This window comes from Tessaracoccus sp. OS52, from assembly GCF_020687685.1.
Taxonomy (GTDB): domain Bacteria; phylum Actinomycetota; class Actinomycetes; order Propionibacteriales; family Propionibacteriaceae; genus Arachnia.
This window is the reverse complement of sequence record NZ_JAJEWM010000001.1, coordinates 114383-172053: the sequence shown is the minus strand read 5'-3', so window position 1 is coordinate 172053 and position 57671 is coordinate 114383. Positions and strand designations below refer to the sequence as shown.

46 protein-coding genes (1 of these 46 cut by a window edge) are annotated in these 57671 nt (G+C 68.6%); 15 read left to right on the top strand and 31 right to left on the bottom strand.

Annotated features, from left to right (window positions below; genetic code table 11):
- Positions 1–30 precede the first annotated feature (30 nt).
- Positions 31–483: a hypothetical protein gene (locus LKO27_RS00730; protein ID WP_227734993.1), complete on the top strand. Its 453-nt coding sequence runs from the start codon at positions 31–33 to the stop codon at positions 481–483.
- Between the two features lie 3 nt (positions 484–486).
- Here LKO27_RS00730 and LKO27_RS00725 read toward each other — a convergent pair whose 3' ends face one another.
- The 12 genes from LKO27_RS00725 to LKO27_RS00670 all read right to left on the bottom strand — a co-directional run bounded on the left by LKO27_RS00725 (position 487) and on the right by LKO27_RS00670 (position 15856).
- A complete protein-coding gene (locus tag LKO27_RS00725) occupies positions 487–1230 on the bottom strand; it encodes a helix-turn-helix transcriptional regulator (protein ID WP_227734992.1) in 744 nt (247 codons plus the stop codon).
- A 220-nt stretch (positions 1231–1450) separates the two neighbouring features.
- A complete protein-coding gene (locus LKO27_RS00720) occupies positions 1451–1810 on the bottom strand; it encodes a biotin/lipoyl-containing protein (protein WP_227734991.1) in 360 nt (119 codons plus the stop codon).
- A 21-nt stretch (positions 1811–1831) separates the two neighbouring features.
- Positions 1832–2089: a hypothetical protein gene (locus tag LKO27_RS00715; RefSeq protein WP_227734990.1), complete on the bottom strand. Its 258-nt coding sequence runs from the start codon at positions 2087–2089 to the stop codon at positions 1832–1834.
- A gap of 12 nt (positions 2090–2101) precedes the next feature.
- Positions 2102–3658, bottom strand: a complete 1557-nt coding sequence (locus LKO27_RS00710; RefSeq protein ID WP_227734989.1) for an acyl-CoA carboxylase subunit beta — start codon at positions 3656–3658, stop codon at positions 2102–2104.
- An 11-nt stretch (positions 3659–3669) separates the two neighbouring features.
- Entirely contained in the window at positions 3670–5163 is a 1494-nt protein-coding gene (locus LKO27_RS00705; protein ID WP_227734988.1) for a methylmalonyl-CoA carboxytransferase subunit 5S, read from the bottom strand.
- 53 nt (positions 5164–5216) lie between these two features.
- Positions 5217–6665, bottom strand: a complete 1449-nt coding sequence (locus LKO27_RS00700; protein WP_227734987.1) for a nitronate monooxygenase — start codon at positions 6663–6665, stop codon at positions 5217–5219.
- Positions 6666–6736: 71 nt separating this feature from the next.
- Positions 6737–7864: an SDR family NAD(P)-dependent oxidoreductase gene (locus tag LKO27_RS00695; protein WP_227734986.1), complete on the bottom strand. Its 1128-nt coding sequence runs from the start codon at positions 7862–7864 to the stop codon at positions 6737–6739.
- Positions 7861–9216, bottom strand: a complete 1356-nt coding sequence (locus LKO27_RS00690) for a PHP domain-containing protein (RefSeq protein ID WP_227734985.1) — start codon at positions 9214–9216, stop codon at positions 7861–7863. The genes LKO27_RS00695 and LKO27_RS00690 overlap by 4 nt, the downstream gene beginning before the upstream one ends.
- 545 nt (positions 9217–9761) lie before the next feature.
- Positions 9762–12221, bottom strand: a complete 2460-nt coding sequence (locus LKO27_RS00685; RefSeq protein WP_227734984.1) for a thiamine pyrophosphate-dependent enzyme — start codon at positions 12219–12221, stop codon at positions 9762–9764.
- A gap of 27 nt (positions 12222–12248) precedes the next feature.
- Positions 12249–13637 carry a dihydrolipoyl dehydrogenase gene (lpdA, locus tag LKO27_RS00680; RefSeq protein WP_227734983.1) on the bottom strand — a complete coding sequence of 463 codons (1389 nt, stop codon included), beginning with the start codon at positions 13635–13637 and terminating at the stop codon, positions 12249–12251.
- Between the two features lie 18 nt (positions 13638–13655).
- Positions 13656–15089, bottom strand: coding sequence for a dihydrolipoamide acetyltransferase family protein (locus tag LKO27_RS00675; RefSeq protein WP_227734982.1), 1434 nt, complete (start codon positions 15087–15089; stop codon positions 13656–13658).
- 14 nt (positions 15090–15103) lie between these two features.
- Positions 15104–15856: a DeoR/GlpR family DNA-binding transcription regulator gene (locus tag LKO27_RS00670; protein ID WP_227734981.1), complete on the bottom strand. Its 753-nt coding sequence runs from the start codon at positions 15854–15856 to the stop codon at positions 15104–15106.
- Positions 15857–16159: 303 nt separating this feature from the next.
- Between LKO27_RS00670 and LKO27_RS00665 the strand changes: the two genes are divergently transcribed.
- On the top strand, positions 16160–16714 hold the full coding sequence (locus tag LKO27_RS00665; RefSeq protein WP_227734980.1) for a TetR/AcrR family transcriptional regulator: 555 nt from the start codon (positions 16160–16162) through the stop codon (positions 16712–16714).
- Positions 16715–17216: 502 nt separating this feature from the next.
- On the top strand, positions 17217–18131 hold the full coding sequence (locus LKO27_RS00660) for a DUF559 domain-containing protein (protein ID WP_227737174.1): 915 nt from the start codon (positions 17217–17219) through the stop codon (positions 18129–18131).
- Positions 18132–18268: 137 nt separating this feature from the next.
- Here the strand turns inward: LKO27_RS00660 and LKO27_RS00655 are convergent, their stop codons facing one another.
- The 6 genes from LKO27_RS00655 to LKO27_RS00630 form a co-directional block, all read right to left on the bottom strand.
- The gene (locus tag LKO27_RS00655; RefSeq protein ID WP_227734979.1) at positions 18269–18802 is read right to left on the bottom strand and encodes a 4-amino-4-deoxy-L-arabinose transferase; all 534 of its coding nucleotides are present in this window, start codon (positions 18800–18802) and stop codon (positions 18269–18271) included.
- Positions 18803–19455: 653 nt separating this feature from the next.
- Positions 19456–19629, bottom strand: coding sequence for a hypothetical protein (locus tag LKO27_RS00650; protein WP_227734978.1), 174 nt, complete (start codon positions 19627–19629; stop codon positions 19456–19458).
- On the bottom strand, positions 19622–21151 hold the full coding sequence (locus LKO27_RS00645) for a hypothetical protein (protein WP_227734977.1): 1530 nt from the start codon (positions 21149–21151) through the stop codon (positions 19622–19624). Before LKO27_RS00645 ends, LKO27_RS00650 begins: the two co-directional genes overlap by 8 nt.
- A 6-nt stretch (positions 21152–21157) precedes the next feature.
- Positions 21158–21664, bottom strand: a complete 507-nt coding sequence (locus LKO27_RS00640; protein WP_227734976.1) for a SigE family RNA polymerase sigma factor — start codon at positions 21662–21664, stop codon at positions 21158–21160.
- A 118-nt stretch (positions 21665–21782) separates the two neighbouring features.
- A complete protein-coding gene (locus LKO27_RS00635) occupies positions 21783–23291 on the bottom strand; it encodes a hypothetical protein (RefSeq protein WP_227734975.1) in 1509 nt (502 codons plus the stop codon).
- Between the two features lie 306 nt (positions 23292–23597).
- Positions 23598–24332 (bottom strand): NUDIX domain-containing protein, encoded by a 735-nt coding sequence (locus LKO27_RS00630; RefSeq protein ID WP_227734974.1) that lies wholly within the window; start codon positions 24330–24332, stop codon positions 23598–23600.
- Positions 24333–24395: 63 nt separating this feature from the next.
- Between LKO27_RS00630 and nadA the strand changes: the two genes are divergently transcribed.
- From nadA to nadC, 3 genes are read left to right on the top strand one after another with little or no spacing between them, the layout of a single operon-like run.
- Positions 24396–25409 carry a quinolinate synthase NadA gene (gene nadA, locus LKO27_RS00625; RefSeq protein ID WP_227734973.1) on the top strand — a complete coding sequence of 338 codons (1014 nt, stop codon included), beginning with the start codon at positions 24396–24398 and terminating at the stop codon, positions 25407–25409.
- Positions 25406–27031, top strand: coding sequence for an L-aspartate oxidase (nadB, locus tag LKO27_RS00620; RefSeq protein WP_227734972.1), 1626 nt, complete (start codon positions 25406–25408; stop codon positions 27029–27031). The genes nadA and nadB overlap by 4 nt, the downstream gene beginning before the upstream one ends.
- On the top strand, positions 27028–27912 hold the full coding sequence (gene nadC / locus LKO27_RS00615; RefSeq protein ID WP_227734971.1) for a carboxylating nicotinate-nucleotide diphosphorylase: 885 nt from the start codon (positions 27028–27030) through the stop codon (positions 27910–27912). The genes nadB and nadC overlap by 4 nt, the downstream gene beginning before the upstream one ends.
- Here the strand turns inward: nadC and LKO27_RS00610 are convergent.
- From LKO27_RS00610 to LKO27_RS00595, 4 genes are all read right to left on the bottom strand, one after another.
- On the bottom strand, positions 27909–28532 hold the full coding sequence (locus LKO27_RS00610) for a SigE family RNA polymerase sigma factor (RefSeq protein ID WP_227737173.1): 624 nt from the start codon (positions 28530–28532) through the stop codon (positions 27909–27911). The genes nadC and LKO27_RS00610 overlap by 4 nt on opposite strands.
- Positions 28532–29995: a hypothetical protein gene (locus tag LKO27_RS00605; RefSeq protein ID WP_227734970.1), complete on the bottom strand. Its 1464-nt coding sequence runs from the start codon at positions 29993–29995 to the stop codon at positions 28532–28534. Before LKO27_RS00605 ends, LKO27_RS00610 begins: the two co-directional genes overlap by 1 nt.
- Before the next feature lie 158 nt (positions 29996–30153).
- Positions 30154–31731 carry a hypothetical protein gene (locus LKO27_RS00600; protein WP_227734969.1) on the bottom strand — a complete coding sequence of 526 codons (1578 nt, stop codon included), beginning with the start codon at positions 31729–31731 and terminating at the stop codon, positions 30154–30156.
- Positions 31728–32246 (bottom strand): SigE family RNA polymerase sigma factor, encoded by a 519-nt coding sequence (locus LKO27_RS00595; protein WP_227734968.1) that lies wholly within the window; start codon positions 32244–32246, stop codon positions 31728–31730. The genes LKO27_RS00600 and LKO27_RS00595 overlap by 4 nt, the downstream gene beginning before the upstream one ends.
- A 166-nt stretch (positions 32247–32412) precedes the next feature.
- Between LKO27_RS00595 and LKO27_RS00590 the strand changes: the two genes are divergently transcribed.
- Positions 32413–32805, top strand: coding sequence for a globin (locus LKO27_RS00590; protein ID WP_370629918.1), 393 nt, complete (start codon positions 32413–32415; stop codon positions 32803–32805).
- Between the two features lie 22 nt (positions 32806–32827).
- Entirely contained in the window at positions 32828–33877 is a 1050-nt protein-coding gene (locus LKO27_RS00585) for a biotin/lipoate A/B protein ligase family protein (protein WP_227734967.1), read from the top strand.
- 68 nt (positions 33878–33945) lie between these two features.
- Here the strand turns inward: LKO27_RS00585 and LKO27_RS00580 are convergent, their stop codons facing one another.
- Positions 33946–35670 (bottom strand): SulP family inorganic anion transporter, encoded by a 1725-nt coding sequence (locus tag LKO27_RS00580; protein WP_227734966.1) that lies wholly within the window; start codon positions 35668–35670, stop codon positions 33946–33948.
- Positions 35671–35809: 139 nt separating this feature from the next.
- Here LKO27_RS00580 and LKO27_RS00575 point away from each other — a divergent pair, with 139 nt between their 5' ends.
- Positions 35810–36502, top strand: coding sequence for a HEAT repeat domain-containing protein (locus tag LKO27_RS00575; protein WP_227734965.1), 693 nt, complete (start codon positions 35810–35812; stop codon positions 36500–36502).
- A gap of 36 nt (positions 36503–36538) precedes the next feature.
- Here the strand turns inward: LKO27_RS00575 and LKO27_RS00570 are convergent, their stop codons facing one another.
- The 8 genes from LKO27_RS00570 to LKO27_RS00535 form a co-directional block, all read right to left on the bottom strand.
- Positions 36539–42073, bottom strand: a complete 5535-nt coding sequence (locus LKO27_RS00570; RefSeq protein ID WP_227734964.1) for a carboxyl transferase domain-containing protein — start codon at positions 42071–42073, stop codon at positions 36539–36541.
- 840 nt (positions 42074–42913) lie between these two features.
- Positions 42914–43345: an RbsD/FucU family protein gene (locus LKO27_RS00565; protein WP_227734963.1), complete on the bottom strand. Its 432-nt coding sequence runs from the start codon at positions 43343–43345 to the stop codon at positions 42914–42916.
- Positions 43342–44367 carry a LacI family DNA-binding transcriptional regulator gene (locus LKO27_RS00560; RefSeq protein ID WP_227734962.1) on the bottom strand — a complete coding sequence of 342 codons (1026 nt, stop codon included), beginning with the start codon at positions 44365–44367 and terminating at the stop codon, positions 43342–43344. The genes LKO27_RS00565 and LKO27_RS00560 overlap by 4 nt, the downstream gene beginning before the upstream one ends.
- Positions 44364–45767, bottom strand: coding sequence for a rhamnulokinase family protein (locus LKO27_RS00555; RefSeq protein ID WP_227734961.1), 1404 nt, complete (start codon positions 45765–45767; stop codon positions 44364–44366). The genes LKO27_RS00560 and LKO27_RS00555 overlap by 4 nt, the downstream gene beginning before the upstream one ends.
- A 108-nt stretch (positions 45768–45875) precedes the next feature.
- Positions 45876–47645, bottom strand: a complete 1770-nt coding sequence (locus LKO27_RS00550) for an L-fucose isomerase (RefSeq protein WP_227734960.1) — start codon at positions 47643–47645, stop codon at positions 45876–45878.
- A 123-nt stretch (positions 47646–47768) separates the two neighbouring features.
- Positions 47769–48854 carry an ABC transporter substrate-binding protein gene (locus LKO27_RS00545; RefSeq protein WP_227734959.1) on the bottom strand — a complete coding sequence of 362 codons (1086 nt, stop codon included), beginning with the start codon at positions 48852–48854 and terminating at the stop codon, positions 47769–47771.
- A gap of 97 nt (positions 48855–48951) precedes the next feature.
- Positions 48952–50010, bottom strand: coding sequence for an ABC transporter permease (locus LKO27_RS00540; RefSeq protein WP_227734958.1), 1059 nt, complete (start codon positions 50008–50010; stop codon positions 48952–48954).
- Positions 50007–51527, bottom strand: a complete 1521-nt coding sequence (locus LKO27_RS00535; protein WP_227734957.1) for a sugar ABC transporter ATP-binding protein — start codon at positions 51525–51527, stop codon at positions 50007–50009. Before LKO27_RS00535 ends, LKO27_RS00540 begins: the two co-directional genes overlap by 4 nt.
- Before the next feature lie 211 nt (positions 51528–51738).
- Between LKO27_RS00535 and LKO27_RS00530 the strand changes: the two genes are divergently transcribed.
- The 6 genes from LKO27_RS00530 to LKO27_RS15380 form a co-directional block, all read left to right on the top strand.
- On the top strand, positions 51739–52164 hold the full coding sequence (locus LKO27_RS00530) for a YbaB/EbfC family nucleoid-associated protein (RefSeq protein ID WP_227734956.1): 426 nt from the start codon (positions 51739–51741) through the stop codon (positions 52162–52164).
- A complete protein-coding gene (locus LKO27_RS00525; RefSeq protein WP_227734955.1) occupies positions 52157–52486 on the top strand; it encodes a hypothetical protein in 330 nt (109 codons plus the stop codon). Before LKO27_RS00530 ends, LKO27_RS00525 begins: the two co-directional genes overlap by 8 nt.
- Before the next feature lies 1 nt (position 52487).
- The gene (locus tag LKO27_RS00520) at positions 52488–52970 is read left to right on the top strand and encodes a hypothetical protein (RefSeq protein ID WP_227734954.1); all 483 of its coding nucleotides are present in this window, start codon (positions 52488–52490) and stop codon (positions 52968–52970) included.
- A gap of 1 nt (position 52971) precedes the next feature.
- A complete protein-coding gene (locus tag LKO27_RS00515) occupies positions 52972–53583 on the top strand; it encodes a GH-E family nuclease (RefSeq protein ID WP_227734953.1) in 612 nt (203 codons plus the stop codon).
- A gap of 19 nt (positions 53584–53602) precedes the next feature.
- Positions 53603–54532 (top strand): hypothetical protein, encoded by a 930-nt coding sequence (locus LKO27_RS00510; protein WP_227734952.1) that lies wholly within the window; start codon positions 53603–53605, stop codon positions 54530–54532.
- Between the two features lie 137 nt (positions 54533–54669).
- On the top strand, positions 54670–57671 hold the 5' portion of the coding sequence (locus LKO27_RS15380) for a S8 family serine peptidase (protein WP_304650883.1). The gene runs 115 nt beyond the window's last position; 3002 of the gene's 3117 nt are visible here — the first part of the coding sequence; it begins with the start codon at positions 54670–54672; the stop codon falls past the right edge of the window.

Below are 57671 nucleotides of genomic sequence, written 5' to 3'. Positions count from 1 at the left end.
CTGGGCCACCAGACCAACAGGGGGAAACACATGACCACTCACAAGGCAATGCGTCGGCTGGGCGCGATCGCCAGCGGAGCGATCGCGATCGCCGTCGCGAGCGCGTCCGTCGCCAGCGCACATCACTGCTACAAGGACGACTGGGCCCAAGCGGCCTACGAGCACCACCTGGCAGGCGGCACCGCCTGGGTGTCGCTGAGCGACCTCGGAACCATGTTCCTGCTGACACCGGAGCAGCAGGCCGTCTGCAGCTTCGTCGTCGACGACGCCGTCGCGGCCTGGATGGATGAACGTGACATCACGCAGGAGCCGCTGATCCACTCGAAGGCGACCGTCGGCGGCGGCGCGTTCTACAAGAAGGGCAAGGCTCCCGGCCCCTTCGAGTACCTGGGCGACGCGGACTTCATGGCCCTCGAAATGGCGGTTGCAGCCGGCCTCGAGGCCAACGACTGCCCCATGCCCGAATCCGAGCCGGAGGCCTGAGCCTCAGGCATCCATCAGTAGGCCTCTGCGTTGGGCGGCCAGCACGGCTGAAAGCCGGTCCGCAGCCCCCAACTTCCGGTAGAGGTTCTCCTGGTGCTTGTGGACTGTGCGGGGGGAGATCGCCAGCCTTGCTGCGATCCCCTCCGCCGTCCTGCCTTGCGAGATCAGCAGCAGCACCACGCGCTCCCGGGGCGTGAGACGCGGGCCGTTGTCCTGGGACAAGGCCGCCGTTGTCGCCCGGAGAAGACGGCAGTGCCGGGCGATGCCGACCAGCAAGGGTCGCACCGTCGCCAACTGCTCGACATCGGCCGGCCGGAACGGCTGCTCGGCGATCAGGACCCAGCCGTCGTAGGGATCGCCCGGCTCCGCGAGGGGAACGGAGAGTTGCTCCTCGGAGAGCCGCAGGTCGCGCATCCTCTCCATGACGTCCAGTTCGATTGCCCAGCCCGCGCGCACGACGTCGCGCATCAGGGCTGGGCTTCGTTGTCCGGTGTCGGTGAAGTAGGCGTGGAGCGGATGGCGTCGGATCTCGGCAGCGGTTGGCCACTGCTCCTGGGGGGCGTCGAAGTAACCTGAGATTTCGATGGAGATCTCTTCTGGGTCCAGAGCACTCAACGTGACCCGGGAGGCGAGGCCCGCAGGTGTGTGGCTGGTGAGGGCAGCCGCCACCAGGCGCTGCGCCCCATCGGCGTCCGGCTGCGACAACACCTCGCCTGCGAGCTCCAGCCAAGCCTTCCCCTGGTCCATAGTTCAGTCCCCCTAGCTGAATACAGACTCCCGCGTCCCCTTGCCGTCAAGACGCAGACCCAAGATGTTAACCCGGCATTATTCGCCGCGCGGGGAAACTGGCCAGAAAACACTCCAGTGGGGTGTCCTTGTCGAATGACCAACAAGGACACCCCACTGGAGGCACAACCCCCGCGCCTTGTCGGGGGAACAAGGGCTGGGGAGCCTGAGGGGGTGCGGCCTAGAACTCGATGAGAGCCTGCCCGCCCTGAACGGCTTCGCCCGGCGCGACGAGGATTCTGGCGACGGTGCCCGCCTGGGGCGCGGTGATCTCGGTCTCCATCTTCATGGCCTCGAGGATCAGCAGCACCTGGCCGGCCTGGATCTCGTCGCCCTCGGCCACCAGGATCCGGGCCACGGAGCCCGCCAGCGGTGCGACGACGGCGTTCGAACTCACCGCCGACACCGACGCCTTGGTCGGGATCTGGTTGGACCCGGCGTTCACTCCGATGATGATCGGCCCAAGGCCCTTGGGCTCCTCCTCCTCGACCTCGACGTCGATCTCGTACTCCGTCTGGTTGACGGTCACCTTCAGCTTCATCTGGATACTCCTATGGGATCGTCAGCGGACGTGGGGGACTCGACGGTCGTGGGTGCGCTCGCGGGTGGCGGCGGCCCAACGGGACTGGGAGCCGTAACGGACGGCCCGGATCCTGGCCTTGTGGCCGAAGTAGGCGGCCACCGCGGCACCGATCGCCACCAGATCCGCCTCCGGGATCTCCTTCTCGGACTCGAGCTCGGCGACGCGGGCCTCCAGCGCCGCCAGCTTCTCGGTGAGGGCTGCGAGCTGGGCGAGGAGTTCCTCGTTGTTGGGTTCCATGGCCATCTCCGATCAGACCGGCCCGAGGCCGTGCTTCTTGGCGGGGCGGATCTCGCGCTTGCCCATGAGCAGCTCCAGCGCCATCGCGATCTGGCGACGGGTGTCGGCCGGGTCGATGATGTCGTCGACGAGCCCGCGGCTGGCCGCCATGTATGGGGTGGAGAACGTCTCGCGGTACTCCTCCACCAGCTCGGCCCGCCTGGCGTCCTTGTCCTCGGCCGCCTCGATCTCCCTGCGGAAGACGACGCCCGCGGCACCTTCGGCACCCATGACGGCGATCTCCGCCGTCGGCCAGGCGAACACCTTGTCCGCGCCGAGGTCCTTCGAGCACATCGCCAGGTAGGCGCCGCCGTAGGCCTTGCGCAGCACGACGGTGATCTTCGGCACAGTCGCCGCCGAGTAGGCGTAGAGCATCTTCGCGCCGTGGCGGATGATTCCGTTGTGCTCCTGGGCGACGCCAGGCAGGAAGCCGGGGACGTCGACGAGGTTCACCACGGGGATGTTGAAGGCGTTGCAGAACCGGATGAACTGCGAGGCCTTGTCAGAGGAGTCGATGTCCAGCACGCCGGACATGACCGACGGCTGGTTGGCGATGATGCCGACGGTGCGGCCGACGATGCGCCCGAACCCGACGACGATGTTCATCGCCCAGCCCGCCTGCACCTCCAGGAAGTCGCGGTGGTCGACGATCTCGGAGATCACCTCCCGCACGTCGTAGCCCTTGTTGCTTGCCACGGGGATGATCTCGCGGAGCTTGGGGTTGGACTCCACCACGTCGTCGGGGTCGACGATGGGCGGGTCCTCGGTGTTGTTCTGCGGCAGGAAGCTGAGCAGCTTCTTGGCGATCAGGATGGCCTGCTCGTCGTCGTCGGCCACGAAGTGCACGACGCCGGAGCGCGACATGTGGGCGTCGGCGCCGCCCAGGTCGTCCTGGGTGACCTCCTCACCGGTGACCTGCTTGATGACGCCGGGGCCCGTGATGAACATGTGGGCCTTGCGGGTCTGGATGATGAAGTCGGTCAGGGCCGGCGAGTAGGCCGCGCCACCGGCGCAGGGGCCGGCGATGATCGAGATCTGCGGAACTGCGCCGGAGAGCAGCACGTTGGCGTAGAACACCTTGCCGTAGCCGGAAAGGGAGTCGATGCCCTCCTGCACACGGGCGCCGCCGGAATCGTTGATGAAGATGAACGGGGTGCCGGTGGTCAGGGACGCGTTGAGCATCTCGGTGACCTTGATGGAATGCGCCTCCCCCGCGGACCCGCCCATGACCGTGAAGTCCTGGCTGGCCAGGTGCACGGGGCGACCCAGCACGGACGCGGAGCCCGTGACGACGCCGTCGGCCGGCAGGTCGGCCTTGTCCATCCCGAAGGTGGTGGTGCGGTTGCGGCGGAAGGCCCCGGTCTCCTGGAAGGAGCCCTCGTCGATCAGGGACTCGATCCGCTCCCGGGCCGTCAGCTTGCCCTTGGCGCGGTGCTTGTCCAGCTTGTCGGCCCCACCGCCCGCCTCGACCGCGGCGCGGCGTTCGGCGAGCTGCTCGAGTCGCTCGGCCATCGTGTGTTGCTTGGTCATTTACCTGCTCCTCAGACTGGCTCGACGGAAACGCTGTGCTGGCGGCCGGCGAAGGTGACGTTGTACTTCACGGGCCCGGTGATGCCCTGGTGAGCCGTGCCTGCGGCCTCCTTCTCGGCCTTCAGCTGGGCATCGGTCTTCGCGACGCTCTTGGGGCCCTCGGCGCGGGTGGCGAAGAACGCCGGGGCGACCCCCGGGAACATCGCGTTGGTGAGGACGTCCTCCTCGCTGCCATTGCTGCCCTCCAGGGCTTCGGCCTGCTTCTGCAGGTCCTCCCACTCGGGCTTCAGCAGGTCCGCGGGACGTACTGTGATCGGCTCCTTCTTCGCCTGGGCCTGTGCCATCGCGACCACCTCGGGGTTGCGCTCGCCGAGACACTCGCCGTAGTAGCCGAGCATCAGGTCGGCGAACTCGCCGGTCATCACCTTGTAGCGGCCCATGAGCACGTTGAACACGGCCTGGGACCCCACGATCTGCGACGAGGGGGTCACCAGCGGCGGGTGGCCCGCGTCGGCCTTCACCAACGGGACCTCCTCCATGACCTCAGCGAGCCTGTCGCCGGCGCCCTGCGCCTTGAGCTGGCTCTCCATGTTCGAAAGCATCCCGCCGGGGATCTGGGACAGGAAGATGTCGGTGTCCACCAGTGTCTTGGACTCGAACTCGGCGTACTTGGGGCGGACCTTGCGGAAGTGGTCACGGATCCGAAGCAGGCGCTCCATGTCCAGCCCCGTGGTGTAGTCGGTGCCCTCCAGCATCGCCACGAGCGACTCGGTGGGGTTGTGACCCGGGCCGAGAGCCATCGAGGAGATCGCCGTGTCGACGACGTCGGCGCCGGCCTCGATGGCCTTCATCAGGCTGACCAGCGTGACGCCGGTGGTGGCGTGGCAGTGGACGTTGATCTGCACGTCGCCGTAGGTGTCCTTGATGCCCTTGACGATGTCGTAGGCGGGCTGGGGCTGGAGGAGCGCGGCCATGTCCTTCAATGCGATGGACTCGGCTCCCATGTCCAGCAGCTGCCCGGCGAGCTTGATGTAGCCCTCGACGGTGTGGACCGGCGAAATGGTGTAGCAGATGGTTCCCTGGGCGTGCTTGCCAACCTTCTTGACCGCTTCCATGGCGTGGGCCATGTTGCGGGGGTCGTTCAGGGCGTCGAAGACGCGGAAGACGTCCATGCCGTTCTCGGCCGACTTCTCGACGAACTTCTCCACCACCATGTCCTCGTAGTGGCGGTAGCCGAGCAGGTTCTGGCCGCGCAGCAACATCTGGAGGCGGGAGTTGGGCATCAGCTCACGGAATGTCCGGAGCCGTTCCCAGGGATCCTCGTTGAGGAAGCGGATGGCGGAGTCGAACGTCGCTCCGCCCCAGCACTCGACTGACCAGTAGCCGGCCTGGTCGATGTCGGCGCATGCGTCGACCATGTCTTCGGTAGCCATGCGGGTGGCCATCAAACTCTGGTGCGCGTCGCGGAGTACCAGCTCAGTGACGCCGATCTTTCGTGGACTCATGCCTTCAATCCAATCATGCGGCCGTGCCGCCAGGACGGCACCCCCGCATAAATTCAGGAGGAGGCGAGTGGTACACCTACCGAATCGGAGAGCAGCCATTCAAGGGCTTGCCGGGCCGTCCACCCATCCGGGTACCGGGCCGCGAGCACCTCGGCGCCGGCCAGGTCCTGGCCCAGGGTGACAGCCGGCGGCTCCTGGTAACCACGCTTCCGCAACTGGCCCAGGCCGATGTTGGCCATGAGCGCGTTGCACAGGCACTTGCGGCCGACGGTGTCCTCCTGCGCCCCGCCTTTTCGCAGGTAGATGTCCACCGGTTCGGACGGGCAGCGGTAGGTGATCGACTTGTCCGGACGCTCAACGGGAACCCGGAGGTAGCCCAGGTCGCAGATGCGCTCCCTGGCCTCGTGGACGGGCTCCTCGGAAAGGGTCTCGCTCAGTTGGGCCACCTTGAAGGGGAACCCCGTCGGCGAGGCCCGCGGATCGTTGCGGACCTCAAGGGATCCGGCGACCAGCTCCGACTTGAGCCGCTCGCGCAACGACGGCGCCAGGCCGGACTCCTCCGCCAGGGCGAACAGGGTTCCGGTCTGGACGCCGGCCGCGCCAGCCGCGCGCGCCTCCGCGACCTTCTCCGGGGTCGCGTAACCACCCGCCAACCAGAACGGCAGCCCGACCTTGGCCACCTTCTCGAGGTCCGCGTCGTCCCTGGGGCCGTAGATGGGCTCGCCGGAGTCGTCGAGGACCTGCTTCCCGCGGGGCGGTGAGCTGTGTCCTCCCGCCCGCGGGCCCTCGACGATGAAGCCGTCGGGCCGGATCTCGGGGTCCCGGTTCAGGTAGTCGGCAAGCACGTGCAGGGACACGATGGCCAGGAAGTTAGGGCGACGCATAGGCGGCAGCTCCGCGCCGAGGAGGTCGGCGGGGTCCAGCGACGCCCGGTGCTCGGAGGTGGCGTTGATGACGTCGATGCTGAGGCTCGCGGTGCGGCCAGCGGCGAACTCGGTGAGGAGCCTCGGGATCTCGCGCGGCACTCCGGCGCCCATGACGACGTAGTCGACGTCGGCCAGCATTGCACCGAGGATGGCCGACAGGTTGGCTGTCTGGATCTTCTCGAGCATGTTGATCCCGACGCGGCCGGTGTGACCCTCCTTGGCCAGCCAGACCTCGGAGAAGTTGCCCACCAGCGACAGCTCCAGCGCGGACCTGCTGGGAGAGATCGTCAGCGTGGGGTGCGGGCGGTAGCGCTTGCCGGGCGCGCGTCCGCCGTCGATGAAGTACTTGTCCAGCACGCGTTGGGCCATCGCCGGGGACGGGAAGTGCGCCAGCGCGCGGCGCCGGTGGCCGCCCGGGTCGCCGTCCTGGAGGACGCGCGCCAGCACGCCGTCGAGTGCGGTTCCGGAGACCACGCCGAGTTCGCCAGCGAGGGAGACCTGCCGGGCCAGTTGCCAGGATGAGACGGCGACGCCCATCCCGCCCTGAATCACAGTCGGGGGGTTTGCGATGGGCACTGGCTTCTCCTCGAGAACGCAGGACAGATGTACCTACGGTACCGTAACTTACGGATGCGTAGGCAACCGTCCTAGCTGCTGAGCATCACCTGTCCACCCGTGACCGGAAGCGCCTGTCCCGTCTCGTAGGCCTGCTCGACGATGTAGAACAGCGCTCGCATCACGTCTGGGCCGTGCGTGCCGCGGTCCATCGGGACCTTGGACTCGTAGAACCGGCGCACGTCGCCGACGTCCTTGGCGCCGGGGACCTTGCCGGAGCGCAGATACTGCACGAACAAGCCGTTCTCGGGGTCCGACCACAGCGGGCCGTCGAGGAAGTTGCCCGGGCAGATCGCGTTGACCTTGACCTTGTAGTCCACCAACTCCAGCGCGAAGCTCTGCACCAGGCCGATGCCGCCGAACTTGCTGCCGGAGTAGGCGCCGTTCCGGTTGGAGCCCACCAGACCGGACTTGGAGTTGATCTGGACGATGTCGGTGAGCCATTCGGGTGCGGCGTAGTGCTGCTGCCGCAGGATCCTGCCCAGGTGCTTGGTCACCAGGAAGAACGCGACGTAGTTCACGTCGGTGGACAGCTTGAACGCGGGCAGGTCCTGCTCGAGCACGGAGCCGGCACGGGCGATGCCGGCGTTGGAGACCACCAGGTCGATGCCACCGGTGGTGGCCACGACGGTCTCGGCCATGGCCTGCACCGACGCCTCGTCGGCGACGTTCACCTCGACGGCCGTGGCCCGGTCCCCAAGCTCGTCGGCCAGGCGGCGGGCGCCGTCGATGTTGAGGTCGGCGATGAACACCCAGGCGCCGGAGGCGTGCAGCGCCCGGACGATCTCCTCGCCGAATCCTTGAGCGCCGCCGGTCACCAGCGCCACCCGCCCCGCGACGACGTGCGCCCGCGACGACGCGTGCCCGGCCTCGGGCTGGCGAGAGGACAGCACGGGCTGGGCCTCCCCCACCTCGATGGCCTCCACCACGAGCTCCACGCCCGGGGCCTGGAGTCCGATGAGGGTTGGCAGCGGCAGGTCCTGGGGCAGACCGGCGGAGATCGCCGCAGCCACCTCGGCCGGGTCGGCGGAGTCGACGACGATCGTCACGTCGGCCTCGCGGTTCTCGGGCAGCAGTACGACCGGGGTGTTGTTGCGCGCGATCAGCGCTCCCCGGAGCAGCGGCAGCAGTTCGTGCCGCGTCAGTTCAGTGGCAGTCATGACGAGAATCCTCCGATGCGAAGTGACTGTGCGACGTCGGCGGGCTCAGTCCCGGCGACCAGCTCCGGCCCCGCTTTGCCGTAGCGCCTGACGCGCTCGGGGAGGGGCTCGGAGGCAAGGGGGTTGTCCGGATGGAGCAGCCCCAGCGTGCGGTCCTCGTTGCTGAGCATCTCGTGGGCCACCATCGCCCAGGTGGAGGTGTTCAGGTGGGCGAACCGCGGTTCGGACAGTTCGGGGCAGGAGAACACCTGCCGCGGCTGGTTGATGTCGACGCCGGAGACCTCGATGAGGCCGTTCTCAGTGGCGAGCCTGGAGACCCTCTCCAACTGCTCGGGGGTGTTGCGCGGGGGCATGAACGTGATCGCGGGGAAGCCGATCTCCCGCAGGGTGACCACCAGTTCGTCGAGGTAGTCGTCCTCGAACTTCTCGGCCTTCTTGTCACCGGTCGGGGACGCGGAGACGTCGCCGAGGTAGGCGTAACAGGGAATGGCGCCGATGGAGAGGGCGAAGTCCACGACGGTGCGGGCGTCGGGCAGCTCGCCGCCGTCGTCCCAGTGCCTCGGCTGCTCGTAGAAGCGCTCCAGGTACTCGGCCTTCAGGAGTCCGAGGAGGTCGTAGGGCAGGAAGCGGTTGGCCTCGTCACCGAGGGTCGCGGCGAGCTTGTCGGGGACTGCCACCCCCATTGAGGCCAGCCCGTCTAGGAGGGCCTGGCCGCGTCCGAAGCCGCTGATCAGCGCCTCCGACATCGCGAACAGGAGGTGCCGCTCCGTGACCGTGCCGCCAGAGGCGTACTGGGAGATGCCGATGACGTCGCGCTCGAAGTCGAAGTTGGGCGCGCCGAGTTCGGTGAGGATCTGGTTCGCGGCCGCGGCCATCCGGCGGGTGCGCTCCAGCCGGCGCTCGCGGATGGGGCGCAGGAAGTCGTCGGCCTCGGCACGGGCGTCGGCGGGGATGCCCTGGACCGTCATGTAGATGACGCCCTCGGAGTCGGGGTTGTTCAGCTTGCGGTTGGCGAACCTGGCCGTCCCGGCTGTCACCTCCGCAGGGGTGTGCAACGTGACGCGGATCTCGAAGCCCGTCACCACGCCCATCCCGAGGATCGCGCCGGCGTCGCGCATCTCCGCCGCGGCACCGATGGAGTCGTGGTCCACCGAGCCGACGACCTGCAGCCCCGCCTCACGGCCCTTCAGGCACGCCATCGACGGGGTGTAGGGGCTGAAGCTGTAGATCGTGTGGATGTGGTTGTTGGACTCGAGGGTGAACTCGGGTACCTCGTGCCCGGAGTCCACGAGTTCCCGCAGGGCCTCGACGCGGGCGTCGGGGGTTGCGGTGGGATCGTTGATGGTTTCCACGGTTTCTCCTAGGGTCGCTTCCCGCAGGTTCAGTCAATCAGTTGGGAACGAGTTGTTGGTCGGCTGGGTTGTAACTGCTGTCGCCCGCTGGTCGAGTGGTAGCTGTGCGTTCGGTGCTCCATGGTGGAGCACCGAACGCACACCTGGGTGACGGGTGAGCCTGCGACGTGTCGAGACCTCCGGTCCGATTCAGGGTCTCGACACGCCGGTTCGTTCCTCACCGGCTACTCGACCAGCGGATGGTGGTCACCCGTCCTCACCGGCTACTCGACCAGCGGATGGTGGTCACCCGTCCTCACCTGCTACTCGACCAGCAGAGAGGGCCCCCGCTGGTCGAGTAGGAGCAGGCGAGGGACGAGCCCGCGACGTGTCGAGACCTCCGGTCCGATTTCGGGGGTCTCGACACGCCGGTTCGTCCCTCACCGGCTACTCGACCAGCGGATGGTGGTCACCCGTCCTCACCGGCTACTCGACCAGCGGATGGTGGTCACCCGCCCCGTGTCGAGGCCTCCGGTCCGATTCGGAGGACTCGACACGGGACTGGGTCAGAGACCGGTCCGGGCCCTGCGGGCCAGTTCAGCGTTGGTCTGGTTCGTCTCGGGCTTGTGACCCTCGAGCGGAAGGATCCGCTCGTGGATCGCGTCGATCAACCAGCTCGGCTGCGGGAAGAACTCCGTCTCCAGCTCCGCCGCGGGGGTGATGGCGTTGCGGGAGCCGACCACCGTGACGGGCGCGTCGAGGTAGTCGAAGGCCAGCGTCTGCACCGTCGAGGCGACGTTGTGCAGGAACGAGCCGCGGTCCACCGCGTCGGAGGTGAGCAGCAGGCGCCCGGTCTTCTTGACCGACTCGACGATCGGGTCGTGGTTGAGCGGGGCGACGAAGCGCAGGTCGATGACTTCCGCGGAGATCCCGTACTTCTCCTGCAGGATCTCGGCGGTCTCCATCACGCGGTACAGCGTGGCGCCGAGCACACCGATGGTGAGGTCGGTGCCCTCGCGGCGGACGACGGGCTCACCCTCGGGGACCTCGTAGTAGCCCTCCGGGACACCGCCGGGCTCGAACTCCTCGGCACGGTCGTAGAGCAGCTGCGACTCGAAGAACATCACCGGGTCCGTGCCGCGCAGGGCCAGGTTCATCATGCCCTTCGCGTCGTAGGGGGTGGAAGGGTAGTAGACCTTCAGACCGGGCATGTGGGCCACGAGGGCGGCCCAGTCCTGCGAGTGCTGCGCACCGTACTTGGAGCCGACCGACACGCGCATCACCAGCGGCATCTCGAGCAGGCCGGCCGACATCGCCTGCCACTTGGCGGCCTGGTTGAAGATCTCGTCGCCGGCGCGGCCCAGGAAGTCGCAGTACATCAGTTCGACCAGTGCACGGCCGCCCGAGAGGGCGTAGCCGACACCGGCGCCGATGATGGCGGCCTCGGAGATGGGCGAGTTGAACAGGCGGTGGTGCGGCAGGAGTTCGGTGAGCCCGCGGTAGACGGCGAACGCGCCGCCCCAGTCACGGTTCTCCTCGCCCCAGGCGGCCATCGTCGGGTCCGTGGCGAAGCGGTGGGCGATGGCCTCGAACAGGGCGTCGCGGTAGGAGAAGGCCTTGGCCTTGGAGACGGGCTTGCCGTCAGCGTCCTTGGCAGTGCGGACCTTGTTCTTGAGCGACTTGACGCGCGCGTTCTCCTCCAGGGGCTCAAGGAGTTCGGGCTCGGCGTCGGAGAGCTTCTCCTTGTTGCCGTCGGAGTACATGACGGACTCGATGAAGTCCATGTGCACGCGCGGGGAGACTTCCTCGTCCTGGGTGGCCAGGGCGATCACCTTTGTGAGGCGCTCGTCGAACTTGGCCTGGATGTCGTCCACCTCGGACTGGGACAGGACCTTGTTCTCCACCAGGTAGGCGGCGTAGTTCTTCAGGCCGTCGTGCTGCTCCCAGAGCTCAACCTCGTCCTTGCTGCGGTAGCTGGAGGCGTCCGAGGGCGAGTGGCCCGAGAAGCGGTAGGTGATGGTGTCGGTCAGGACCGGGCCGCGGCCGGCCTCGAGCAGCGCGCGCTTGCGCTCGACGGCGTCGGCGACGGCCAGCGGGTTCAGGCCGTCGACGCGCTCGGAGTGCATGGCCTCCGGGTTCACGCCGGCGCCGACGCGGGCGAGGATGTCGTAGCCCATCGTCTCGCCGGAGGTCTGGCCGCCCATGCCGTAGAAGTTGTTGAAGAAGTTGAACCAGATCGGCGGGTTGCCCTCGACGCCGTCCTTCCACAGGGTGCGGAACTGGTCCATCGACGCGAAGCCCATGGCCTCCCACACCGGCCCGCAGCCCATCGAGGCGTCGCCGATGTTGGCGATGACGAGGCCCTTCTCGCGGTTGATGAGCTTGAAGAGGGCCGACCCGAGTGCGATGTCGGCCGAACCGCCCACGATGGCGTTGTTGGGCATGGATCCGAACGGGGAGAAGAAGGCGTGCATGGAGCCACCGAGGCCGCGGTTGAAGCCGGCCTTGCGGGCGAAGGTCTCAGCGACGGTGCCGTACATGATGAAGTTCTCGGCGACGTCGGCGAGGCCGTCGTTGCTGATCTGCTCGGCGAACCCGAGCGTCTCGCCGTCGAGGAAGGTCTTCATGATGCGCTCGAGCTCGGCCGGGTCCAGCTTGCGGGCGGCGGAGAAGCACTTGGCGAGGATCTCGCCGTGGCTGCGGTGGGAGCCGAAGACGAAGTCGTTCGGGTCGAGCTGGGAGGCCTGGCCGACGACGGCGGACTCCTGGCCGATCGACAGGTGCGCCGGGCCGCGGTGGTTGTACTCCACACCGTTCCAGGAGCCGGTGGTCTTGATCGAGTTGAGCATGGTCTCGAACTGACGCACGGCGATCATGTCGTGCAGGATGTCGACGAGGCCGTCCTTGCCGTACTTGGCGAGTTCAGCCTCGAAGTTGGGTTCGTAGGCGTTCACGGGAATCCGCGGGGCCTCGATGTAGGACTTGGCGCGGACCGTTGTCGGGTCGACGATGAGGGAGCGAGTCATGTTGTTTGTTTCTCCTGTTTCATTCGCTCAGGCGCCGAAGGCCCAAGCAGCCTCTCGGATGAGTTCACTGACGGTGGGGTGGGGGAAGACGACCTGACGCAGGTCGGTGAGGTCGAGCTCGGTCTCGAGCACCACGGAGGCACCCCAGATCATCTCGGCCGCGTAGGAGCCGAGCACGTGGATGCCGAGCACCTGCTTGGTCTTTGCGTCGAGCACGATCTTGGCGGCGCCCGGCGCACGGAAGCCGTTCTCGGCGACGAAGCGTCCGGACATGTAGCCCGGCACCGTGGCGCACACGACGTCGCGGCCGGCGGCCTTGGCGCCGTTCTCGGTCAGACCGATGCCGGCGGCCTCGGGGATGGAGTAGACCGCCCAGGGCACGGTGTGCCAGCGCATCACCTCACCCTTGCGGTGGGCCTCGGGGTCGAGGATGTTGGCCGCGGCCACCTCCCCCATGCGGTAGGCGGCGTGCGCCAGCAGGCTGCGGCCCGTGAGGTCGCCGACCGCCCACACGTTGGGCAGGTTCGTGCGCATCCGGTCGTCGACCACCACGCCCTTGCCGGAGAACTCGAGCCCGGAGTTTTCCGCGCCCCAGCCCTGCACGGCGGGGCGGCGCCCGACGGCCATGAGCACGACGTCGCTGGGGATGGACTCCTCGGCGCCTTCGGCGGTGGTGTAGTTGACGGTGCCGCCGTCGAGGCTGGTGACCTTGCAGCCCAGCTTGAACTGCACGTTGCCGAGTGCTTGGCGCAGCTTCGGTGCGAGTTCGCTGTCCATGAAGGGGGCGATCTCCGGCAGCATCTCCACGACGGTGACCTGGCTGCCGATCGTCGCGAACAGGCTGGCGAACTCCAGCCCGATGACGCCGCCGCCGATGACGGTCAGGCGCTCGGGGATGGACTCGACGGCGAGCATGCCGGTGGAGTCCACCAGGTGCGGGTTGTCCTGGGTGCCGGGGATGGGGGGCATCACGGGCACCGAGCCGGTGGCGAGGATGACGTGGGTGCCGCTGTAGGTCTGGTCACCGACGGTGACGCTGCCGGGACCGTTGAACCTGCCGCGGCCGTTGACGACGGTGACGCCGGCCTTCTTCTCGCTGGCGCCGACGCCGGCCACCAGCTTGGAGACCACCTCGGTCTTCCACTCCTGCATCTTGTCCCAGTCCACCGAGACGTCACCGGCGAGCACACCGAAAGGTGCCCCGTGCTTGGCGTGTTCGTAGGTCTTGGCCGCGTTGAGGAGGGTCTTGGTGGGGATGCAGCCGACGTTGAGGCAGGTGCCGCCGAGGGCCAACTCCTCGATCAGCAGCACCTTCTGCCCGGCGTGGCCGAGGCGCTCGGCGGCGATGTACCCGCCGGGCCCCCCACCCAGGATGATGACGTCGAAGCTCGCTGAGCCTGTCGAAGTGTCTGTCATGTGTTGTGTCGTTCCTTCTCAGCTGAGGATTGCGAGTTCGATGTTCTCGATGAAGGCCACGAGGTCCTTCAGGAAGCGGGCGGCGTCGGCACCGTCGATGGCGCGGTGGTCCGCGGTGAGCGACAGCCCGATGCGCTGCTCGGCCACGACGTTGCCGTCGGCGTCGGTGGCGACGCGGGGGAAGATGGCGTCTACGCCGAGGATCGCGGTCTGGGGCACGTTGAGCAACGGGGTGAAGCTCTCGATCCCGAAACCACCCAGGTTGGAGACGGTGAAGGTGGCGCCCGAGAGCAGGTCGGGGTTGATCTTGCCCTCGATGGCCTCTGCCGCCAGCTGCTTGCTGATGGCGGAGAACTGCCCGAGGCTCAGTTGCGAGGCGTTGCGCACGGTCGGCACCAGCAGGCCGCGCGGGGTGTCGCAGGCAAAGCCCATGTGGACACGCTCGAAGGTCTTGAGGACTCCACCCTCGAGGTGGGCGTTGTGCGACGGGTGCTTGGCCGCGGTCTTGACGGCGGCGTAGCCGACGAGGTCGCCGATGGTGACGCCGTTCATGCCGATCGCGGGATCGGAGTTCTTGAGCTTCTTGCGAAGGTCGAGGAGTCCCTGTGCCTTGGCCGTGGTGGTGTAGGTCAGCTGGGCGCTGGTTGCCAGCGAGTTCATCATCCGCTCGGAGATGACCTTGCGGATGCCCTTGACCGGGGTTTCTGTGATCGGGCCGGGGAAGTCCGTGCCGCCTGCGCTGACCGCTGCCTGAGCTGCGGCTGCCTTGGGCTGCTCGGCTGCCGGGGCGACGGGCGCCTCGAGGTCGCCGCTGGTGACCCGGCCACCAAGGCCGGTGCCGACGGCGTCGGCCTTGCCTGCGCCGCCTGCGCGGGCTGCTGCGCGGGTGGCGTCGGGTCCGGCCGAAAGGGCCGCCTCGACGTCGCGCTCGATGACCCGGCCGCCGGGACCGGTGCCCTCGGCCACGTCAGCCACGTCGAGTTGCTTGCTGTCTGCGAGGTTGCGGGCCCGGGGGCTCACCCCGCGGTCGACGTCGGCACCGCCGGCGGGGGCCGTGGGGGGTTCGTCGGGGATGGCGCCGGTGGTCTCGACGGGCTCGGCGCCGCTGGCCGGCTTGGCGTCGGTCTCCTCGTAGCCGGACTCGCCGTCGGCGGCCTCGGTGGATTCCTCTGCGCCCCAGCCCGCGTCGCGCAGCGCGGGACCGGGGTCCTCACCGGGCTCCCCCAGCACGACCAGCGGGTCCTTGACGGGCACGTCGTCACCCTCGGCCCACAGCAGCTTCAGTACGGTGCCCGCGGCTGTGGAAGGGACCTCCATGGAGGCCTTGTCGGTCTCGACCTCGCACAGGACGGTGTTCTCGGAGACGGTGTCGCCCTCCGCCACGGCCCAGGACACGATGATGCAGGACTCGACGCTGTTGCCGAGCTGTGGCATCACAACAATGGTTGCCATAAAGATTCTTCCTCCTAGACGACACGCAGTTGCGTGTGCTCTTGCAATGCTTCAGCGGCCCCGTCCGGCAGTCCGGAATCGGTGATGATCCCGGTGATGCCGTCCAGGGGCAGGAATGACACGAAACCGGCCTGGCCGAACTTCGAGGAGTCGGCCACCAGCCAGGTCTCCTCGGCGCGGTCGCGCATGACAGTGGCCACCTGGCCACCCTCGACGAACCGGGTGGTGAGTCCACGTTCCGGCGAGAAACCGTCGGTTCCGAGGAACGCGATCCGGGTGTTGAAGTCCGCGATGGCCCGTTCGGCGAGCGGCCCGACGAGGGACTCGGTGTCGCGGCGGAAGACGCCGCCGGTGAGGATGGTGATCAGACCGGGGTTGAGCCGGGCGTTGCTGAACACCAGCGTGGAGTTGGTCACGATCTGGACTCCGCGTCGCCCGGCGAGGTGCCGGACGATGAGGGCGGTGGTGGTGCCGGCCTCGATCATGATCGTGTCGTCGTCGCCAACGAGACCGGCGGCCGCTGCAGCGATGCGTTCCTTGACGTCGGCATTGATCTTCTGCCGTTGCAGGATGCTCTTGATGGTGGTGGGCCGGGCGCCGCCCCGGGTGCGGACGAGGAGACCCTGGTGCTCAAGCGAGCGCAGATCCCCGCGGACGGTCACCTCCGACACCCCGAGTTCCGCGGCGAGCGCGGAGACGGACAGTTCGCCGTCGTTCGCGAGCCGCGACAGGATCACGTCTTCGCGCTCCGCCCGCTCAACCGTCATCGCTGACCTTTCGCTTCCGAATGGCTTTCGTAACTCTGACGATACACGGCATCCCCGAAAGATTCGCAAGGCCCCCGAACTAACTGGGCAGATGCTCTGGTTCTCCCACAAGAGCTTGGAAACAAGCAGTTTCCATTGGGCACATCCAAGACATTGCAGACGTATAGTTGGACTCTGCTGTTGGGGGGAAATATGGCTGGAAGACCACCGGGGGACAGCGCAGATGGCCGCCTTAGGCTGCTCAACGCTTGTTGGTCCCTGCTACTTGAGAACGAGCCCGGCGAGCGAATCACAATCGCCGCCGTGTGCGAGCGTGCCCGATGCACGCCACCGACCCTTTACCACCACTTCGGGGACCTGGCGTCCCTTGAGCGTGCGGCCAGTGCCCGCGCCTTCGAAGAGTGGTCCGAGACCATGGCCGCCGAGTGCGCCAAGGTCAAGGACCCCGCGAAGCGCCTGCACCGTTACGGACGCTCCTACCTGGAGTGGGCGGTCGAGAATCCAGACGCGTACTACGTGTTGTTCTGCAGGCCGGGACAACTCGGCGAACACGGGGAGGGGCCCAGTTACCCCGACCTCTTGAACACCCTCGCGGAGATCCATGACAGGGACGCGAATGACCCCGCCCTGTTCGCGATGGCGTTCGCCTTCTGGTCCGCGGTACACGGCCTCGCGACGCTCTGCATCGCGTCCCCGAGCATCCCGGAGGAGGCGCGGATCTCGACCCTGCAGTACTTCGAAGCCGCGCTGAACACCTTCGGTCCGCCCGAGTCGCAGCCGTGGGCATCGGAGATGATCGCCAGGCAGGAAGCGGCCAGGAACGCGCCACCACCGCGCAGGGTGCGCTCGCGCTTCTGATCCGACCGTCCGGCCGACGGTCACCTCCGGGCGTCGCCGCGCCGTCGCGCCGGTGTGCGATCCGTGCTCCACGACCGAGCGCAGAACGCACAGCCACGCCGACGGTCACCTCCAGGCTTCGCCGCGCCGTCGCGTCGGTGTGCGATCCGTGCTCCACGACCGAGCACAGAACGCACAGCCACGCCGACGGTCACCTTCAGGCTTCGCCGCGCCGTCGCGTCGGTGTGCCGGTGTGCGATCCGTGCTCCACGACCGAGCACAGAACGCACAGCCACGCCGACGATCACCTCCAGGCTTCGCCGCGCCGTAGCGTCGGTGTGCCGGTGTGCGATCCGTGCTCCACAACCGAGCACAGAACGCACAGCCACGCCGACGACTACACCGCACGGCCGGGGCCCGGAACGATGCAGACCGGCGTCGAGCCATCGCTTCCGCGGACTTGTCCACAGGTCCCGGGTCCGGTGACGGCGACGGGGTGAGCGCGACCAGAGTGTGGGGCGTGATGGCGACGAGGGAACCAGCCGAGGGGTTGTGGCGGCTTGCGCGGGAGCAGGCGGGGGTGCTCACCCGGGCCCAGGTGAGACGGTTCGACCGGCACGGCAAGCCCATGCGGCGCTGGATCCGCGGCTGGACGACGATGGCGCCGGGGCTCTACTGCGTGACGCCGCCGTCGTGGCTGAGTTGGTGTTGGGCCGGACTGCTGCGCGCAGGCGAGACGGGCGTCATCTCCGGCTCCGCCGCCGCCCATCTGTACGGATTCGACAAGCGGGAGCCGGGAACCATCACCATCTACCATCAGCGGAAGCGGTCGCTGGTGGCGATAGGTGGCGACGCGGTGCGGGTCGTGTTCAAGCGCGCGGCCCGTGAGGGGCGCCTGACTCCCCGGCGCACCTCTGTGGAGGTCGCGCTGGTGGACCTCGCGCGGGGATCGAGCGCGGACGAGGTGGTGCACGTCGCAGCTCGCGCGCTGGCCGAGCGACTCACCGTCGCCGAGAAGTTGACCAAACAGTTGGACGCGACGGACCGGGCGCGGCATCAAGCGGTGCTCCGGCAGTTGTGTGCGGAGTCGTCGGCGGGCGTGGAGTCGGTGCTGGAGTGGTGGTTCCAGCAACGTGTCATCCGTCCCCATCGCATCCCGGAACCGGCACGGCAGGTGCCGCTGGTCGCGCGGACCCGCTCTGACTGCGTGTGGGAGGAGTTCCGGCTGGTTGCGGAACTGGATGGCCGACTCGGCCACGAGGAATCGTTCCGGGACATGTCCCGCGACAACCGCCTGGCCATCGGTGGGTACACCACGCTTCGCTACGGCTGGGACGACGTGACCGGGCGCGCGTGCGCCGTCGCGGCGGAGGTCCTGGACGTGCTCAGGTCCCGAGGGTGGGCCGGCGGGGCGAGTCGATGCGGCGACTGCGCATGAGCACCGGAGCGCGCCGTCGACGGTGTCGCACCCGATGCTCCCGATGCGGCCGACGCGCCACGGGCGCGGGGCCCGACGCCCGGGCCGGCGCCCGGCCCAAACCGCACAGGAAGTCCGCGTTCGAGAGCTCGCAGAGATCAGGTACGAATGATCAGGTCCGCGTGCTCGCGCGTGGCCTCGTGGGCGAACAGGACCTCCTCCTGTTGCGCCCACCGCTCCCAGAACGGGCGGAACGATTCGCCGTCGCGCGCGATCCCCCTGGCCATCCGAACCTCACGGTCTGCCTCGAGCCAGATGAGCGCGGTCAGGTGCGGTCGGCAGGATGCGGATCCGGAACCGACGCCCTCGACAAGGATCCAGTCCGCGGTTGGAACGGTAATCAGCTCGGCCCGCTCCCCCGCCAGCCAGTCCCAGCGCCGGAACGCACCATCACGACCCTGTGACAGCGGCTCCAGGACACACTCGGTGAGAAGGTCAACGGCCTGCGCGAGTCCGTCCCAGCCAGGATAGAGGTCGTCCATGTGAACCGTTTGTGGAATGCTGCCGGTCCGATTGTGCAGCTCGTGGGCGACGACCTGCGCGTAAGTGGTCTTGCCGGACCCGGACGGGCCGTCGACGGCGATGATGCCCGGCGTCAGGGAGTCGAGGAGTCGGGCGAGGTCGTCGGGCACCCGCCCATTGTGCTGGAGACTGCGCCGACGAGGTGGGTCTCGACACGCGGCGCTGCTCGATCAACGGAGGCCCGCTGGTCGAGTGGCCGCGGCGAAGCGTGAAAAGTGATCTCGACACGCGGCCGGTTCGCTGACGCTCACGCGGCGCTACTCGATCAACGGGGTGGGCGGCCGGCTCGCTGGCGCTCACGCGGCGCTACTCGATCAACGGAGGCCCGCTGGTCGAGTAGCCGCGGCGAAGCCCGGCGTGTCGAGACCAAGCCCCCGCGTGACGACTGATCTCGACACGCGGCCGGCTCGCTGGCGCTCACGCGGCGCTACTCGATCACCGGAGACCCGCTGGTCGAGCAGCCGCGGCGAAGCCCGGCGTGTCGAGACCAAGCCCCCGCGTGACGACTGATCTCGACACGCGGCCGGTTCGCTGGCGCTCACGCGGCGCTACTCGATCACCGGGTGGGCGGCCGGCTCGCTGACGCTCACGCGGCGCTACTCGATCACCGGAGACCCGCTGGTCAAGTAGCCGCGGCGAAGCCCGGCGTGTCGAGACCAAGCCCCCGCGTGACGACTGATCTCGACACGCGGCCGGTTCGCTGGCGCTCACGCGGCGCTACTCGATCAACGGGTGGGCGGCAGGCGCTCCGCTCAAGCGGCAGTCAGTCGAGCAGCATCAGGGCGGCCATCAAGGCCACCGAAAAGAGCGCGAGCAGGACCAGCGCGATCCGCATGATCCGGAAGAGCAGGAGCGTGGTGACACCGAAGCGAGCGACCGGGCGGAGCACCGACGGCGGACGCGCCGGCACCCGCTGTGGCTTGGCGACCCTATACATCGACCCCCACTCCCCTCAGCCACTCAAGGATCTGGTCCGACGGCGTCGCCGTCAGCCGGCGGTTCTGGTTCATCAGCTCGTCGGTGTCCCAGACGAGGTCCCCGGTGTCGGCGACGTAGAGCTGGAACACGCGGCCCTCCTGGTCTGTGAGGACGATCCAGCTGTTGGTGAAGCCGGGCTCGTCGGCGGCCGCGATCTCGACGGCGTTCGCCTGGATCTCCTCGGCGAAGGTCGCGAAGTAGTCGCTGGGCATGGGGTGGTACTCGTAGACCGCGTCGCCGACCATCACGCAGGCACCGGCATCGTCGGCGTCGGCCGGGAACGCCGGCGCGGGAACGACCTCGGGGTTCATGCACACATCCGGCTCCAGTGGCTCGGCGAACATCTCGGTGCGCATCCCATCGAAGTAGGGCGCGATCTCCGCGGCCAGTTCCGACGACGGGGTCCAGGCCATCCAGGTGAACCCCTCCTGGAAGAAGAACGAGCCGTCCGGCCAGCGGTACATCGTCATCGGATCGCCGTGGCGGCTGGTCAGCACGATGGTCTGCGAGAACCTCGGCAAGCCCTGGCCCGGCGGTTGCGCGGCGTTCGCCGTCGCCTCCTCACGGATGCGGGTGATGAGGTCGTCGGGAATCGGATTGCGGATGACGCCCTCGGACGGGGTGGTGGACGAAGGGTCGACGCCGCAGGCCGCGCCGTGCACCATGTCGTAGATGGAGCGGGTGACGATCGATGTGGCCTCGAGGCAGAGGTTCTCGTCGCCGGTGAATGCGTAGTCAAGGGTCTGCCGCTGGACGTTGAGTTTCTCCAGGACGGCCTCGAAGAAGGCCAGCCCGTCACCCCGGCCGGTCTGCGCGCCGTCGTCGACCACGCGGAGGCAATCCACGTTGGTGGTGTTGACCACCATGCGGTCGCGATCGGGGTACTCGAGGACGACGACGTAGCCGAACCTTCCGTCGCCTTCGGTCTCGCAGGATTCCGGGAGGGTTCTGGCGGGTGCGTCGTTGACAAGCGAGATGATCTCCGCGAAGTCACCGATGATGGGCTCCGGCGCGCCGTAGACGGGCACGACAGGTTCCTGGTCGTTCGAGCACAGCCACATCCGGGTCACGCCGTCGGGGATCCGGGCTTCGGGGAATCCGCTTACGGTGCCCGCCGCGTCCTCGCACACCGGTGACATGACGCGCTCGGCGAACAGCGCCTGGTCGAGTGGGGTTGCGGGATCGGTCGGCGACGCCGTCGGCTCGGGCGACGGCGACTGCTCCGTCGGGGTCTGCGAAGGGAGCTCCGTCGGGGAGGCCGCGACCGGCGGCGGGATGGGAGTGGTCTGCGTGGGTCCGCCCAAGGATGAGAGCTGCAACGCGAGCGGGACCCCCAGCGCCACCAGGCCGAGTGCCGCGAGTGCTCCCTGACCCGCGCGACGCCGGCGGTGGCCCTTGCGGACCTTCTCGCCGAGGTCGGGCAGGCCGGGGGCACCGGGCGCTGCGTTCTTGAGGATCTGGGAGATCTCCCGCTCGCTCATGGCTCCTCACGCCTTCTGGGTGATCAGGTGGAGCGAGCCGCGAAGCGTCTCGCACGCACGGTGGGCGTAGGACTTGACCGTGCCCTCGGAGATACCGAGGAGGTCTGCGACTTCGGGGACCGAGCGGTCCTCGAAGTACCTCAGGACGACGACCGAGCGCTGCATGCGGGGAAGCTCATCCAGCGCGCGGGCCACGTCCAAACTCATCTCCGGGTTCAGCTCGCGGCTCGCGGAGTCGGACTGCGAGTCGGAGGCAAACTCGTTGCGCCAGCTCAGACGCCGCCACCAGGACACGAAGGTGCGGTAGATGGTCTTTCGCACGTAGGCCTCGTAGTGGTCGTCGTCGTTCATGCTCGGGTAGCGGGAGTAGGTCTTGACCAGCGCGGTCTGCACGAGGTCCTCGGCGTGCTGGGCATCGCCGGTGAGGAGCCACGCTGCCCGCCAGAGGCGGCCCGAGCGCTCACGGAGGAAGCCGTCGAACCCCAGCGAGCCCTCGGCCTGCAGTTCGGTCATGTCCCCCTCCTGACCTATAAACGCTGCGTCGGTGTGGATAGGTTGCCACGATCCTGCGACGAATTCTGGACCTGTGACGCGTGGTGCCGGCTTGTGCTGCGCGATGCGGATGGCGGGGCTAGACATTGATCCCGACCTCCCGCATCCACAGCAGCAGTTCGGCGCTGGGGGTGGTCTTCATCCGGAGGCCCTCCACCATGAGCTCGTCGGTGTCCCAGACCAGGTCTCCGGTGCTGGCGACGTAGAGCTGGGCGAAGCGGCCATCGGCATCACCGACGACGAGGTAGTGGCCTGTGAACTCGGGCTCCCGGGTGCTGGGGATGGTCTCGCCAGCGTCCCGGATCTCATCGCTCCAGGCTGCCCCCAGGTGGGTCGGCGCCTCCATGAAGCTGTAGACGCCGTCGTTCTCGACGCAGGCACCGAACCGGCCGAACGTCTGCACAGGGAAGGCGGTCGTGAGCTGGTTGGGGTCCATGCAGACGTTCACGAACTGGTCCTCTAGGCCGAACGGTTCGGTACGGGTGCCCTCGAACAGCTGGGCGAGGTCGCTCTGGAGTCCGGCGGATGGGTGCCAGGCCATCCACGTGACGCCCTCCCGGTAGTAGAAACCGCCGTCAGCCCAGCGATAGAGCGTCATGGGATCCCCGTGCTTCGAGGACAGCACGATGGTCTGCACGAATTCGGGCAGACCGTGGGCCGGCGCTTGCGTGGCGTTCGCCGTCGCCTCCTGGTAGATCCGGCGGAAGATCTCGTCGGGCAGCGGCCTGGTGACCACGTGGGCCTTGTCGGCGTCCTTTTCGGGTTCGACACCGCAGACGACGCCCCCGACCATGTCGTAGAGCGACTGCGTCATCAGGGAACGGGCCTCGAGGCAGACTTCCTCGTTGCCGGCGTAAGAGTAGTCGAACTCCTGGCGCTGCCCGTAGATGAGCTCACGGGCGGCGGTGAAGAACCCGTCGGCCGCGCCGCGACCGTCGGCCGCGTTGTGGACCACAGGCGCGCAGGGGTCGCTGGCGGTGCTGATGACGAAGGGCTCGCGGTCCGGGTACTCGAGGACCATGGTGTAGTCCCAGACATAGTCAGTACCGTCGCCGCAGTACTCGCGCAGGGGTGCAAGCGGCTGCGTGTTGACCCCCCTGATGATCTCGTCGAGGTTTCCGACGAAAGGCTCAGGGGCGCCGAAGGTGGGAATGCCGGGCTCCTGGTCCCCAGAGCACAACCACATCCTGGTCGCGCCCTCGGGGATGGTGGCGTCCGCAGTCTCGGTGGTGGTGCCGACGGCGTCGAAGCAGACCTCCGGGGTGAGGAGGGCGGGGTTGCCGACGGGGGAAGTCGGGGCCGCTGTCGGCTCGTCGGTGGTCGGAGCCTGCGTGGGGGAAGGCGTGCGGCTCGGATCGGCCGGGTTGATGACCGGCGGGAGCGGGTTGGCGTCGAGCGACGGGTTCAGCACGGAGCCGAGCTGGAACGCCAGCGGCACGCCGAGCGCCACCAGCCCCGTGCCCGCGGCGACGGCCTGCATGGTCCGGCGCCGACGGTGGCCCTTGCGGACCTTGTCACCGAGGTCCGGCAGCAGCGGGGCGCCTGGGGCGGCGTCCCGCAGGAGGTTAGAGATCTGGGTCTCGCTCATCGCATCTCCTGTGGAGTGGAAGTCAGGTCCGCGAGGGGGAAGGACTCGCGGAGGAGATCGGTGACCGGGTCGGTTCGCCTCTCCTGACCCGTACACGCGCCGAGGTGCGGGAACGGTTGCCATGGATGGCGCTCCCGTTCCTGGCCAGGTGGCCGACAAGGAACGAGTCGGCGTGTCGAGACCCCGCTGCTCGAGTAGCCGACGAGGAACGAGTTGGCGTGTCGAGACCCCCGTCGTCGGGCTAGCTGGTCGTTCGCTGCTCCAGCATCGAGCACAGAACGCACAGCCAGGGCCGCAACGCCGGCCTCAGGCGTCGGGGCGGAGCACGGCGAAGGGATCGGTCACCACGAGCCTGTGGTCCCGGAACCGGAAGCGACGCGCGGGCCGCCCCCCGTGGGAGCCGGGTCGCTTCAGTTCACCCGTGGACACGAGCTGCCCGCGGCGGGTCAGCACCCGCTGCAGGTTCGTGGGCGCGACGTCGTGCCCGAGGGCCGCCACGTAGGCGTCCCGTAGTTCGGCGATGGTGAACTCCGCCGGCATGAGCGCGAAGCCGAGGTTGGTGTAGCTGAGCTTGGCCCGCAGCCGGCCGACGGCGTCGGCGACGACCCGGGCGTGGTCGAAGGCCATCTCGGGCAACCCCTCCACCGGCACCCAGGCGGCGCGCTCCGGCAACGGGGGTTCGCTGGAGGTGGGGACGAGACCCAGATAGTTCGTGCCGATCGTGCGCTGGGCAGGATCGCGACCGGGGTCGGAGCTGGTCCCGAGCTGCTCCAGATGGGTGAGACCGGCGACGTCGAGCTTCTCCGCCAGATGCCTGAGCACGGATTCCTCCAGGCTCTCCCCCGGCTCGACCGGTCCGCTGGGCAGCGCGAACCGGCCCTCGAAGGGTTCGCTGGAGCGCCGCGCAAGGAGGACGCACAGCCGCGCGGACACGCCGGGTCCACCGGCGGGATCGGTGCGCCGGACCTGGAGCACGGCGCCGATGGCCTCGTGCCGGTACAGCGCGGCGCCCGCCGAATCGCGGACAGGCGGTCTGGTCATGGCTCGCATGCTACAGTTCCAACCAGTTTTCGCCTCAGAGGCGGTAACCGAAGGGAGCTGTCGATGACCATCCTCCAGGACCACACCGTCTGGAGTCCTTCCGAGATCGCAGCCTGGCAGGCGCGTGTCCACGCCCTGGCGGTGGAACGCGACGCGGTGATCCTCGCGCACAACTACCAGTCGCCGATCATCCAGGACGTCGCCCACCACGTCGGCGACTCGCTGGCGCTCTCCCGAATCGCTGCCACCTCCGAGGCGAGCACGATCGTGTTCGCGGGCGTGCACTTCATGGCGGAGACGGCCAAGATCCTCTCCCCCGACAAGCGCGTCCTGATCCCCGACCAGGCGGCCGGCTGCTCGCTCGCCGACACCATCGACGCCGACCAGCTGCGCGCTTGGAAGGCAGAACACCCCGGCGCAGTCGTCGTCAGCTACGTCAACACCACCGCGGAGGTGAAGGCGGAGACAGACATCTGCTGCACCAGTTCCAACGCGGTCGACGTCGTCCGCTCCATCCCCGCCGACCGCGAGATCCTCTTCCTGCCCGACCAGTTCCTGGGCGCCCACGTGCGTCGAATGACCGGCCGCGACAACATCCACGTCTGGCTGGGCGAGTGCCACGTGCACGCCGACATCTCCCCCAGCGACCTGATCGACGCCGTGCGCGCCAATCCCGACGCCGACCTCTACGTGCACCCGGAATGCGGCTGCACCACCAGCGCGCTCTGGCTGGCCTCCTCCGGCGAACTGCCAGAGGAGCGCACCAGAATCCTGTCAACCGGCGGCATGCTCGACGCGGCGCGCGGCGAGTCCGCCCGGAAGGTGCTGGTGGCCACGGAGGTGGGCATGCTGCACCAGCTCCGAAAGGCCAACCCGACCACCGAGTTCAGCGCGGTGAATCCCGACGCCGTGTGTCCGTACATGAAGCTGAACACCCCCGCGAAGCTGGAGGCCTGCCTCGGCGACCCTGCCCTGACCAGGGAGTTCGAGGTGGACGTGCCCGCAGGCGTCGCCGCCCGGGCGCGGCTCGCCGTCGAGCGGATGGTGGCCATCGGCCAGCCGGGAGGCGGCGAATGATGCTCGCGACGGGGGCACCGGCCGAGCGCGTGCGCACCGGTGTCGTCGTGGTGGGGACGGGCGCGGCGGGGCTCTCGGCCCTGCTCCACCTGGCGGCTGCGGGCCTCGACTGCGTGGCGGTCACCCGCGGGGCCGTCACCGAGTCCGCGACAGCCTGGGCGCAGGGCGGCCTGGCCGCGGTCTGGGACGACGAGGACACCCTCGCCTCGCATGTGGCAGACACCCTCACCGCCGGTGCGGGCCTGTGCGACGACGACGCGGTCGCGGACCTCGTCGCCTCCGCGCCCGCGGCCATCCGGCGGCTGATCGCCCTGGGGGCGCGGTTCGACACCGACCCAACCGGCGCGCTCGACCTCCACCTGGAGGGCGGGCACAGCGCGCGTCGCATCATCCACGCCGACGGCGACGCCTCCGGCGCCGAGGTCGAACGGGCCCTGTGGGCGGCCCTGTCACATGGCCTGGCGGGCTCGCGGACCCGGATCCTGGAGCGCACCCGGCTCGTCGACGTCCTCACCGACCGCACCGGCCGCGCTTGCGGCGTCCGGTTGCTCCACCACGACGGCACGGTCCTGGACCTGCTCGCCGACGCCGTCGTCCTGGCCACCGGCGGCCTCGGGCAGCTGTGGCCCGTCACGAGCAACCCCCCGGGTGCCACCGGCGACGGCGTGGCCGCGGCCCTGCGCGCGGGGGCCGCCGTCCGCGACCTCGAGTTCGTCCAGTTCCACCCCACCGTGCTGGCCGACGACGCCGCCACCCAGCGCGGGGTCCTCATCAGCGAGGCGGTCCGGGGCGAGGGTGCGGTACTTGTCGACGGCGCCGGCCGCCGGATCATGGCCGACGTCCATCCGCTGGCCGACCTCGCCCCGCGCGACGTCGTCTCCGCCGCGATCATGGCCCACCTCACCCGCACCGGGGAGCCGCACGCCTTCCTGGACGCCACGCGCTTCGGGACCGCCAAGTGGGAGCGGCACTTCCCCGGCATCCTCGCGCTCTGCCGCGGGCGCGGCGTCGACCCGGTGACCCAGCCCATCCCCGTCCACCCCGCGGCCCACTACGCCTGCGGCGGGGTGGCGGCCGACCTCGATGGCCGCACCTCGCTGCCCGGGCTGTTCGCCGTCGGGGAAGTGGCCGCCACCGGCGTGCACGGCGCGAACCGGCTGGCGTCGAACTCGCTGACCGAGGCGCTCGTGGCAGGCGACCGGGTAGGTGCCCTGCTGGCGTCGGCGGATCCCGGCCGGCCAGGCTCACCGGCACCCCGGAAGCGTGCCGACGCCGTCGCTCCCGACGCCGTACCCACCCTCCGCGCCGCCATGCAGGAGCACGCGTTCGTGTCCCGTTCCGGTGGCGGCCTGGCCTCCCTCCGCGCGCAGCTGGACGCGGCGCGGCGTGACGCGGGGCGCGTGGACCACGCCGCGCTGACGGCCACGAACCTGCACTGCGTCGCCATCGTGCTGGCGGCGGCGGCCGAGGCTCGCACCGAGTCCCGCGGCAGCCACCGCCGGGCGGACCACCCCGAGACGTCGCCGCACTGGGAGCGCCGGATCGTCGTGCAGCTCGACGATGCGGGCGCGCCGGTGCTCGCGGATGAATACGTCCGCAAGACCGAGAGGACAGCAGCATGACCGACCCCTGGGACGCCGTGGACCCCGCAGAGGTCCGTCGCCTCATCGCAACCGCCCTGGACGAGGACCTCCGGCTGGGCCCGGACGTGACCACGGAGGCCACCGTCGCCGCCGACGCCGCGGGCACGGCCCACGTCGTCGCACGGCAGCCCGGAACCATTGCGGGGGTCCCCGTTGCAATCGAGGTGCTGCGGGAGGTGGCCTCCAGGCTGGGTGCCACGACCTCCGTCGAGGTGGTCCGCGCCGACGGCGCCCGCGTCGCCGCGGGCGACACGGTGCTGAGCATCACCGGACCCATCCGGTGCCTGCTGACCGCCGAGCGGACCCTGCTCAACTTCCTGGGGCAGCTGTCCGGGGTGGCGACGGTGACCGCCGCGTGGGCCGACGCCATCGCCGGCACCGGGGCGCAGGTGCGCGACACCCGCAAGACGGTCCCGGGGCTGCGATCGCTGCAGAAGTACGCGGTGGTCTGCGGAGGCGGGGTGAACCACCGGATGGCGCTCGGCGACGCGGCCCTCATCAAGGACAACCACGTGGCCGCCGCCGGATCCGTCGAAGCCGCCTTCCGTGCGGTGCGCGAGCATTCGCCGGCGATCACCGTCGAGGTGGAGTGCGACACCCTGTCCCAGGTGCGGGAGGCCGTGACCGCCGGGGCCGAGCTGGTCCTGCTGGACAACTTCGATCTCGCCGACACCGTCGAGGCGGTCGCGCTCTGCCGCACCGCCGGGGTGCGGACCGAGGCGAGCGGCGGACTGACGCTGGAGCGGGCGCGTGAAGTGGCCTCGACGGGAGTCGACTACCTCGCCGTCGGGGCCCTCACGCACTCCGCTCCGGTCCTGGACCTGGGCCTGGACCTCAGCCCGTCCCCGTCGGCCGGCTAGCTAGCCGCGCCTCTGTCCAGGGCCGATTCCCCGGAGAGGTGACCGGACCGCGCCAGGGCGGCCCGCCCCCTGTGGGAGTGGGTCTTGACCGATCCGACGGTGATGCCCAGGTCTGCGGCGATCTCCTGCACGCTCCGGTCCTCCAGGTACTGCAGGATGATCACTGCCCGCTGCATCCGCGGCAGTTCAGCGAGCGCCCTCCTGACGTCCATCCGGACGGCGGCCTCACCGTCGCGGATCGCGGAATCCTCCCGCAGGAACTCGGTGGGGCGTTCGTTGCGCCAGCTCTTGCGTCGCCACCACGACACGAAGGTGCGGTAGATCGTGGTGCGCAGGTAGGCCTCGAACTCGCCGTCGTCAGGCATGGAGTCGTAGCGCCCGTAACACTTCGACAATGCCGTCTGCACCAGGTCCTCTGCGTGGTGACGGTCACCGACCAACAACCACGCTGCCCGCCACAACCGAGCCGCCCGGTCCTCGACGAAGCGCTCCAGCCCCAGCTTCTCCAGGGGTGGGTCGAACGATTCGAGAGCGTCGTCGTGACGTTCAGTGACGTCAACGCCGGTTGCTCGCCCCAGCGGCGGGTGCACGAGTGCCTCTTCCATGTCCTCGCGCTCCATCACTTGCCGAAGTATTCCGAGAGCTGGGCCCGCACCGCCGCGGATGGGTGCCACAGCCTCGGCTGCGTGCCGTCCATCCAGGAGTAGGGGTTGCCCTCCACCTCCGCCAATTGCCGCAGGACGAGCGGGCTGCCGTCGTCGGTCCGCAGGACGATGCCATCTCCCTGGTACGTGACGGCGCCGAAGGGGTCGGGAACGGACTTGCTGCCGGCTTCTTCGACGATGGCCTTCACCAGCTCAGCAGGGAGTGACGCCTCGCGCATGTAGGCCTCCTCCCCTGGGCCCTGGTCGTCGCACGCAACACCTTGGTCGATCGTGTCCCGGAAGGTGGCAGGTGCTGGGTGGAACTCGAAGAGCAGGTGGCAGGCCTCCACCTGCGGAACCCAACTGTCAGGAACAGGCGCGTGTGACCCGAGGAGAGGAGCAAGTTCAGCGGCCAGTTCCGGCGACACCAACCAAACCATCTGGTTCGCATCCTCCCGGGTGCCGTCGTACCAGAAGAACGCCATTGCCCCGGGGCGGTACTCGGCCAGTTCGAGGACGAATTGCTCGCCCTGTTCGGTTCTGAGAAGCAGCGTTGTGGCGATACCGCCGGAAAGTAGGTCCGAGTTCCGCTCCGACGCAACCCTTGCCTCGGCCGCGATCCGCTTGACCAGATCCGCCGGGATCTCGACCTCGGCGAGTGGCTCCAGCGTCATGATGTCCCCGCCCGTGCACACCGACCCCTCGATGAAGTTGTCGTCAAGGCTCACCGACGCGCCGGGACCGGCCGCCTGGTGGTCGTCGCAGCTGTCTGTCTCCGTGGGTTGCGTGAACTGCTTGCCCAGGTGTGCGCCGAGCTCGTCAGCGGTGTGCTGATCCGGGACCCAGACTCGCTCGTCGTCGAGCATCTTCCAGACGTAGGCGAGTGCCCCGTCGTCGCGGCTGATCTGCCACAGTTCCAGCAGTTCACCCGTTTCGAACTGGAAGAACAGCGAGGAGTCCTCCCTGCTCCATTCACCCTCGGACCTCTCAGACCAGAACATGGCCTGCGAGCTCATGCTCAGGCCCGGCACTTCCAACTGCACGCCCGTCGGAGTCTGCTTGGTGAGGGTCCCGATGCACACCAACGTCGTCGCCGGCCCAGGCTCAGGGAACCCCGTGACCGGCTCGAGCACGTCGTCCACCCTGCAAAGGTCGGTACCGGTCGCGGAGGCGTCAGGGCTCGGGCTCGCGGACTCCGTTGGCGGCGGGGCCGTGGCGCTGCTGGTGGGGGACGCGTCCGTCGGCACGGCGTCGATCCCGGAGTCGGCCATCGTCAGCGCGAAGGGCGCCACCAACCCGACGGCGACTGCCGATGCCAGACCAGCCACCAGCCCTTGCCTGCGACGCCGCTTGGCGCGAGCACCGTCGAGCCAGCCACCGGTTGCGGGAACCGGCGGCACGCTCTCGCCCAGTGTTCGGGAGAACTCATCGTCCTTCATCGGAAGACCTTTCGAATCCGCTGGACCGGGCCCAGGGTCGGGCCGGGTTCCGCTCGCCCCCCCGTAACGATGACCGGACGCCATCAGGTTGACACGCGAAACGCGTCGCGTTCGGACCGGTTCTTCCGATCCGAGCGCGACGCGGTCGCTTCCGGCGATCAGGCTGCCAGGTATGGCGCGAGTTCCGACGCCAAGCCCGGGGACACCTCCCAGATCATCAGATCCGCGCCGTCCTGCCAGATGAAAGCCAACTGATCAGGGATGTCGTAGGAGAGTTGGTGCACGATCATGGGATTGCCTTCGTCCGTGACCAGGATCAGCGAGGCGTCCTCAAAGGTCCAGCCACCCCTGTCGTCCACGACGGATTCCGTGGACGCCTCGCTCACCACGGCTTCGAGCAGATCAGAGGGCAGGGCAATCTCCCTCGGATAAGCCTGGCTCAGGGTGTCCGTGCAGACGAATCCCTCGCTGATCGGGTCCTCGAGAGTGACCTCGACGTCGGATTCCACCGTGTTGCTCGGCCTGCAGAAGCGCGGCAAGGTCGGGGGCACCGACTCGTCAGGTTGCGGCTCAACCGAAGGGGTCACGGAGCCGTCAGGTGTGGGGTCGACCACGGTCTCGTCGGGAGTGGGTTCCACCACCGGCTGGTCGACCGGTGGGTCCACAGGGATCTCACTGGGCTCGTCCATCATGATCGGCTGCAGTTCGGCCTTGAGTTCCGGCGACGGGGCCCAGGTCCACGTGACGCCCTCGGCGTCGGTGTACCAGAAGCTCTCCCCGCGGTCGGGTGAAGTCAGCTGCAACCAGTCACCCCAGCCATCCACCATGGTCAACCAGGCGTTGCCCGGGCCCGCAGGTTGCCCCTTGACCGAATTCGACTCGATCTCACGCTTGACGCCGGCCGCCAGATATGGATCAAGCGGGCTCTGGCCAGACATGTTGCCGCTGGGGCTGTCCGCGCACAGAAAGACGAACAGAGTGTCCTTGAGCGCCGGCACGAGCATCGATGAAGCCGGCTGGCAGGGTGGGTTCGTCTGCAGCTCGGTGGGTGTGTCGGCACCGCTGCGCTGGTCGCGCCACAAGCCCTTCAGCACGTCCAGGAACTCCACGCCACCCTCGCGGTAGGTCGTGCCGTAATTGATCGTCTGGCAACCGTGGGTCTCACCGTTGACCACCTCCGTGGAACCGTCCCCGTACTCGAGGACCACCCGGTAGGCCAGGGAGTACTCAGCGGTGCACATGATGGCGGCGATGTCGAGTTCCGGCTGGGAATCCACGAATTGGTAGATCTGGTCAACTCCTGTTTCCAGACCCTCGAGCGGACCGACGGTGCCCGCGGAATTCTCGGCGCTGGCGTCTCCGCAGAGCCAGGCGCGGACGGCGCCGTCGCGGAGTTGGGTCTGCTCGTTGCCCTGCACCAGTTGGCCGGCCTCGTCGAAGCAGGCCGCCGCGCCGAAGGTGGTGGGGGCTGCCGGGGCCGGCAACTCAGGGCTCGGGCTCTGCAACGGAGTCGGGGTCTCGCTCGAGCTCTCGGCGGGATTGGCGACAATCCGGGGATCGTCGCCCAGGTTCAGGCCCACCGGCACCGCCAGTGCGAGCGCCAGCACGCCTGCCATCCCCGCCAAGGTGATGTTCCGGTTGCGTCGCCTGCGGAGCGCTCCCGCTGCCCAGCCGTCGGGGGCGGGCGATTCGGGAACGATGTCCTTGAAGGCCTTGGAGAACTGGTCGTCGGTCATTGCTTCACCCCTGCATCTGCCAGATGGACGGAGCCGCGCAGGGCTGCGCGACCTCGATGGGAGTGTGCCTTGACCGTGCCGGGCGCGATGCCCAGCTCGCGCGCGATGTCCTCGACGCTGCGGTCCTCCAGGTACTGCAGCACCAGTACCGCGCGCTGCATCCGGGGCAGCCCGTCGAGCGCCCGCATCAGGTCCATCCGCAGCGACGACGTCTCCGCCGAGGCTTGCGAACGCTCCTCCGGGACCAACCCGGTGGGCGACTCGTTGCGCCAGCTCATCCGACGCCACCAGGACACGAAAGTCCGGTAGATGGCGGTTCGGACGTAGGCCTCGAACTCCTCGTCGCTTCCGATGGAGTCGTAGCGCCCGTAACACTTCGACAACACCGCCTGCACGAGGTCCTCGGCGTGTTGCCGATCACCCGTCAGCAGCCAGGCCGCACGCCAGAGCCTGCGGCCCCGATCGGTGACGAACCGCTCGAAACCGCGAACCTCTGTGACGTCCTGCTCGGCCATGACACCTCCTGCCCCTACAACGCGATGGCGGGCGCCGCGGTTTACCCCAATGGTCCCACCACGTTTGCCTCTCCCCGGCTGTGGGCGTTCCAATGGACCTCGTGAACGTTCTGAGAGTGGCGTCGGGGGAACCAGGGCCCCGGACCGATCTGGAAGACTGGCTGGCGTGAGTGAGCAGGAGATCCCCCCGACGTTCTACGAGCGGGTCGGCGGGCACGAGACCTTCGTCAAGCTGGTGGCCCGCTTCTACGAAGGCGTCGCCCAGGACCCACCGCTTCGGGAGCTGTACCCCGAGGAGGACCTCCGCCCGGCGGAGGAGCGGCTGCTGCTGTTCCTGGAGCAGTACTGGGGCGGCCCAAAGACCTACCAGGAGACGCGCGGCCACCCCCGGCTGCGGATCCGGCACGCTCCCTTCCGGGTGACCCACACACAGCGCGACCGTTGGCTGCACCACATGATGGCCGCCGTCGACACGCTCGGGCTGTCCGCGCTCGACGACCTCGAACTGCGCGACTACCTCACCCGTGCCGCGCACTTCATGATCAACGCAGACGAGTAACCAGCCGCGCTAGGGTCGGTCCATGCGCGGTGAGTACAAGGTCCCAGGTGGAAAGTTGGTCGCCGTCGAGGTGGAGGTGGCCGACGGCCGACTCAGCCGCGCGGCGCTTTCAGGCGACTTCTTCCTGGAACCCGACGAGGCCCTGGACGACATCAACGACGCCCTCGTCGGCCTGCCGGAGAGTGCGTCGGTGGCCGACATCGCCACCGCCATCTCCAACCGGCTTCGCACCGGGACCAACATGATCGGGTTCAACCCGGAGGCGGTCGGCATCGCTGTGCGACGTGCGCTGGGACATGCCACGGGGTGGGAGGACCACGTCTTCGACGTCATCGAACCTGTCCGGATGGACCCGAGGATGCACGTCGCCCTCGACGAGGTGCTGGCCACCGACGCCGCGCACGGCAGAACCGGCCCGAGCTTCCGGCTCTGGGACTGGGACAGCCCACTGGTCGTGATCGGGTCCTTCCAGTCCTACCGCAACGAGATCGACGAGGAGGGCGCCGCCCGGCACGGCATCGACGTCGTGCGCCGCATCACCGGCGGCGGAGCCATGTTCATGGAACCCGGCAACTGCGTCACCTACTCGCTGGTGGCGCCGACGTCGCTGGTGGAGGGTCTGAGCTTCGAGCGCAGCTACGAGTTCCTGGACCAGTGGGTGATGGGGGCGCTGGAGGAACTGGGCGTGAAGGCCCGCTACGTGCCGCTCAACGACATCGCCAGCGACAAGGGCAAGATCGCAGGCGCGGCGCAGCGTCGACTCGCGGGCGGCATGGTGCTGCACCACGTCACGATGGCCTACGACATCGACGCCGACAAGATGCTCGACGTGCTGCGCATCGGGCGCGAAAAGCTCTCCGACAAGGGCACGAGGTCCGCCAACAAGCGCGTCGACCCCCTCCGGTCCCAGACCCAGCTGCCGCGCGACGAGATCATCGCCTCCTTCCTGGCCCACTTCGAGGGCCGCTACAAGACCCGGCGACGCACCTACACCGACGACGAACTCGCCCGGGCACGGGACCTGGTGGAGACCAAGTTCGCCGACGACGAGTGGACCAGGCGCGTCCCCTGAGCCCGCAAGTGTGGCGCAACCGGGCCTGAGTACCGACCCGCATGCGCCACGCTTCCCACGCGTCGGCGTCAGCCAGCCGGGTTCTGTCTGACCCAGGCGTCGTAGGCCTCCTCCGCCGTCGGCAGCGTCGGGAAGATGAAGTCCTCACCGACCAGTTCGATGAAGCCGGCCGCCTCCAGGTCGTCGCGCAGGTCCTGCTTCACGCGCGCCATCGCCAGCACGACCCCGCGCTTCCTGAGCTCGTCCCGCAGGGTGCGCAGCATGTCGACGGCGGTGCTGTCCACCTCCACGTTCGCCTCCGCGTTGATCAGCAACCACCGGGCCGGCGTCGGCGCGGAGTCCACCGCCTCGAGTGCCCGTCGGATGAAGTTGTCGGCGTTGGCGAAGAACAGCGGGGCGTCGTAGCGGTAGACCACCAGACCGGGCACCTGCACCGCGTCGGGGTAGTCGTCGATGTCGTGCATTCCTGCCACCCCCGGCGGCCGGCCGAGGATGCCGTCATGCGGCCGGGCCAGCCGCCGCAGCAACTCCAGCAGCGACAAGGCGATCGCCACGCCGATCCCCTGCAGCACGCCCAGGAAGAGCACCCCCAGCGTGGTGAGCACGGCCAGGGCCAGTTCGCTGCGGCGGAACCTGGCGATCCGGCGCCACTGGCCGGGCTGGATGAGCCGGACAGCGGCGTAGATGACCACCGCGCCGAGCGCCGCGCGGGGGAAGACCGCCAGCACGGGGCCGCCGACGAAGAGGACCACCACCACGACGCCCGCCGCCACCAGGGAGTGCAGTTGGGTGCGGGTGCCGACGGAGTCCCCGAGCGCGGTGCGGGAACCGCTGCAACTGACCGGAAAGGCGCTGCCCAGACCGGCGGCCAGGTTGGCCACGCCCAGCGCGAGGAACTCCTGGTTGGCGTCCACCCGTTCCCCCCGCTGGGCTGCGAACGCCCGGCCGGTGAGGACGACGTCGGAGTACCCGACTACGGTGACCCCGACGGCGGCGGCCATGAGCAGGGCCGGGTCGAGTCCGGAGAAGTCCGGGATCCCCAGCGCGGGCAGACCGCTGGGGATGTCGCCCACGAGTTCAACCCCTCGAGCCCCGAGGTCGAACACCCAGGACGCCAGCGCCGCGAGCGCGACGAAGATCAGCGGTCCCGGCAGCTTGGGCACGAGCGCCAGCAGGCCGAACAGAAGCACCAGCCCGGCGACGCTGATGCCAACGGTGAGCGGGTCCGCCTCCCCGACGCCGGCGATGGTCTGGCGGACCTCCTCGTAGGGCGAGTCCGCGTCGAGCGCGATCCCGGTGACCTCGTCGAGCTGGCTGGTGATCATCAGCACCGCGATGCCTGTCATGTATCCCACCAGCACCGGTTTGGACAGGAGGTCGGCGAGGAATCCCAGCCGCGCCAGCCAACCCGCCACGCAAACCGCGGCGACGGCGAGCGCCAGCGCCGCGGCCACGTCGGCGGCACGGTCCTGCCCCACCGAGCCGATGAGGCCCCCCACCGCCGCAGCGGTCATGAGCGCGGTGGTCGACTCCGGCCCGACCGACAACTGCCGCGAAGACCCCAGGACCGCGTAGACAACCAACGGTCCGATGGAGGCCCACAGGCCCACCACCGGCTCCATCCCCGCAACGACCGCGTAGGCCATGACCTGCGGGACCAGGTAGGCGGCCACGGTCACGCCTCCGACGACGTCCCCGCCCAGCCAGGCGCGTTCGTAGTGCCGCAACACGGAGACGCCGGGCAGCAGACCGCGCAGGAGATCGCGCCCGCCAGCAGCCGACCTCCTCGCCATGTCGCAACGTTACGCCGAAACGTCGCCCGACAAGGCCAAGCGGGTGCAACGGGCGCCCGCGAACGCATCGCCGCGAGCGCGGCTTGACCCTCACGCGACGTGAGGGTGTGTAGTGGGGCGAGGTCGAAAGGAGACCGCGATGCCAGCAACCACAGACCAGATCACCAAGCTCCACAGCGCGCTGTCCCACGAGAGCGCCAACGTGCGCCTGAGGGCGGCCCTCGCCGCCGGTACCTACCCCGACGCAGCCTTCGTCGAGGCGCTGGTCGAGCGTTGCGGAGTCGAGCCGGACTTCGGCGTTCGCGACATGCTGACGTGGGCCCTGATCCACCAGCCCCATGACGACGTCCTGCGGCAACTCCGGGTGGACCTGCACTCCTCCTACGCCCAGGCCCGCGGGCAGGCACTGCACACGCTGTCCAAGCTGAAGACGCCGGGAACGTGGGAGTGGCTGACCGTGGACCACGTCCACGACACCGACGACGTCGTAGCCCGTCCCGCGTGGCGGGCCGCCGTCGCCCTGGTCCCGGACCACGAGGTGGAGTGGCTGGCCCGGGAACTCGTCAGGGAACTGGGCAGGTCTGACTACGACGCCATGCGCAGCCTCAGCCGGGCGCTCGTCGATCTCGGGAGCCGGACCGCCGCACAGCTCGGCCCCGAGGGCCCGTCGCTGGTCGAATCGCTGTTGGAGCAGGCTGCCGCCACGAGCGACAACCTGAAGGTTCAGGCCCACGCCGAGGCAACGCTACGCCTGCACCGCGACCCCACCACCCCGTTCTCGCTGACGCAGTCCGAGGCGATCGACGTCGCGATGGGCATCCCGGCGAGCTGACCCGCAAGGGTCCATGGACACCCCGAGGCGGCCGCGTCAGATCAACTGGCGCGCCCGCCTCGGCGTCTCACTGGCAGCGGCGGGTCCCTCGAAGGCCTCGATGGTCTCGATGATGGCGGGCCGCAGCTGCGACGTCGCGATCACCTTGTCCACGGCCCCCACCTCCACTGCACGGTGGATGCTGTGGATGCCGTCGAACTCCGCGGCAACCTCGGAGATCTTCTCCGCCCGCACCGACTGCTTGAGTTCGGCCAGCGCCAGCTGCAGTTCGCCGCGCTCCTCGGGAGCGGCCGAGCGCAGGCGTGCGTCCAGTTCGGTCACCCGGGGGTCGGTCTCGGTGCGCTTGCGCACGTCGCCGGCGAAGACCACGGCCGCCGCGGGGGCGCCGCCAAGCACGGAGGCGAAGGAGCCCTCGAGCGCGAGCACGGTCATGTTCTCGTTGAGCCGCTTGGAGAAGACCACGAACGCGCCGCCGTGGTAGCGGGAGATCACCACGAAGACGATGGGTCCGTCGAAGTTCACCACCGCACGGCCGATCTCGGCCCCGTACTCCAGCTGGAGGTTGCGCATGGACTCGGGCGAACCGTCGAAACCCGAGAGGTTGGCCAGCACCACCACGGGCCGGTTGCCCGAGGCGGTGTTGATCCCCCGCGCCACCTTCTTGCTGGAACGCGGGAACAGGGTGCCGGCGGTGAAGGTCTCCGGACCGTCGGCCGGCGGGAACCCGCGCCGCGGCACGGGCGAGGACTCGATCCCGATGACGGTCACAGCGTGCCCGCCCACCCTGCCGTCCATGACGACGGCGGTCTCGGCGTCGGCCATGCCTGCCCAGCGCTCGCTCGTCGGGTGGTCGGCGTCCACGACGGCGGCGATCACGGTGCGGATGTCGAAGGGCTTCTTGCGGTCCGGGTTGTGCTCGGCGGAGAAGATCTCGCCCACGGTAGCGAACTCGCTGCCCGGGATGTCGTGGGGGTAGTCGGAGATGTCGCGGTCTGCCGGATCCTGCGTCGGCGCCCGTCGCGGCCCGGTCTCACCCGGCGCGACATAGGTGTGTTCGTAGTGGCCCATGAGGATCTCCAGCGCGGCCCCCAGGTTGGGCGCCCAGTACTGGGCCTGGCCGTTGGGACCCATGACGCGGTCGTAGCCGCCGATGCCGAAGTTGTCCTCGGCGGAGACGCCACCGGAGAAGTCGAGCGACTGCTTGCCGGTTAGCACCATGGCCGAGTCCGGGGTCATCACCAGGATGCCCTTGGTGTGCATCAGCATCGTGGCTTCGGCGTTCCAGTACGGCTGGGCGCCGACGTTGATGCCCGCGACGACGATGTTGATCTCGCCCCCGGCCTGCGTGAACTCGACGATGCGTCGCAGCGCCGCGCCCACCCAGTCCATGTTCTCCACGCCGGAGTCCATGGCGATCCGTGCACCGGAGCTGAGGGTGAACCACTCCACCGGGATGCCCTGTTCCTCGGCGAGGTCGAGCGCGGCGATGATGCGGGCGCACTCGGGCTCGGCGACGGCTCCCAGACCCTTGGTCGGGTCACCCGACAGGGCGATGCGCGTGATCCCCTCGGGATGGAGTTCGGTCGGGGTGGTGACGCGGGCGCAGATGATGCCGGCCTTGTTCCGCCCGGGCGCGCGGTCGACGTCGACGAGGCGGCCGTTCTCGTCCAGGTCCATCTCGACGAGCGTCCCTCCCGGGCCGGCGAGGGTCTCGGTGAGCTCGTAGGGGTAGACCAGCCCGCGACGGCGCGCGCGCAGCACCTTGCCGGCGTAGTCGTCGAGCGGCTTGAGCGGTTCGGTCGGGGGTGGCGTGACCGACGCGGTGACCCCGGCTCCGGCCTTCGCGTGGAACCGGACCGCGAGCGGCTTCGGCGTGCCGTCGCCCTGCGCGAACCGGCCGTGGCAGAGGACCTCCTCGATGCCCGCGCCGTCGGAGAGGGGGGTGATCTTGTTCTTCAGCGGGATCAGGTCCGCCAGGTCCAGGTGGACCTCCGGCCAGACGTGCACCCAGACGTGGTTCATGTCGAGCTTGCTGCCCGCGGCACCCCGGGCGGCACGGGTGCGGCGGATGGCCTCCAGGCAGTGCTCCACGGCGCGCTCGGCATGGGGCAGGCCGACGAGGCGGCCGTCGGAGTCGTAGACGGCGGCTAGCTGGCGGACCTGCGCCATGGCCACCAGCCGGCGGTCCTCAGGGTTGGTCCGCGCGACGCACTCGAACAGCAGCACGTCGGTGGGCGCCGGCAGCCGGGTGAGGTCGAAGTCCCGCAGGCGCCACAGGTCGAGGCGGCGGATCGACATCGGATGCAGCCCGCGGATGCGGACGTCCTCGACGGGTTCACCGTCCGGGAAGCGGAAGGTGCGGTAGTCCACTTCGCCGGAGGACTTGCAGATCCCGACGGCGACCCGGCGCACGCAGCTGTCCAACTGCCACGACGCCAGGGTCCCGGCCAGCGACTCGCCGACCTCGTCGGTGTCGGCGTCGTCGGGGAACAGCACGTAGAGCTCGGCCACGGCCTGGCTGTCCGCCGGCCGCACACCGATCTCGTGGGCGACAAGCCGGTTCAGCGGACCGCCCGGGGCCAGTTCGTCCGCGGTGCCCACCGACGAGATGAACCGGGTGGGCCGTTCGTCGAGCCGGTAGTCGGCCACCAGCACCGGCCGGCCCCAGCTGTCGAAGCGGTGCACGCCGGTCAGGTCGTGGTCCGAGTAGTACTTGCGCAGCAGCACTTCCAGCATCGGCTCGGTGGGGGTGACGCCGAAGCGGCCCAGGCGTGCGGCCAGGAAGTTCGCGGTCCACTCGGGGATCGCGGCCAGGGCTGCGATGCGTTCCTCGTAGTCGGGTGCGTCCGGGCCGGCCGCGAGGGCCTCCACCTCGTCGGCGACGCCGGCCAGCACGGAGTCGCGGTTGGCGTCCACCTGCGGCTGGTCGAACCAGCGGAACCGCACGGACCGGGCCTGGTCACCCACCGCGGGGTAGCGCAGCTGGGTGGCGCCCTTGAGCCTTTCGAGCTGGGCCCGGGCGGAACCGGCGCGCTCGGCGTCGGGCGCGGGCTCCGACATCCAGCGGTCCAGGATGGCCATCACGATCTGGACGTCGGTGGCCATCCGCTTCTGGGCCAGGAAGATCCGGAAGACCGCCTGCTCCAGTTCGGGCGTCCGGTCCAGCGACTCGACGCCGTAGTGACGCAGCACGCGCTTGAGGCGGCACTCGAAGTGCTCCGGCAGGCCGGCGCGCTCGGCGTCGAGGGTGGTCAGGTAGCGGTGGAAGTGCTCGCGGTCGGAATGGACCCGCAACTCCGTGCTCGCGTCCTCCCCGAACGGCCGGTTGCGGCTCAGCTCGGCGAGGTCGGCGAACAACTCGATCAGCGAGATCTCGCCGGTGAGGACGTCCCCGCCTTCGGCGATCACCTCGTCGCGCGCAGCCAGGTAGCGCTTGACCAGGGCCGCCGAGGGGTCGACGTCGAAGCCCATGAGGGTGGCCGACAGGTCGGCGCACAGCTGCCGGGCCCGCGTGGCGGCGTCGGCGTCGTCGGCGGTTGGGGGAAGTTCGACGGGGGCCGCCTCGGTGGCCGCTGCGGCGTCGCCACCGTTGCCGATCGGCTCCAGCCGCACCAGCGGCGCGAGCGTCTCCACCTGGGAGCCGGTCATCGCCAGCAGTTCCTTCACGCGGCCGGCGAACGGCGCGGGGATGACGGTTTCCATCTTCATGGACTCCAGCACGATCACCGGCGTCCCGGCTTCCACCTCGTCGCCCACCTTGACGGGCGTGGCGACGACGAGCGCCGGCGCGGGTGAGCGCAGGATGCCGCCCTCGTCGCGGGAGATCCGGTGCATGACCTCGTCCACCTCCACGAGATGGATGGGGCCGTGCATGGCGGAGACGACGTGGTGGCGCACCCCGTTGACCGTGATGCGGCCATGCACCTCGTCGAGCCGCTGGACCTCGACCTGCGTGGGCACGCCGTCTACGACTACGCGGTAGCGCTCGTTGCCGGTGGCGTAGGCGCTCACCTTGTGTGCGACGCCGCGCAGCTTGAGGTCGGCGCTGACGCCGGACTTGTGCTGCGTCTGCGGGCGGCCGCCGTGGGCAGTCTCCAGGAGCCGGTCGCGCTCGCGGGCGGTGGTCTCGTCGTAGGCCTCGATGGCCGCTACGACCAGCGCGACGCCGGCGTGGGCGTCGGCGACGAGGCCCCCCTCGGCGCGCACCCGGTCGATCCAGCCGGTGTCGGCCCACGGGACCCCGGGGTCGCCGCCGCAGACCTCGGGCTGGTCGAGCAGCTCGAGGACGAAGCTCTTGTTCGTGGCGCCGCCCTCGATGACGACGGTGGTGTCGGCCATGGCGCGCCGCAGGCGACCGAGCGCTTCCGCGCGGGTGCGGCCGTGCGCGATGATCTTGGCGATCATCGAGTCGAAGTCCGCGGGGATGACGTCGCCCTCGGCGACTCCGGTGTCCACCCGGATGCCGGGGCCGGTGGGCAGGTCGAGCCGGGTGATGAGGCCCGGGCTCGGAGCGAAGTCGCGGTCGGGGTCCTCCGCGTTCAGGCGGGCCTCGACGGCGTGTCCGAACTCGGTGGGACGCTCCTCGAGTGCTCCGCCCGCGGCGACGTGCAGCTGCGCCTTGACCAGGTCGAAGTCATTTGTCACCTCAGTGATGGGGTGCTCCACCTGCAGGCGGGTGTTGACCTCCAGGAACGCGAACAACTTCTCGCCGGGATGGTAGAGGAACTCGACGGTGCCCGCCCCCTGGTATCCGACGGCCAGCGCGAGCCGCTCCGCCGAGGCCTTGAGCTCGTCTGACTGCTCCTTCGTCAGGAGCGGGGACGCCGACTCCTCGATGATCTTCTGGTTGCGACGCTGGACGGTGCAGTCCCGCACGCCGATTGCCCAGGCCTGGCCGTGGCTGTCGGCGATGACCTGCACCTCGACGTGGCGGGCGCCGGTGACGAGCTTCTCGAGGAACACGACGCCGGAGCCGAACGCCCGCTGCGCCTCGTCGCGGGTGCGCTGGTAGGCCTCGCGAAGTTCGTCGGCGGAGGCCACCTTGCGGATGCCGCGGCCGCCGCCACCCGCCGTCGCCTTCAGCATGAGCGGGTAGCCGATTCGTTCGGCGGCCGCGAGGGCATCGTCGAGGGTGTCCACTCCCCCGCGCGACCAGGGTGCGACGGGGACGCCGACCTCCTCGGCGATCAGCTTGGAGCCGATCTTGTCGCCCAGCTTGCGCATGGCGTCACCGGAGGGGCCGATGAACTTGATGCCCAGGCTCTCGACGCGGTCGGCGAACGCCGCGTCCTCAGCCACAAAGCCCCAGCCCACCCAGACGGCGTCGGCTCGGGCCTCGACGAGCACCTTGGCCAGCAGGTCGTGGTTCAGGTACGGGCGCTCGGAGGCCGGGCCCAGCGGGTAGGCCTCGTCGGCCTCGCGGGCGAACATGGCCGAGCGCTCGGCGTCGGTGTAGAGGGCGATGGTCGTGATCGGCGCAGCATCCCGGTTCTCGGCGTTCAGGTCGCGAACGGCGTGGATGAGCCGCATTGCGGCCTCGCCCCGGTTGACGATGGCGATGCGCTGGAACACGTGGACCTCCTGAAAGCAGACTCCACCCCTGAAAGGGGCTGAGGACGAATCTTCCACCGATCTTGGCCGCTGGCGAGTCGGCGCGGCGACAAGGGCGTCCACATTCTGGAAGCAACCGGTGAGCGTCCAAGCGTGGGCGGGGAACTTTGTGCACTCCCAACAACCGCAGCGTCGGCGCCCACAGCTTGGCGCACCCCCGCCGCGCTCGGTCGCCACGCCAACACCAGCGCTTCTACGCCAACACCAGCGCTTCCACGTCAACACCAGCGCTCCCACGCCAACACCAGCGTTATCGCTCACCACCAGCCCTCCACGGCTGGTACCCACAAACAACGCTGGTAAACCGCAGACACCAGCGCTCCCACGCCAACACCAGCGCTCCCACTCAAACACCAGCGTTATCGCTCACCACCAGCCCTCTACGGCTGGTACCCACAAACAACGCTGGTAAACCGCAGACACCAGCGCTCCCACGCCAACACCAGCCCTCCCACTCAAACACCAGCGTTATCGCTCACCACCAGCCCTCTACGGCTGGTGCCCACAAACAACGCTGGTAAACCGCAGACACCAGCGCTCCCACGCCAACACCAGCCCTCCCACGCCAACACCAGCGTTATCGCTCACCACCAGCCCTCTACGGCTGGTGCGCACAGACAACGCTGGTAAACCGCGACGACGGGCGGCCAAGTACGCGACGAGCCGGGCGCGAGGGAGGTCGGCCGAGTGCGCGACGGCGGGCGCGACGAGACGCCCCACGGTCACACGGCGGCCTCGATGGCGGGGATCCCAGCACGACGTCGAACGACCTGGGTCACTCGGCGGCCTCGACGGCGGGGGTCACTCGCCGGGCTGGCGCACTCCGATGGTCAGCAGGATGTTGGCGTAGATGCGCGCCTCGCCCGTGGCGATCACGACGGCGACGTTGTCGGCCTTGGCCTCGTCGTAGTAATCCCACCGGCCGATCTCGATGAACGGTACGTCGGGAAGGGCGGCCCGGAACTCCCCATGGATCGGGACCTCGTCGATGCCCGCCTCCGGCCCGGGGACCATGATGGCTGCCGCCTCGATGGGGACGGTGGCCTTCACCACGTCAAGGACGTCGGTGGCGTTGATGAGCCCCGGGGCCAGATTGAGGAACACGACGGTGGAACGCGGGTTCGCCAAGGTCTCGTGCGGGTAGTTGGAGTCGGCGATCAGGATCTTGGCCCCGTGCCCGGCGCCTGCGAGGGCGCGAAGGAGTGGGGGGTGGATCATCGGTCCGTTGATCATTTTCTTCCTTTCGTGGTTCTTGCGGGGCGTTGCGCGGGCGTGCTGGAGCGCACCACCAGGGACGGATTGATGAGCGTGTGTCCGGGCTCTCCGCCCTCGATCACCTTGGCCAACTGGCCGACGGCGGCGTGCCCCACCTCGGAGAACGGCTGTCGCACGGTGGTCAGCGGCGGCCAGAAGCAGTCCGAGCCGTCGGCGTCGTCGAATCCGACGACGGCCACGTCCTCGGGGATCCGCCGCCCCGACTCGTGCAGGCGCCGCATGACACCCAGCGCAAGCTGGTCGTTGCTGGCGAAGATGCCATCGATCTCATCGGGGAGGTCGCCGACGACCTCGTACCCCTTCGCGGCGTCCCAGGAGTTCGCCGAGACCTTCGCGTAGCCGATCCCTGCATCCGCGCAGGCCATGAGGAAGCCGTCGCGGCGTTCCCGCGCGTCGAGCCAGTCGGGCGGGCCGCAGACGTGAAGCAGCTTGCTGCGCCCACTCTCCAGCAGGTGACGCGTGGCAAGCCAGGCACCGTACTGCTGGTCCACACCCACCGACGAGACCGAGTCCGGCAGCCCTGCACGCTGCCCGACGAACAGGACCGGCACGTGCATGTGCGCCGCCTCGGCCCACTGGCTGGAGCTGCTGTGGCCGCCAAGGATGACCACTCCGTCGACCCCGATGGGGATGATCCTGGCCAGGTTGATCTCGGCGGCCGAGGGGACCAGCGACGTGGAGGTCTGGAAACCCAGCTCCCCGAGCGCCCCGACGATCTCCAGGAACGTGCGGGCGTGGCCGTGGAACAGCGGGGTGGCATTGATGATGTGGATGACGCCCGTGCGGCTGCGCGACAGCGACCGCGCGGCGAGGTTGGGCTGGTAGGACAGTTCCTGGATCGCCGCCAGGACGCGGTCCCGGGTGTCGTCGGCAACCACCCCGATGCCGCGCACAACGCGCGAGACGGTCTGGCTGGAGACGCCCGCCAGCTTGGCGACGTCGGCCAGGCTCGCGCGCCGGGGGCGGAAATCGGTGGTCATGGCAGATGCCTCCTGGTCGAGGCGGTGGCGCCGATGACGTCGTGACGGTCGGCGGGGTCGAGGTGCCCCATGATCTCGAACTGGGCCAGCAGCGACCCGAGCGTGGACGCCTCCGCCGGGCCCGCGACTACCGGCACCCCCAGGGCCTTCGCCGTCAGGTCGCAGAGCAGTTCGTTGCGGGAGCCGCCGCCGACGAGGTTGAGTTGCGTCGCAGGGCTGCCGGTGAGCGCGGCCAGGTCCGCCACACCGCGGGCGTACCGGGCGGCGAAGGACTCCAGGATTGCGAGCACCACCTGCCCCTGGCTGATCTCCGACGGCGCACCCTGCGTCCGCAGCGCGGCGGTGACCCGCTCAACCATGCCGCCCGGCGCCGCGTACTGCGGCTCGTCGGGATCGATCACCAGCCCGAGGGAATCGGCCTCGCGTGCCAGCCGGAGCAACTCGACGATGTTGCTCTCGTCCCCCGCTGCGGCCCAGTTGCGCTGGCACTCCTGCAGGATCCACAGCCCGGTGATGTTGAACAGCGGCCGGACGCCGGCGTCGCCGCGGGCCTCGTTGGTCAGCCCGAGCGACCGCGCCTCCTCCGACATCAGCGGCTCGTCGCGGAGCACACCCAGCACGGACCAGGAACCGCAGGACAGGAAGTAGGTTTCGGCACCCTCGGCGCGCTGCAGCGCGTGCACCGCGCAGGCAGTGTCGTGGGCGCCGGCTCGGACGACGGTGAGCTGCTCCAGTCCCTCGACGGTGCAGGGTCCGGCGACGTTGTGTTCGGCGGCGAGTTCACCCATCCAGGTCCGCGGGATGCCGAGCGCATCGAAGACCTCCGTGGCCCACTGGTTGGCGCCGGGAGCGCACAGGCCGGAGGTGGAGACGTGGGAGCGGGACCAGCCGCGCAGCCCTGACAGCAGGAAGGTGAAGTAGTCGGGCAGGAACAACACCTGGTCGGTGGCGGCAGCGAGTTCGGGTTCCTCGGTGAGGTAGGCGAACAGCTGGTTGGCGGAGTTGATCGTGGCAGGTGCGATACCGGTCAGCGCCCAGGCACGCTCGTCGGAGAGCCGTTCCCGGAAGGCGTCCACGGTCCGGGCCGTGCGTTCGTCGCGGTAGGCGCGGCCAGGGGTCAGCCGGTTGCCGGACTGGTCGACGGGCACGTAGTCCACGCCCCAGGTGTCCACCGAGACGCTGCCGGCGGCCGGGAACTGCCGCACGGCCTCCCGCAGCCCGGTGACGATCTCACCCCAGATGAGGTCGAGGTCCCACGACAGGTAGCCGTCCACCATGCTCGCCTGGTGCGCGAACCGGTGGATCTCCACCTCGCTCACGACGCCGTCGGCGAGGGTCCCGGCGATGATGCGGCCGGAGGACGATCCGAGATCGACGGCGAGGGCTGTGGGGGCGGGCATCGTCGGGGACTCCTGGGGTGTAGGGGGCGAATAGGGCAATGGTAAACGTGAGTCCCGAAAAGCGTTTCCCCGGGCCGGGCCAGACCAGGCCCGGGGAAACGGGTCTTCTCAGGCGTACAGCGGGCCGTACTGGGCACAGGCCCGGAAGTCGGCACCTTCGAGGTCGGCCGTACCGAAGCCCAGCCAGTTCTTCGGACGGAAGATCCGCTCCCGCGACACGTTGTGCATGTTCACCGGGATGCGCAGCATCGAGGCCAGCGTGATGAGCTGGTGCCCGATGTGGCCGTAGCTGATGGCACCGTGGTTGGAGCCCCAGGAGTTCATCACGTCGTAGACGGACGTGAAGGCCCCCTCTCCGGTGATGTTGGGGACGAACCAGGTCGTCGGCCAGCCCGGATCCGTGCGCAGCTCGATGGTCTTGGCCACCTCGTCGGGGAGTTCGACGGTGTAGCCCTCAGCCAGCTGGAGGACCGGACCCAACCCGTCGACCCAGTTGATCCGGGTCATGGTGACCGGCACCTCTCCCGCTGAGCGGAAGTGCGTCGAGAAGCCGCCGCCACGGAAGTAGCCGGTGTTGGCCGGGTGGAAGGTGGTCTCCTGGATCATGGCCTCGATGTCGGAGTCGGTGACCTCCCACCAGGGCTTCACCACGGGGTTGCCGTCGTCATCCTTGGCGGCGAACGTGCCGTCGAGGGTGGTGGCGCCAGAGTTGCGCAGGTCGATGACGCCCGCTGCCGCACGCCCTTCGGGGCGGTGGCCGGTGACGCGCTCGATGGCGTCGGCGCTCCAGTAGGTGCGGACGTCGGAGAAGATCTGCGCCCGGTTGGTCAGCAGGTAGTTGAACACCATGGAGGCGCCGTTGAGGTTGTCGTTCTCCGTGGCCATCAGGCTGGGCTTGCGCTTGCCGTTCCAGTCGAAGGACGTGTTGAGGAGGGTTTCCATCAGGTCGCCGTTGGGCAGGTAGTCGGTCCACTGGCGCTGGCCCTGGAATCCGGAGATGAGCGCGCCGTGGCCGCCCGCCTCCTCCTCGAAGCCCATTTCGGCCAGCTTCGGGTTGCCCTCCATCAGGTCACGGCCGATGAGGACCATCTTCGTGACGTAGGGCCACCACTCCTCGTGCTCCTCGGCGGAACGCTGGAACTCCGGCGGGTTGAAGTCCTCACCCTGCTTGAGGTTGTCGCGGACCCACTTGTAGGCGACTTCGTACTCGTCCTTGTCGTAGATCTCGAGCTTGATGCGCCGCTCGATCTCCACCATGTCGATGTACTCGTTGCGCATGCCCAGGTAGTGGTTCCAGAACTCCTCCTTCACCACGCAGCCAGCGATGCCCATGGAGACGCCACCGATGGACAGGTAGGACTTGCCCTTCATGAGCGCGACGGCGAGACCGGCGCGGGCGTAGTCGAGCAGGCGCTCGCGCACGGCGTCGGGGATGGAGTCGTCGTCGGCGTCCTGGACCTCTTCGCCGTAGATGCCGAAAGCGGGGATCCCCAGCTGGGTGTGTCCGGCGAGCGCGGCTGCCAGGTACACGGCGCCCGGCCGTTCGGAGCCGTTGAAGCCCCAGATCGCGTGCGGCATCCGGCGGTCCATGTCGATGGTCTCCGACCCGTAGCACCAGCAAGGGGTGACCGACAGGGTGAGGCCGACGCCCTCGCGCTGGAACTTCTCACCGCAGGCCTGCGCCTCCGAGACGCGTCCGATCGTGGTGTCGGCGACCACCACCTGCACCGGGGTGCCGTCGGGGTAGCGGAGTTCGGACTCGTAGAGCTCCTTCACCCGCAGAGCCATGTTCATCGTCTGGTCTTCGAGGCTCTCACGAACCCCGCGGCGACGCCCGTCGATGATTGGTCGGATGCCGATCTTCGGATAGTTGGTCATACAGGTAACACCTCTCGCTTCTGGGGAATCTTCGGTTCTGCAGGTTGTGCCAGCGGCACCGCCCGGTTGGGGACGGTGCCGCTGGTTGTTGTTGGGCGAGTGTGCGGCCGGGGCCGCGATGCCTCACTCGTAGAGGTTTGCCGCGATCTCGGGATCCTCGATGTTCTCGGCGTCGTACCAGGCGAAGCCGGAGTCGATGATCTTGGGCAGTTCCTGGCCGTTGGCGGCCTTGATGGCGGCGACGACGGTCTCGTAGCCCATCTTGACCGGGGACTGGGTCACCGCACCGGCCTGCTGGCCGTTCTTGATGGCGTCGATCTGGGTCTTGCCGGAGTCGAAGCCGATGACGATGACGTCGGCGCCGACCTCGTTGACGCCCTGGATGGTGCCGGTGGCCGCGGCCTCGTTGGTGCCGTAGATGCCGACGATGTCAGGGTTGGCCTGGATGATCGCCTTGGCGGTGTTGGCCGCAAGACCGACCTCGCCCGCGTACTGGGGCTCGAGCAGGTTGATGTCGGGTGCGTTCTCCTTGATGTAGTCGGAGAAGCCCTCGCAGCGCTGCTTGCCGGTCTGCGACGTCTGGTCGTGGCAGACCAGTCCGACGGTGCCGGTGCCGCCCGTCAGCTCGACCATGTGCTTGGCGGCCTCAGCTGCCGCAGCCGCGTTGTCGGTCTGGACGGTGGTTACGGGGAGGTCGGAGTCGACGCCTGAGTCGAAGGCGACGATCGGGATGTCCTTGGCCTCGATCTCCTGCAGGACAGGCTCGGCGGCACCCGTGTCGAGGGCGGCGAAGCCGATGGCCATGGGGTTGCTGTCGAGCGCGGTCTTCAGCTGGTCGATCTGCTGGGTGACCTTGGTCTCGTCGTCGGGGCCGACGAACTCGACCTTGTAGTTGAACTCCTCGCCGGCCTGCTGGGCGCCCTCGTTGACGGCCTGCCAGAAGCGGTGCTGGAAGCCCTTCGAGACGAGGTAGATGGTCTCGCCGTTGCCCATGGGGACGTCGCCTGCGGGGCTCTCACCCTCGGCGGGGCTCTCACCCTCGGCGGGGCTCTCGCTCTCGGCGGGGCTCTCGGCTGGGCTTTCCTCCGCCGTGGTCTCGACGGCGGTGTCCTCGGGCTCGGCGGTGTCGGTGGGGGTGGACGTCGAGCAGGCGGTGAGGCCGAGTGCCAGCAGCGACGTCGCGGCGATGGCGGAACGCAAAAGACGCATTGTCTTTTCCTTTCAGTTTGAGCAGCAGTGCTCTTTGCAGATGCCTGGAGCGGTTGCTCCGTGGCGGTGGTTGGGTTGTTTCGGGGGACTCTTGGGGTTAGACGGCCGACGCGCGGCGGCGGCGGACGATGTCGACGAACACGGCGATCAGCACGACGATGCCCGTGACCACGAGCTGCCACTGCTGGGCGATGCCCATCATCTGGAGGCCCTTCTTGAGGGTCTCCATGATCAGTGCGCCGACGACGGTGCCGATGATGTTGGCGCGGCCACCGGCCAGCGACGTGCCGCCGATCACGACGGCGGCGATCACATTCAGCTCGAAGCCGACGCCCTCAGCGGGCTGCACGAAGCCGAAGCGCGCGGAGTACAGGATGGCGCCGAACGCGACGAACACGCCGGCGATCACGTAGACGAGGGTCTTCCAGATCTTGGTGTTCACACCGGACAGCCGGGTGGCCTCCTCGTTGGAGCCGATGGCCAGGGCGTAGCGCCCGAGCAGTGTCTTGTTGAGCAGGACGCCCGCCACGATGGCGAGGACGATGAACACCAGCACCGCGTTGGAGACGCCCGGGATCAACTGGCCGGAGGCGATCCAGATGTAGCCGGGGTTCTTGATCGAGATCGTGGAGGCGTTCGAGATGATCAGCGCCAGTCCCCTGGCCACCATCATCATCGCCAGGGTGGCGATGAACGGCGGGAGCCCGAGGAAGGAGATATTGAAGCCGTTGACGAGGCCGATCAGGGCTCCCACGAGGATCACCAGGATGAGACCGCCGCCAAGTGGCATGTTCATCCATTCGGCGGACAGGAACACGCCCGCCATGACGGCGACGAGAGTCATGCCGGTGCCGGCGGACAGGTCGATACCGCCGGTCGCGATCACGAACGTCGCACCCAGTGCCATCACGCCGATGTAGGCCGACTGCTGCACGATGTCCAAGGCGATCGAGAGCTGCGCGAAGTTCGGAGCGGCGAAAGCGAAGAAGATGTAGATGGCCACGAGGGCGGCGAAGACGAAAATCTGCTGGATGGACGACTTCAGGACGTTTGAGGCTCTTGAGGATTTCGCCGCTACTGCGGAACCCTCGACGCCTTCCTCCTCGACGGTGCCCATCACCCGGCGGGACCCGGCGGTGTTGTCGGACTTGTTCACGCTGCTTCTCCATTCAGTTGGGCCTTGCCGACGGTGGCGAGTTCCATGATGTTTTCCTGTGTGGCGTCCTCGTTGTCGAGGATTCCGGTGATGTGACCGTGTGCCATGACCGCGATCCTGTGTGACATCCGCAGGACCTCGGGGAGTTCCGAGCTGATCATGATGATCGCCTTGCCCTCCTTGCTGAGGGTCTCCAGGAGTGCGTAGATCTCCTCCTTGGCGCCGACGTCGATGCCGCGGGTCGGCTCGTCGAAGATCAGGACCTCACAGTTGCGGAGCAACCACTTTGCGATGACCACCTTCTGCTGGTTTCCGCCGGAGAGGTTGCGCATCAGCTGGTTCACCGACGGCGTCTTGACCCGCAGGCGGCTGACCATGTCGAGCGCGACCGTGCGGATCTTGCCGTCGTCGATGAACCCGCCGACGTTGTAGTCGTTCATGGCGGCCATCACGGCGTTGGTCTTGACGTCCTGGTCCAGCAGGAGCCCGAAGGCCTTGCGGTCCTCTGACAGGTACCCGATCCCGTTGCGCACGGCGTCGGCGGCGGCACGGATGTTGATCTTGCGGCCATGGAGTTCGATGTCGCCGCTGGTTCGCGGGTCAGCCCCGAACACCGCACGGGCCACCTCGGTGCGTCCGGCACCCATGAGCCCGGCGAACCCGAGGATCTCGCCCTTGCGGACCTCGAAGTTGATGTCGCGCAGCAGGTGGCGGCTGCTCAGGTTGGAGACCTTCAGTACCACTTCGTCGGAGAGTCGCTTGTTGCGCGGGCGGGCCTCTGCGGACACCTCGCGGCCGACCATCATGGAGATGATCTCTCGCATCTCCACCTCGTGGGTGTTGACGGTGCCCACGTACTGGCCGTCGCGCAGGACGCTGACACGGTCGGTGATCTCCTCGATCTCCGGCATGCGGTGGGAGATGTAGATCAGACCGGTCTCAGGAGTGATGAAGTCTCGGATCATCCCGAACAGCGCCTCGGTCTCCGAGATGGTGAGGGCCGCCGTCGGCTCGTCCATGACCAGGATCCGAGAGTCGTAGGAGAGGGCGCGCGCGATCTCGACCATCTGCTGACGCGCAACGGAGAGGTCACCGACGCGCGCCTTCGGGTTGATGTCCATCCCAAGGCGCTGGAACAGTTCCTCGGCCTTGCGGTTCATCTTGGCGTCGTTGATCCAGCCACCGTTGTGGCTACCCTTTCGACCGATGTAGAGGTTCTGCGCAACCGTGAGGTCGCTGACCATGTTCAGTTCCTGGTGGATGATCGACAGGCCCAGGTCACGCGCATGGTTCACGCCGGAGACCTCGACGTGCTCCCCGTCGATCCAGATCTCGCCCCCCGGGTCATGGGTGTAGATGCCGGTCAGCACCTTCATGAGCGTGGACTTGCCGGCCCCGTTCTCTCCGCACAGTCCGAGCACCTCTCCGGCCCGAAGATCGAGGCTGACGTTCTGCAGGGCCTTCACGCCCGGGAACGTCTTGCTGATGTTGCGCAGTTCGAGCAGTGTCTTCGTCACTCGTACTCCTTCGTACGTCTTCTTCCAAACCAGGTTCGCCGCCACGAGGCGACGCGATGTTAGCGCTGCCAACGACGGTGTTAACGCTAGCACTGCGTCTCTCGAAGGTGAAGCGGGGTTACCAAACTGTGATGGAACGAGTTTTTTGAGTACCCGGACCCAGCGGCCCGTGACCCCGCGGCCACTAGCGTTTCGGGGGTGAGGAGGCCGAATGTCCCAGTCATCTGACCGTCCCGCAGGAGCCACCATGGCCGACACGGTTGCGAGGGTGATCGAATTCGCTGCCAGTTCCGGGAACCCCGTTCCCAGACAGGGCCAGGAACTCGCACCCATCGAGGTCGAAGCCAGCCGCGACGACCGCTCCATCGTCGTGCGCGCCACCGACAACGAGATCGTCGCCATCGAGATCACCGAGCCGGTCCGCGTCCCACCGTCCCAGCTCGCAGCCCTGATCCGGGAGGCTGCGAATGAAGCACTCGCGGGCGCACGCGACCAGGCCATGGCGCAACTCGCGGGCATGCCCGACATGGCCGAGGTGACCGAAGGCCTGAAGTCCTTGCAGGGCGAGATCCTCGACTCCTACCGCGCCGAGATGGCCAAGCTCGAGGAGTTCACGAAGGGGTTGGCCCGTGAGTGAGGTCCGATTCTCACCGGAGTCCTGGGACGACGGCGCCCGCCGGGTCTCCGGCGCTGCCCAGGACTTCGCCGACGCGGCAAACGCCATGCTCGGGCGCGTCACGAATCTCGGGCGGCTCGGCTGCAACAACGGCGGGACGATCGCCGACGCCGCCCTCGGCATGATCTTTCCCGCCCTCTGCCAGGCGGTCCAGGAGACGGTCGCCGGCCTCGCCGACGGCCTCTCGGGCGAAGCCGCGAACATGCGGGAGACGGGCGCGGGCTATCGCAGCATCGAGGAGACCAACGCCGCCCTCGCCGCGGCCATCACCGAGGGAGCCTGAGGTGGGCATGCAACTTCCGGGCTGGCTGCGCCAGGCCCTCGAGTACGTCGGATACGACTGGCCGGCCACCGACGAGCAGGTGCTGTGGGACTGGGCGCAGGAGTGGAACGCCCTGGCCCAGCAGTGCACCGACGTCATCGGCACAGTGCAACGCGGCGTCCAGACCGTCACCGCCGAGAACCACGGACCGGCTGCCACCGCTTTCGCCCACTACGCGGTGGGAGACGACGGCAACCTCAAGGCGCTGGTCGACTTCCGGCAGGGAGCCACCAACGTTGCCGGTGCCCACGCCGTCGCGGCGGGCATCGTGCTGACGATGAAACTGGCCGTGATCGCGCAACTGGTGGTGCTGGCCGCCGCCATCGCCTCCGCGATCGCGACGGCGGGGCTCGCGACCGGCGCGGCGCTTGCCGCCAGGCAGGCGGCCAAGTGGGCCATCGAGGCCGCCCTCAACGTTGCCGTCGAGCAGATCCTGGCGGCTTGAGATGGCCAAGTACCCGAAGAAGATCGTGGAACTCGCCAACGGCGGGATCTTCCAGCGCGTGATCGCGAAGAACTTCCACTTCACCAAGGCCACCAGAGAGGCCATTGACCAGGTACACAGGCGGGCCGACGACCTCGCGCGCAAGAACCCGGTGACCGGCAAGCGCCAGAAGTACGTCGGCAGCACCCCTTCGAAGAGCAGCAGGGTCGGGCAGGACGTCATCGCGAGGATGCACTCCGAGGGCAGGATCCGCGGTTGGAATCCGGCCCTGCCTGACCGCCTCAAGCGGGTCGAGGTCCTGGGTCCCGACGGGCGGTGGCACAAGGTCGACACCACGGACATGGGCCACGTCCCGATCGATGCCGTCACCTACTGGAACAACGTCGGCCGCTATCACGGGCCCAAGAGCCCCGAGGTGCGGGCCTGGATGAATGATCCGAACAACTACGAGTTGCAGCCGGGCAGCGTCAACCAGGCCGACGGCAGGATCATGGGTGCTTCCGGATTCGCCTACCAGCCGCCGGTGCAACTCCCGCCCGGCGTCGACATCGTTGCGATAGAGGCCGACGTCCTGGATCAGCTCAAGAACTTCAAGGGAAAGCCGATCCCGTGACCCAGTTAGGATCTGACGAATGAACCGAAGGCCACAGCTCCCCAAGGAACTCGATGAGGCGCTCTACGCCCGGTTGGACAGCGCACGGGACTCGATCGACGAGGGCAACTACGAAGCCGCTCTCGCCGAGGGGGACGCGATCTGGGAGGCGCTCCCCGAGCCCAAGATGGGCTGGGACTACTACCCGGAGATCGTGTCGCAGGACATGTGCGCCGCTGCGATCGAGGCCGGCCGCCTGGACCGGGCGGCCGAGTGGCTGGAGCGGACGACGCAGGCGTACACCCCCTTGAACCCAACCAGCGAGCTGATCGTCGACTTCCTCAAGGCCAAGCTGTTCCTGCGCTCCGGCAACGAGGCCCTCGCCTACGCCTACTTCGACGCCATCCACCAGGCACAGGGCAAGCGCCCGTTCCAGGACGAGCCGCCGGTGTACTGGGAGTTCTACGACGGCGCCCGCAAGTCCGGCGGGATCGACGGCGCAGCCGCGGCGAGCGTCGTCCCGCCCGCCGGGGAGGGCACGCCCACCGGCGCCGACCTGCCCGACGACGTCCATGCCGAGGTCACCCGCCTGTTCGAGGAGGGCTCCAACTACGAGGACCTGAACGCGCCGGACGCCGCCGTCGAGTGCCACATCAAGGCTCTGGAGCTGCTGCCGGCACCGCGCACCCAGTGGGAGGCGGCCACCCTCGTCTACACCGCACTCGCCGACGCGCTCGGCGCGCTGAACCGGTGGGGCGAGGCCTTCGACGCCCTGCAACTCGCGCTGCAGAGCCCGGGTGGGCGCGAGAACGGCTACGTCTGGCTGCGCCTCGGCGATGCCCACAAGGCCGACGGCCGCACCCCACAGGCCCTCGAGGCCTACACCAGCGCCTACATGCTCGAGGGTGAAGAGCTGTTCGAGGACAACCCGGAGGACCTGGGCTGGCTCCGCAAGGAAGGCATCGCCTGAGCCGCGCGCTCACGTCACCCTTGTTTCCCAGCCAGCGACACGAGGATCGTTCGGTGCCGCCAGGCGCCACACCCGGTGCAGCTGTCTGCGTCCCGGCCGCATACACTCAGTCATCGCCTAATAGTTGAGGAGCGCAAATGCGTGCAACCTGGCTTCGAGTCGCGGCCGTGACTGCCGTCTTCGCTCTGCTCGCTCCGACGGTTCCGGCGGCCGCGGACACGGCTGGGGACCTGGGTGATTCCTCCGACCACGTGACACCCTCGGAACTGACCGCCAGGTTCGCCACCACCGGAAAGTGGTTCATCGAGTTCGCCAGCGAGCCCACAGTCAGCGGCGGCTCCTCGTCCACAGTCCGGGCCCAACAGGACAAGTTCGTCAGCGACGCCAAGCGCAGGTCAATCCCCGTCACCGTTTCCAAGCGCTACCAGAGGCTGTTCAACGGGATGTCGGTCTCGTCCGACGCCGAGGGCGCCGCTGCGCTCGCGGATCTGCCGGGCGTCACGGCGGTCTACCCGGTCGTGCCCGTGGAACTCCCCGAGCCCCAAGCGGTCAACCCCCAGCTCTCGTCGGCTGTGGCCATGACGGGCGCGGACGTGGTGCGCTCCGAACTCGGCCACGACGGGGAAGGCGTCCGGGTCGGGATCATCGACAGCGGCGTCGACTTCGACCACCCTGACCTGGGCGGCACCGGCGTCGACGGTGGCAATTTCCCGACCGCGCGGGTCACGCACGGCCGGGATTTCGTCGGCGACGACTACAACGCCGACCCGCTCTCTCCGGGCTACCAGCCCGTACCCAAGCCGGACTCCATCCCAGATGACTGCCAGGGCCATGGCACCCACGTGGCCGGGATCGTCGGAGCCTCGGGTGAGGTGGACGGGGTGGCACCCGGCGTCACGTTCGGCGCCTACCGCGTCTTCGGCTGCGGCGGTTCAACCGACACCGAGATCATCCTCTCAGCGATGGAGCAGGCACTCACCGACGGCATGGACGTCGTCAACCTGTCCCTGGGCTCCGGGTTCCAGACCTGGCCCGACTACCCGTCGGAGCAGGCCGCGGACAGGCTGGTGGAGGCGGGTGTCGTCGTCGTCGCCTCAGCAGGCAACGACGGTGAGTCCTTCACCCAGGCCACCGGCGCTCCGGGTGTCGGAAAGAACGTCATCTCCGTCGCCTCGCACGACAACACCGCACTGCTGCTCGATGAGCTCCTGGTCATCGACGACCCGCAGGAGACGGCGTCCGTCGGCATCCTGCCCGCCGCCGGTTCCCCGGATCCTGATGCCTCCCTCAATGGGCTGAAGCTCGCCTGGACTACGGACCCGCAGGGCTGCGTGGCCGAGACGAGGAACCTGACGGGCCTGATCGCCGTCACCAGCCGCGGCACCTGCTCCTTCCACGAGAAGGCGCTGTTCGCGCAGCAGGCGGGCGCCGAGGCGTTGCTGCTCGCCAACCACGAGGCAGGCGTCCTCAACGCCACCGTCGAAGGTTCGACCGCGATCACCATCCCGGTCATGACGGTCACCCAGGCGCAGGGTCAGTCCATCAACAAGATGCTGACCGACGCCGACCGCGTGACTCCCACGGTCAAGTTGACCGGCGAGTCCACGTCGCAGCCCAACCCCACCGGAGGCCTCGTCTCCGGGTTCTCGTCCTGGGGACTGGCAGCCGACCTGACGCTGAAGCCCGACCTCAGCGCACCCGGCGGCTCCATCCGCTCCACCTTCCCGCTCGAAAAGGGTGGCTACCTCACCAACTCCGGGACGTCGATGTCGGCGCCGCACGTCGCAGGCGCGGTCGCCTTGATGCTCGACGCGGACCCCGGCCTGGCTCCTGATGAGATCCTCAGCAGGCTGCAGAACACCGCGACTCCGACGATGTTCTCCTACGCCCCCCAGTCCGGGGTACTGGACGCCGCGCACCACCAGGGCGCCGGCCTGATCCAGGTTGACAAGGCGATCCTTGGTGGCACCGTCGTGAAACCCGGCAAGATCTCGGCCGGCGAGTCCGCCGACGGACCCCACACCGAGACGCTCACCATCAGCAACACCTCGGCGACTCCGGTCACCTACACCCTCAGCCACGAGGACGCCGTTTCCACCTATGTCGACAGCGGCGCCGAGGTCCCAACGCAGAACAGTGTCGCCTTCACCGTGCTGGAGTCCTCCGTGCGGTTCTCCGCGCCCACCGTCACGGCGCCCGCCGGCGGCACCGCCCAGGTCGACGTCACGATCGCGGCGGACCCCGACGCCATGGAGGGGTCCCAGTACAGCGGCTACCTCGTCCTGCGGGACGACGAGGGTTCCGACCCGCTGACCATCCCGTTCGCCGGCATGGCCGGCGACTACGGCAACCTCAAGGTCTTCCCGGACCTGGACTTGGGACTGCCGGCTCTGGTCACCGTCGACAAGTGCGGCTACTGGGAGGAGCAGCAGTGCGTCGATCCCGCCGCCGACTTCGACTACGCCCCTGCGGGCCGCAATTTCGCCCTGGGCCGGGATCTGCCCACCATCGCGCTCCACCTGGCCGTCCCGGTGCTCAGGTTGGAACTGCACGCACTGCAGGTCGATGCGGCAGGGAAGGTCATCGAGGGCAGCGCGAGACCCGCGCTGGGCGTGGACAGGATCGGCCGCGACTCCGGTCTGAGCCTGTGGTCGTGGGATGGACGAGTCCAGCAGGCCGACGGCCTGACCCGCGAGGTCGCCCCCGGCAACTACGCCCTCCGGCTCACCGCCCACGAGGCCGACGGCGACGGTGGCACGCAGGTCTGGACGTCGCCGGCGTTCGGGGTGAAGAACGCCCGTACGCCCTCCCCCTCGGCCACACCGTCGGCCTCCCCGACGGCGCCCAACCCGCAGGTCGACCTGTACTCGACCCCCGGCTACCACCGCGTCAACGGGAGGGACTGGTTCACGGCCTGCGAGCCCTACTCACAGACCGTCCGCTGTCGGACCTCCATAATGGCGACCACCGTGATCGAGCAGGGCGGCCGGTTCATCGCACAGACCAGGTGGGTGTTCAACAACCTGACCTATCTGCCGTCGTCGAAGGCGTTGTGGGTCGGCAATCCACTGGCGGCCGGTGGTCAGTGGACGGCTTCGGACGGGCGTCAGTGGCGAACCGAGTGCGGGACCCCGAGCAC

Bases quoted from the DNA above. Each gene is read 5' to 3' on its own strand.
- LKO27_RS00730 (WP_227734993.1), top strand. From the start codon at position 31: ATGACCACTCACAAGGCAATGCGTCGGCTGGGCGCGATCGCCAGCGGA.
- LKO27_RS00725 (WP_227734992.1), bottom strand. From the start codon at position 1,230: ATGGACCAGGGGAAGGCTTGGCTGGAGCTCGCAGGCGAGGTGTTGTCG.
- LKO27_RS00720 (WP_227734991.1), bottom strand. From the start codon at position 1,810: ATGAAGCTGAAGGTGACCGTCAACCAGACGGAGTACGAGATCGACGTC.
- LKO27_RS00715 (WP_227734990.1), bottom strand. From the start codon at position 2,089: ATGGAACCCAACAACGAGGAACTCCTCGCCCAGCTCGCAGCCCTCACC.
- LKO27_RS00710 (WP_227734989.1), bottom strand. From the start codon at position 3,658: ATGACCAAGCAACACACGATGGCCGAGCGACTCGAGCAGCTCGCCGAA.
- LKO27_RS00705 (WP_227734988.1), bottom strand. From the start codon at position 5,163: ATGAGTCCACGAAAGATCGGCGTCACTGAGCTGGTACTCCGCGACGCG.
- LKO27_RS00695 (WP_227734986.1), bottom strand. From the start codon at position 7,864: ATGACTGCCACTGAACTGACGCGGCACGAACTGCTGCCGCTGCTCCGG.
- LKO27_RS00685 (WP_227734984.1), bottom strand. From the start codon at position 12,221: ATGACTCGCTCCCTCATCGTCGACCCGACAACGGTCCGCGCCAAGTCC.
- lpdA (WP_227734983.1), bottom strand. From the start codon at position 13,637: ATGACAGACACTTCGACAGGCTCAGCGAGCTTCGACGTCATCATCCTG.
- LKO27_RS00675 (WP_227734982.1), bottom strand. From the start codon at position 15,089: ATGGCAACCATTGTTGTGATGCCACAGCTCGGCAACAGCGTCGAGTCC.
- LKO27_RS00670 (WP_227734981.1), bottom strand. From the start codon at position 15,856: ATGACGGTTGAGCGGGCGGAGCGCGAAGACGTGATCCTGTCGCGGCTC.
- LKO27_RS00660 (WP_227737174.1), top strand. From the start codon at position 17,217: ATGGCGACGAGGGAACCAGCCGAGGGGTTGTGGCGGCTTGCGCGGGAG.
- LKO27_RS00650 (WP_227734978.1), bottom strand. From the start codon at position 19,629: ATGTATAGGGTCGCCAAGCCACAGCGGGTGCCGGCGCGTCCGCCGTCG.
- LKO27_RS00645 (WP_227734977.1), bottom strand. From the start codon at position 21,151: ATGAGCGAGCGGGAGATCTCCCAGATCCTCAAGAACGCAGCGCCCGGT.
- LKO27_RS00640 (WP_227734976.1), bottom strand. From the start codon at position 21,664: ATGACCGAACTGCAGGCCGAGGGCTCGCTGGGGTTCGACGGCTTCCTC.
- LKO27_RS00635 (WP_227734975.1), bottom strand. From the start codon at position 23,291: ATGAGCGAGACCCAGATCTCTAACCTCCTGCGGGACGCCGCCCCAGGC.
- LKO27_RS00630 (WP_227734974.1), bottom strand. From the start codon at position 24,332: ATGACCAGACCGCCTGTCCGCGATTCGGCGGGCGCCGCGCTGTACCGG.
- nadA (WP_227734973.1), top strand. From the start codon at position 24,396: ATGACCATCCTCCAGGACCACACCGTCTGGAGTCCTTCCGAGATCGCA.
- nadB (WP_227734972.1), top strand. From the start codon at position 25,406: ATGATGCTCGCGACGGGGGCACCGGCCGAGCGCGTGCGCACCGGTGTC.
- nadC (WP_227734971.1), top strand. From the start codon at position 27,028: ATGACCGACCCCTGGGACGCCGTGGACCCCGCAGAGGTCCGTCGCCTC.
- LKO27_RS00610 (WP_227737173.1), bottom strand. From the start codon at position 28,532: ATGGAGCGCGAGGACATGGAAGAGGCACTCGTGCACCCGCCGCTGGGG.
- LKO27_RS00605 (WP_227734970.1), bottom strand. From the start codon at position 29,995: ATGAAGGACGATGAGTTCTCCCGAACACTGGGCGAGAGCGTGCCGCCG.
- LKO27_RS00600 (WP_227734969.1), bottom strand. From the start codon at position 31,731: ATGACCGACGACCAGTTCTCCAAGGCCTTCAAGGACATCGTTCCCGAA.
- LKO27_RS00595 (WP_227734968.1), bottom strand. From the start codon at position 32,246: ATGGCCGAGCAGGACGTCACAGAGGTTCGCGGTTTCGAGCGGTTCGTC.
- LKO27_RS00585 (WP_227734967.1), top strand. From the start codon at position 32,828: ATGCGCGGTGAGTACAAGGTCCCAGGTGGAAAGTTGGTCGCCGTCGAG.
- LKO27_RS00580 (WP_227734966.1), bottom strand. From the start codon at position 35,670: ATGGCGAGGAGGTCGGCTGCTGGCGGGCGCGATCTCCTGCGCGGTCTG.
- LKO27_RS00575 (WP_227734965.1), top strand. From the start codon at position 35,810: ATGCCAGCAACCACAGACCAGATCACCAAGCTCCACAGCGCGCTGTCC.
- LKO27_RS00565 (WP_227734963.1), bottom strand. From the start codon at position 43,345: ATGATCAACGGACCGATGATCCACCCCCCACTCCTTCGCGCCCTCGCA.
- LKO27_RS00560 (WP_227734962.1), bottom strand. From the start codon at position 44,367: ATGACCACCGATTTCCGCCCCCGGCGCGCGAGCCTGGCCGACGTCGCC.
- LKO27_RS00555 (WP_227734961.1), bottom strand. From the start codon at position 45,767: ATGCCCGCCCCCACAGCCCTCGCCGTCGATCTCGGATCGTCCTCCGGC.
- LKO27_RS00550 (WP_227734960.1), bottom strand. From the start codon at position 47,645: ATGACCAACTATCCGAAGATCGGCATCCGACCAATCATCGACGGGCGT.
- LKO27_RS00545 (WP_227734959.1), bottom strand. From the start codon at position 48,854: ATGCGTCTTTTGCGTTCCGCCATCGCCGCGACGTCGCTGCTGGCACTC.
- LKO27_RS00530 (WP_227734956.1), top strand. From the start codon at position 51,739: ATGTCCCAGTCATCTGACCGTCCCGCAGGAGCCACCATGGCCGACACG.
- LKO27_RS00515 (WP_227734953.1), top strand. From the start codon at position 52,972: ATGGCCAAGTACCCGAAGAAGATCGTGGAACTCGCCAACGGCGGGATC.
- LKO27_RS00510 (WP_227734952.1), top strand. From the start codon at position 53,603: ATGAACCGAAGGCCACAGCTCCCCAAGGAACTCGATGAGGCGCTCTAC.